Origin of the sequence: Acinetobacter lwoffii, from assembly GCF_029024105.1 — a bacterium.
GTDB lineage: Bacteria > Pseudomonadota > Gammaproteobacteria > Pseudomonadales > Moraxellaceae > Acinetobacter > Acinetobacter lwoffii.
Genome location: NZ_CP118963.1, coordinates 230,685 through 288,355, shown reverse-complemented (window position 1 = coordinate 288,355; position 57,671 = coordinate 230,685). Strand labels below are relative to the sequence as shown.

48 protein-coding genes, 2 tRNA genes and 3 rRNA genes (1 of these 53 only partly in view) are annotated in these 57,671 nt (G+C 45.3%); 19 read left to right on the top strand and 34 right to left on the bottom strand.

Annotated features, from left to right (window positions below; translation table 11 throughout):
• The 3 genes from gpmI to lptF all read right to left on the bottom strand — a co-directional run.
• Positions 1-588, bottom strand: partial view of a 2,3-bisphosphoglycerate-independent phosphoglycerate mutase gene (gene gpmI, locus PYW33_RS01200; protein ID WP_004644915.1) — the 5' portion only. Its footprint begins 960 nt before the window's first position; the window shows 588 of its 1,548 coding nt (coding positions 1-588); it begins with the start codon at positions 586-588; its stop codon lies off the left edge, out of view.
• Between the two features lie 124 nt (positions 589-712).
• The gene (lptG, locus tag PYW33_RS01195) at positions 713-1,783 is read right to left on the bottom strand and encodes an LPS export ABC transporter permease LptG (RefSeq protein ID WP_004281054.1); all 1,071 of its coding nucleotides are present in this window, start codon (positions 1,781-1,783) and stop codon (positions 713-715) included.
• A 2-nt stretch (positions 1,784-1,785) separates the two neighbouring features.
• Complete coding sequence (gene lptF / locus PYW33_RS01190) at positions 1,786-2,886, bottom strand: LPS export ABC transporter permease LptF (protein ID WP_004644913.1); 1,101 nt, start codon at positions 2,884-2,886, stop codon at positions 1,786-1,788.
• Between the two features lie 156 nt (positions 2,887-3,042).
• Between lptF and PYW33_RS01185 the strand changes: the two genes are divergently transcribed.
• The 3 genes from PYW33_RS01185 to blhA are packed head-to-tail and all read left to right on the top strand — an operon-like array spanning position 3,043 to position 5,547.
• Positions 3,043-4,491 carry a leucyl aminopeptidase gene (locus PYW33_RS01185; protein ID WP_026055761.1) on the top strand — a complete coding sequence of 483 codons (1,449 nt, stop codon included), beginning with the start codon at positions 3,043-3,045 and terminating at the stop codon, positions 4,489-4,491.
• Positions 4,484-4,891 carry a DNA polymerase III subunit chi gene (locus tag PYW33_RS01180; protein WP_004281051.1) on the top strand — a complete coding sequence of 136 codons (408 nt, stop codon included), beginning with the start codon at positions 4,484-4,486 and terminating at the stop codon, positions 4,889-4,891. The genes PYW33_RS01185 and PYW33_RS01180 overlap by 8 nt, the downstream gene beginning before the upstream one ends.
• 26 nt (positions 4,892-4,917) lie before the next feature.
• Positions 4,918-5,547: a cell division protein BlhA gene (gene blhA, locus PYW33_RS01175; RefSeq protein ID WP_004644910.1), complete on the top strand. Its 630-nt coding sequence runs from the start codon at positions 4,918-4,920 to the stop codon at positions 5,545-5,547.
• Positions 5,548-5,608: 61 nt separating this feature from the next.
• Here the strand turns inward: blhA and PYW33_RS01170 are convergent, their stop codons facing one another.
• The 7 genes from PYW33_RS01170 to glnK form a co-directional block, all read right to left on the bottom strand.
• Complete coding sequence (locus PYW33_RS01170; protein ID WP_004281049.1) at positions 5,609-6,154, bottom strand: VTT domain-containing protein; 546 nt, start codon at positions 6,152-6,154, stop codon at positions 5,609-5,611.
• A gap of 109 nt (positions 6,155-6,263) precedes the next feature.
• Positions 6,264-6,923, bottom strand: coding sequence for a riboflavin synthase (locus PYW33_RS01165; protein WP_004644909.1), 660 nt, complete (start codon positions 6,921-6,923; stop codon positions 6,264-6,266).
• A gap of 22 nt (positions 6,924-6,945) precedes the next feature.
• Positions 6,946-8,238, bottom strand: coding sequence for a DNA adenine methylase (locus PYW33_RS01160; RefSeq protein ID WP_004644908.1), 1,293 nt, complete (start codon positions 8,236-8,238; stop codon positions 6,946-6,948).
• Entirely contained in the window at positions 8,235-9,323 is a 1,089-nt protein-coding gene (gene ribD, locus PYW33_RS01155) for a bifunctional diaminohydroxyphosphoribosylaminopyrimidine deaminase/5-amino-6-(5-phosphoribosylamino)uracil reductase RibD (protein ID WP_004644907.1), read from the bottom strand. Before ribD ends, PYW33_RS01160 begins: the two co-directional genes overlap by 4 nt.
• A gap of 2 nt (positions 9,324-9,325) precedes the next feature.
• Positions 9,326-9,790, bottom strand: coding sequence for a transcriptional regulator NrdR (gene nrdR / locus PYW33_RS01150; protein WP_004281044.1), 465 nt, complete (start codon positions 9,788-9,790; stop codon positions 9,326-9,328).
• A gap of 140 nt (positions 9,791-9,930) precedes the next feature.
• Positions 9,931-11,343: an ammonium transporter gene (locus tag PYW33_RS01145; RefSeq protein ID WP_004644905.1), complete on the bottom strand. Its 1,413-nt coding sequence runs from the start codon at positions 11,341-11,343 to the stop codon at positions 9,931-9,933.
• Between the two features lie 59 nt (positions 11,344-11,402).
• The gene (gene glnK / locus PYW33_RS01140) at positions 11,403-11,741 is read right to left on the bottom strand and encodes a P-II family nitrogen regulator (protein ID WP_004281042.1); all 339 of its coding nucleotides are present in this window, start codon (positions 11,739-11,741) and stop codon (positions 11,403-11,405) included.
• A 277-nt stretch (positions 11,742-12,018) separates the two neighbouring features.
• Here glnK and PYW33_RS01135 point away from each other — a divergent pair, with 277 nt between their 5' ends.
• The gene (locus PYW33_RS01135; protein ID WP_004644904.1) at positions 12,019-12,246 is read left to right on the top strand and encodes an accessory factor UbiK family protein; all 228 of its coding nucleotides are present in this window, start codon (positions 12,019-12,021) and stop codon (positions 12,244-12,246) included.
• A gap of 66 nt (positions 12,247-12,312) precedes the next feature.
• Positions 12,313-13,803, top strand: coding sequence for a YifB family Mg chelatase-like AAA ATPase (locus tag PYW33_RS01130; RefSeq protein WP_004644903.1), 1,491 nt, complete (start codon positions 12,313-12,315; stop codon positions 13,801-13,803).
• Between the two features lie 46 nt (positions 13,804-13,849).
• Here the strand turns inward: PYW33_RS01130 and PYW33_RS01125 are convergent, their stop codons facing one another.
• Entirely contained in the window at positions 13,850-14,584 is a 735-nt protein-coding gene (locus tag PYW33_RS01125; RefSeq protein WP_004644902.1) for a TorF family putative porin, read from the bottom strand.
• Between the two features lie 598 nt (positions 14,585-15,182).
• Here PYW33_RS01125 and PYW33_RS01120 point away from each other — a divergent pair.
• Entirely contained in the window at positions 15,183-16,502 is a 1,320-nt protein-coding gene (locus PYW33_RS01120) for an OprD family outer membrane porin (RefSeq protein WP_004644901.1), read from the top strand.
• 95 nt (positions 16,503-16,597) lie between these two features.
• On the opposite strand, the gene ppa is transcribed toward PYW33_RS01120, so the two are convergent.
• Together ppa and PYW33_RS01110 are read right to left on the bottom strand one after the other, a co-directional pair.
• Positions 16,598-17,134, bottom strand: coding sequence for an inorganic diphosphatase (gene ppa, locus PYW33_RS01115; protein WP_004644900.1), 537 nt, complete (start codon positions 17,132-17,134; stop codon positions 16,598-16,600).
• A 117-nt stretch (positions 17,135-17,251) separates the two neighbouring features.
• Positions 17,252-17,650 (bottom strand): MAPEG family protein, encoded by a 399-nt coding sequence (locus tag PYW33_RS01110; protein WP_004644899.1) that lies wholly within the window; start codon positions 17,648-17,650, stop codon positions 17,252-17,254.
• A 100-nt stretch (positions 17,651-17,750) separates the two neighbouring features.
• Between PYW33_RS01110 and PYW33_RS01105 the strand changes: the two genes are divergently transcribed.
• Entirely contained in the window at positions 17,751-18,131 is a 381-nt protein-coding gene (locus PYW33_RS01105) for a hypothetical protein (protein WP_004644898.1), read from the top strand.
• Positions 18,132-18,182: 51 nt separating this feature from the next.
• Here the strand turns inward: PYW33_RS01105 and PYW33_RS01100 are convergent, their stop codons facing one another.
• The 6 genes from PYW33_RS01100 to PYW33_RS01075 all read right to left on the bottom strand — a co-directional run bounded on the left by PYW33_RS01100 (position 18,183) and on the right by PYW33_RS01075 (position 26,665).
• Positions 18,183-19,859, bottom strand: a complete 1,677-nt coding sequence (locus PYW33_RS01100) for a long-chain-fatty-acid--CoA ligase (protein ID WP_004644897.1) — start codon at positions 19,857-19,859, stop codon at positions 18,183-18,185.
• 150 nt (positions 19,860-20,009) lie between these two features.
• On the bottom strand, positions 20,010-22,229 hold the full coding sequence (gene parC / locus PYW33_RS01095; protein WP_004644896.1) for a DNA topoisomerase IV subunit A: 2,220 nt from the start codon (positions 22,227-22,229) through the stop codon (positions 20,010-20,012).
• Between the two features lie 165 nt (positions 22,230-22,394).
• Positions 22,395-23,714 carry a niacin transporter NiaP gene (gene niaP, locus PYW33_RS01090; RefSeq protein ID WP_004644895.1) on the bottom strand — a complete coding sequence of 440 codons (1,320 nt, stop codon included), beginning with the start codon at positions 23,712-23,714 and terminating at the stop codon, positions 22,395-22,397.
• A gap of 129 nt (positions 23,715-23,843) precedes the next feature.
• Entirely contained in the window at positions 23,844-24,488 is a 645-nt protein-coding gene (locus PYW33_RS01085; protein ID WP_004644893.1) for a trimeric intracellular cation channel family protein, read from the bottom strand.
• 61 nt (positions 24,489-24,549) lie between these two features.
• The gene (locus PYW33_RS01080; RefSeq protein ID WP_004644892.1) at positions 24,550-25,014 is read right to left on the bottom strand and encodes a YchJ family protein; all 465 of its coding nucleotides are present in this window, start codon (positions 25,012-25,014) and stop codon (positions 24,550-24,552) included.
• Positions 25,015-25,087: 73 nt separating this feature from the next.
• Complete coding sequence (locus tag PYW33_RS01075) at positions 25,088-26,665, bottom strand: TerC family protein (RefSeq protein ID WP_004644891.1); 1,578 nt, start codon at positions 26,663-26,665, stop codon at positions 25,088-25,090.
• 332 nt (positions 26,666-26,997) lie between these two features.
• On the opposite strand from PYW33_RS01075, the gene PYW33_RS01070 reads away from it, so the two are divergent.
• Positions 26,998-27,618 (top strand): LOG family protein, encoded by a 621-nt coding sequence (locus PYW33_RS01070; protein ID WP_004281026.1) that lies wholly within the window; start codon positions 26,998-27,000, stop codon positions 27,616-27,618.
• Positions 27,619-27,683: 65 nt separating this feature from the next.
• Here PYW33_RS01070 and PYW33_RS01065 read toward each other — a convergent pair whose 3' ends face one another.
• On the bottom strand, positions 27,684-28,658 hold the full coding sequence (locus PYW33_RS01065; protein WP_004644890.1) for a hypothetical protein: 975 nt from the start codon (positions 28,656-28,658) through the stop codon (positions 27,684-27,686).
• Between the two features lie 153 nt (positions 28,659-28,811).
• Positions 28,812-30,629, bottom strand: a complete 1,818-nt coding sequence (locus tag PYW33_RS01060; protein WP_016807011.1) for a choice-of-anchor I family protein — start codon at positions 30,627-30,629, stop codon at positions 28,812-28,814.
• A gap of 177 nt (positions 30,630-30,806) precedes the next feature.
• Between PYW33_RS01060 and mdtD the strand changes: the two genes are divergently transcribed.
• The 4 genes from mdtD (at position 30,807) to dinB (ending at position 35,190) form a co-directional block, all read left to right on the top strand.
• Positions 30,807-32,198: a multidrug transporter subunit MdtD gene (gene mdtD / locus PYW33_RS01055; protein WP_004644888.1), complete on the top strand. Its 1,392-nt coding sequence runs from the start codon at positions 30,807-30,809 to the stop codon at positions 32,196-32,198.
• Positions 32,199-32,264: 66 nt separating this feature from the next.
• Positions 32,265-33,044, top strand: a complete 780-nt coding sequence (locus tag PYW33_RS01050) for a glycoside hydrolase family 25 protein (RefSeq protein ID WP_004644887.1) — start codon at positions 32,265-32,267, stop codon at positions 33,042-33,044.
• Between the two features lie 53 nt (positions 33,045-33,097).
• On the top strand, positions 33,098-34,114 hold the full coding sequence (locus PYW33_RS01045; protein ID WP_004644886.1) for an MBL fold metallo-hydrolase: 1,017 nt from the start codon (positions 33,098-33,100) through the stop codon (positions 34,112-34,114).
• Positions 34,115-34,134: 20 nt separating this feature from the next.
• Complete coding sequence (dinB, locus tag PYW33_RS01040; RefSeq protein WP_004644885.1) at positions 34,135-35,190, top strand: DNA polymerase IV; 1,056 nt, start codon at positions 34,135-34,137, stop codon at positions 35,188-35,190.
• A 78-nt stretch (positions 35,191-35,268) separates the two neighbouring features.
• Here dinB and PYW33_RS01035 read toward each other — a convergent pair whose 3' ends face one another.
• Complete coding sequence (locus PYW33_RS01035; protein WP_004644884.1) at positions 35,269-35,397, bottom strand: hypothetical protein; 129 nt, start codon at positions 35,395-35,397, stop codon at positions 35,269-35,271.
• A 15-nt stretch (positions 35,398-35,412) separates the two neighbouring features.
• Here PYW33_RS01035 and shiA point away from each other — a divergent pair, with 15 nt between their 5' ends.
• Together shiA and PYW33_RS01025 are read left to right on the top strand one after the other, a co-directional pair.
• A complete protein-coding gene (shiA, locus tag PYW33_RS01030) occupies positions 35,413-36,711 on the top strand; it encodes a shikimate transporter (protein WP_004644883.1) in 1,299 nt (432 codons plus the stop codon).
• A gap of 1 nt (position 36,712) precedes the next feature.
• Positions 36,713-37,069, top strand: coding sequence for a RidA family protein (locus tag PYW33_RS01025; protein ID WP_004644882.1), 357 nt, complete (start codon positions 36,713-36,715; stop codon positions 37,067-37,069).
• A gap of 54 nt (positions 37,070-37,123) precedes the next feature.
• On the opposite strand, the gene PYW33_RS01020 is transcribed toward PYW33_RS01025, so the two are convergent.
• The 11 genes from PYW33_RS01020 to def all read right to left on the bottom strand — a co-directional run bounded on the left by PYW33_RS01020 (position 37,124) and on the right by def (position 51,466).
• Positions 37,124-37,672: a DUF2726 domain-containing protein gene (locus PYW33_RS01020; protein WP_004644880.1), complete on the bottom strand. Its 549-nt coding sequence runs from the start codon at positions 37,670-37,672 to the stop codon at positions 37,124-37,126.
• 398 nt (positions 37,673-38,070) lie between these two features.
• Positions 38,071-40,479, bottom strand: a complete 2,409-nt coding sequence (locus PYW33_RS01015; protein ID WP_004644879.1) for a YgiQ family radical SAM protein — start codon at positions 40,477-40,479, stop codon at positions 38,071-38,073.
• Between the two features lie 222 nt (positions 40,480-40,701).
• On the bottom strand, positions 40,702-41,895 hold the full coding sequence (locus tag PYW33_RS01010) for an MFS transporter (protein WP_004644878.1): 1,194 nt from the start codon (positions 41,893-41,895) through the stop codon (positions 40,702-40,704).
• Positions 41,896-42,048: 153 nt separating this feature from the next.
• Positions 42,049-42,163 (bottom strand): 5S ribosomal RNA (gene rrf, locus PYW33_RS01005).
• A gap of 193 nt (positions 42,164-42,356) precedes the next feature.
• Positions 42,357-45,251: ribosomal RNA gene (locus PYW33_RS01000) — 23S ribosomal RNA — on the bottom strand.
• A gap of 445 nt (positions 45,252-45,696) precedes the next feature.
• Positions 45,697-45,772, bottom strand: a tRNA-Ala gene (locus PYW33_RS00995).
• Positions 45,773-45,843: 71 nt separating this feature from the next.
• Positions 45,844-45,920, bottom strand: a tRNA-Ile gene (locus PYW33_RS00990).
• A gap of 60 nt (positions 45,921-45,980) precedes the next feature.
• Positions 45,981-47,518: ribosomal RNA gene (locus PYW33_RS00985) — 16S ribosomal RNA — on the bottom strand.
• The 16S, 23S and 5S rRNA genes sit together here with 2 tRNA genes alongside, the layout of an rRNA operon.
• Before the next feature lie 754 nt (positions 47,519-48,272).
• Positions 48,273-50,360: a TonB-dependent copper receptor gene (locus tag PYW33_RS00980; protein ID WP_004644877.1), complete on the bottom strand. Its 2,088-nt coding sequence runs from the start codon at positions 50,358-50,360 to the stop codon at positions 48,273-48,275.
• A 72-nt stretch (positions 50,361-50,432) separates the two neighbouring features.
• A complete protein-coding gene (locus PYW33_RS00975; protein ID WP_004644876.1) occupies positions 50,433-50,843 on the bottom strand; it encodes a DUF2946 family protein in 411 nt (136 codons plus the stop codon).
• A gap of 92 nt (positions 50,844-50,935) precedes the next feature.
• Positions 50,936-51,466: a peptide deformylase gene (gene def / locus PYW33_RS00970; RefSeq protein WP_004644875.1), complete on the bottom strand. Its 531-nt coding sequence runs from the start codon at positions 51,464-51,466 to the stop codon at positions 50,936-50,938.
• A gap of 120 nt (positions 51,467-51,586) precedes the next feature.
• Here def and PYW33_RS00965 point away from each other — a divergent pair, with 120 nt between their 5' ends.
• The 3 genes from PYW33_RS00965 (at position 51,587) to tsaC (ending at position 54,583) form a co-directional block, all read left to right on the top strand.
• Positions 51,587-52,741, top strand: a complete 1,155-nt coding sequence (locus PYW33_RS00965) for a LysM peptidoglycan-binding domain-containing protein (protein ID WP_004644874.1) — start codon at positions 51,587-51,589, stop codon at positions 52,739-52,741.
• 91 nt (positions 52,742-52,832) lie between these two features.
• A complete protein-coding gene (gene dprA / locus PYW33_RS00960) occupies positions 52,833-53,972 on the top strand; it encodes a DNA-processing protein DprA (protein WP_004644873.1) in 1,140 nt (379 codons plus the stop codon).
• A 41-nt stretch (positions 53,973-54,013) separates the two neighbouring features.
• Complete coding sequence (gene tsaC, locus PYW33_RS00955; protein WP_004644872.1) at positions 54,014-54,583, top strand: L-threonylcarbamoyladenylate synthase type 1 TsaC; 570 nt, start codon at positions 54,014-54,016, stop codon at positions 54,581-54,583.
• A gap of 445 nt (positions 54,584-55,028) precedes the next feature.
• Here the strand turns inward: tsaC and PYW33_RS00950 are convergent, their stop codons facing one another.
• Positions 55,029-55,925, bottom strand: a complete 897-nt coding sequence (locus tag PYW33_RS00950; protein ID WP_004644871.1) for a DMT family transporter — start codon at positions 55,923-55,925, stop codon at positions 55,029-55,031.
• 190 nt (positions 55,926-56,115) lie between these two features.
• On the opposite strand from PYW33_RS00950, the gene PYW33_RS00945 reads away from it, so the two are divergent.
• Both PYW33_RS00945 and PYW33_RS00940 read left to right on the top strand, forming a co-directional pair.
• Complete coding sequence (locus tag PYW33_RS00945) at positions 56,116-56,661, top strand: glutathione peroxidase (RefSeq protein ID WP_004281007.1); 546 nt, start codon at positions 56,116-56,118, stop codon at positions 56,659-56,661.
• Positions 56,662-56,985: 324 nt separating this feature from the next.
• Entirely contained in the window at positions 56,986-57,585 is a 600-nt protein-coding gene (locus PYW33_RS00940) for a hypothetical protein (RefSeq protein ID WP_004644869.1), read from the top strand.
• The last annotated feature ends 86 nt before the right edge of the window (positions 57,586-57,671 follow it).

The window sequence follows — 57,671 nt, the reverse complement described above, 5'->3', positions numbered from 1 at the left end:
ACGATCCATGGCAAAATAACGGCCGATCATGGTGGCAATACGACCTTGACCTGGATATTGAGCGAATAAGGCATCGAGTTTTTCTAAAGAAGGTTGTGCGCTTTTAGGCGGCGTATCACGACCATCTAAGAATGCATGTAAATAGACTTGCGCACCGCGTTTTAGCGCTAGCTCTGCCATCGCCACAATATGATCTTCATGGGAGTGCACACCACCTTCAGACAAAAGGCCAAGCAAATGTACTGCCCCACCTGCAGCTTTGGCTTTCTCAACTGCATCGACCAGAACTTCATGTTCAAAGAAGTCGCCAGTACGAATGTCTTTGGTAATTCGGGTAAAGTCCTGATACAGCACACGACCTGCACCGAGGTTCATATGTCCAACTTCAGAGTTACCCATCTGGCCATCCGGCAGGCCGACATCTTCACCTGAACCCGAGATCAAACCATGCGGATGCTTGTCCTGTATCGCAGTTAAATTTGGTCGTTTAGCTGCTAAAAACGCATTGTCTTCGACCGCTTCGCGATGACCCACACCATCCATAATCACCAAAACGTGAGGGATTTTGCCAGCAGTTGCATCCGTCATAATGAAATACTCTGTTCGTCTACGAATTAATCGCTCTATTTTAGCGAAGTTTATAAAAAGAGGCCATGACCCGTATATGGTTTAAGCCTCTCATGATGATTGATTTGTTCTATTTTCCTGTGCCTTAGCGCGCCCGATGCAGCAAGTATCCGCCGATGCCGAACATGATCAGAATCGGAATAAACACGAACCAGGCCGGAGATGGTGCATAAATCAGACTGGCATAGCCGAGGAAATCCTGCAGATAGAAGAAACCTAGTCCGGCAAATAAGGCAATCACCAGACGGAAACCCATGGATTGCTGACGCAACGGCCCGAAGATAAATGAACAGGCAATCACTACTAGTGCAATCAGGGCAAAAGGCGAACCAAGTTTTTGCCAGAAGGCCAGCTGATAGGTTTTCGGTACCTGGCTGTATTCATGCATATAGCTCATAAAGCTCACTAGTTGGCTAGGCGATAAATCTTCAGGATCAATCGTCACCATATGTACATATTTGGGCTGCAATGCCAGCGCTAAAGGTTGCTGTTGTTGCTTAACCAACGTGGCATTGCCATTTTGTAAAATATCGAACTGCTCTGTATTGTCCAGTGTCCAGGAACCATCTTTAACGAATTGCCCCTGATCTGCCTGCAAGGTACCGCGCAAACGATAGTTCTGGTCAAAGTCCAGCATCTGCACATTTTTCAGCTGGCCTTGCGAGTTAGCATAATCGATATAAATAAAGCGCTGCCCTTCCCGAGTCCAGTAACCACGCACTTCACCGAGCTGAGCGGCTTTACTGGCACTCTTGACGCTTTTGGCCTGTTCATTGGTATAAGGAATGACCCACTCGCTCAGGGCAAATGACAACACCACCAACAACAGTGCCGAACGGATGACCCAGCCGACAATGCGCCATAAGCTCACGCCGACCGAACGCATCACAATCAGCTCGCTATTCGAGGCTAATGTACCAAGACCTAGGACAGCACCAATCAGTGCAGAAATCGGCAGGATTTCATATAAATAGTTTGGTGCGCCCCAAAGCACATATTTCAAGGCATCCCAGGCACCATAACCATCTTTGAGCGAGCCAAGCTCACCCAGATAAGTAAATAATACCTGTAAACCTGCCAATACTGCGGTTGCACCCAGCATCGCCAGCGCAGTGGTTTGGGTCACATGTTTTGCAACTATACGACGTGCCAACATTGTTAAGACCTCACTCGCTGAATCTGTTTCTTGATTTTTGGACCTAATTTCTGTTTACGTGAGAACAAGGCACCCGCAATTGCATAGGCAATCAGGATCAATGGATAGGCCCATATTCCCATTTCTTCTTTACTGATCCGGGTCTTCACTGCCATCAAGGCTACAATCAGACTGGCAAAGATCATGAGAGCAGGAAATAACTTGAGATAACGACCCTGTCGTGGGCTCACTTCGGACAATGCCACAGCCAGAATCAGGGCAATCAGAATCGCAAAAGGAACAAACACCCGCCAGCCCAGCTCACTGGCCACTACAGGATCCTGACGTTTCTGCCACAATTGCGAGGTCGGTAAGGCTTCAACTTCAGTACTGGCAAATTGCGCTTCTTCATCGCTTTCTAAGCGCAGACGATAGCTTTCAAATTCGGCTTGGGTATATTGCGGTGTGCCCGGATAGATCTCATAACGGCGACCTTGGACCAGATCCACCACATTGGCAGCATCATTCGGTACCTCAATTCGGGTGGCTTCCTGCGCTAGAATCATCACATCCGGTTTGCCTTCTTTTTCCGCACGCTGATAAAAGAAAATATCTTTTAAATTTTTACGGTCTTCTGACAGGTCACCGGCATAAATGGTATAGGGCCCAGAGGAGATAAATTCTTTCGGTCTCACCAAGTCAAAGCCGGTACGTACCGCCTGACTGGTGGTCAGGGCTTCAAACTGGCGAATGCCCCACGGCGCAGCCCACAGCATCAATCCGGCCTGAGCAATCAAAAACACCAGGGTCATCGGCACCAGTAGACGCGTCAATTGATGCCGACTGACGCCACTGCCATTCATTACAGCCATTTCATGATCGACATATAAACGGCCAAACACCAGCATCAGTCCAATAAAGAAACCGAGCGGAAGAATCAGGGTTAAGAATTCAGGCAAACGATAGCCAATAATGCTAAATAAAATGCCTGCATCCAGACGGCCTTGCGCCGCGACACCAAAATACTTGATCAGTCGACCGCCCATCATGATCAAGGTCAATAAGGCAATCACCACCAAGGATGTCGAGACAACTTGCTTGACCAGATAACGCCGAATAATCAAATTAATTCTTCCAAAATAAGGTCCATAAAACGAGTGCTAGTTTACCCGAATAGCAAAAATATAAAACCTAGGCCGCCCTGCCCATTGAAAATCTATTCAGATAAATGTTTCAATGACTGAATGATTTACCCATCTAGACAGGCGTGAAAACAGAATATGAAACTTACAATTAATACGTCATTCCCAGAGAATGGATCAAGTCAATCTTTGTTGATTTTAGTTGACTCGGAACAACTTCAGAATACAACCGCAACCTATCAAATCAATAATTTAGACACATTAATTGAAGCCTCTCAATTCAAGGCAACTTTGGCTGAAAGCCTGAGCCTGATTGGTCAGGTAAACCAGTCCAGCCATGCCGCGCTGATTGGTTTAGGCAAGGTCGCTGAACTGCAACCAGCAAAACTTGCAAAAATCGCGCAAACTATTATTCAAGTCACTCAAAAAAAATTCAAACAGATTTCTGTAGATCTGACACAACTTCCACAAGAATTCCATTATCTGTTTGCGCTCTTCCTGACTCAGGCCAGCTATGGTTATGATGAATATAAATCCAAGAAGAATGAATTTGTGCTCGAGCAGATCGACCTGATTGCCACTCATAGCGTCTTAACTACCGAACAGTTGCAACTGGTACAAGCAGTGCAAAGCGGACAAAATCTGGCACGTGACCTGGGCAACCGTCCGGGCAATATTTGTTTCCCTGAATATCTTGCAGAACAGGCGGTGGCTTTGGCGGCTGAATATCCAGACCTACTTAAAGTCACAGTGCTGGATGAACAGCAAATGGCAGATTTAGGCATGGGCGCCTTCCTTGCGGTAAGTAAAGGTTCAGAGCGTCCTGGTCGGATTATCAGCATGGAATATCAGTCAGAGCGTAGCGAAGCACCGGTAGTCTTGGTGGGTAAAGGCATTACGTTTGATACCGGCGGTATTTCCCTTAAACCAGGCGCAGGCATGGACGAGATGAAATACGACATGTGCGGTGCAGCTTCTGTACTCGGTACAATGCGTGCATTGTGCGAAGCCCGCTTACCTCTACATGTGGTGGGAACCATCGCTGCAGCAGAAAACATGCCTTCAGGTAAAGCCACCCGTCCTGGTGATATCGTAACGACCATGAGCGGTCAGACGGTTGAAATCCTGAATACCGATGCCGAAGGTCGTTTGGTCCTATGTGATACCTTGACCTATGTAAAACGTTTTAATCCTGCTTTGGTGATTGATATTGCGACCTTAACCGGTGCCTGTGTGGTCGCTTTGGGTTCAGTACTAACGGGTCTGTTCACGCCAGATGATAAACTGGCAGCAGAACTAGAAGCTGCCGGCCAGCATTCCTTTGACCGGGTATGGCGTATGCCGGTACTGGAAGACTATCAGGAACAACTGGATTCACCATTTGCCGACATTGGCAATATCGGTGGTCCAAAAGCTGGTTCTGTGACTGCAGCCTGCTTCCTGCAACGTTTTACCCGTGAATATCGCTGGGCACATCTGGATGTTGCAGGTACGGCATGGAACTCAGGTACCAATAAAGGTGCAACCGGCCGTCCAGTTCCATTATTGATGCAATTTCTGACGAGTCGCGTTCAAAGCAATGGCTAAAGTCAGCTTTTATTTATTTGAAAAAAGCCCTGAACGACAAGTGGACAGCACTTGTCGTTTATGCCGTAAGATTCTGCGCCAGCCGGCGCGAATCTGGTTATTGTGTGCCGATACAGATTTGCAACAACAGCTGGATGAACGCCTGTGGAGTTTTGATCCCGCGAGTTTTATTCCGCATGGTATTGACCAGCCTCAGGCGACGGTCTGTATTTCGGCAACACTGCCGGAACAGTCCGACTGGATTATTTTCAATTTTAATCCGGAAGCACTTGAACCTTACACAAAATTTAGTCACATTATTGAGATCATTGAAAACCATGAAACGGCTAAACAGCTGGGTCGTGAAAAATTCAAGCAATATCGTCGTTTAGGTATTGAACCGGACACCCATAAGCTTTAACCGATATCATCCACAAGGAGAGGCACGTGGCATTAAATGTAGGTCCCGATTTTAAACAGCGCTGGTTAAATGTGCCGGAAGCTGTACGTCAGACCTTTATCGATGACCTCTCTCGGATCTGCGATATTTTAAAACCAGAAACGTCTTTGGAAGAATGGCAGAGTCGCGACCAGCGCTTACAGCAAGAATCTGAACGCAAGATTGAAGCTGCCTATGCACAGCGCAAGGCCGAATTAATTGAAGAAGCCCGTATTCGCAAACAGCTCGCGCTTGAAAAAGCCTTGGCCGAGAAACGTGCTGAAGAACAGGCCTATCAAGAACAGCTACGTCATGAGGAACAGCGTAAATTTAGCGAACAGAGTCAGGTGCTTGCTGAAATAAATACGCATCTAGAGGCTGAAGTGCAGCACTATGTCGCACGTTATGCAAAAAATCCTGAGACGACTTTTGATTTTGCCAAAGGTCGCATCCAGATTGAGGACGAGTCCATTTTATCCGAATTAGAAAGTGTGCGTTTACGTCTGGAACTTGAGGCAGAAACCGTGATTGAACAGACCGTGAATGCACTTCGTGAAAAAATGCGTGCGGCAGCCAAAGAAGAAATCGAGTATATGCTGAAAAATTCTGAATTTTCTGATCAGCCACGCAATATTTAAATGATCCTTTCACATTAAAAAAGCCCGAAAATTCGGGCTTTTTTATCTTCTATGTCGCATCTTACAAAAAATCTGCCAGCATAAAGGCAGCATTTCCGAGCAGATAGCCAATGCTTAATAAAGTGCCAATCCAGAGGATGCCACCCGCAATATTATAAAAGCTGAATGTGGCAAAGCTCATATGCGCTGAACCGGCAGCAAAAGGGCCAAATGAGCGGACAAAGGGAATAAAACGTGCGATTAAAATAGTTTTACCGCCATGTTTCATAAAATAGTGGTTGGTTTTCACCATATATTCCGGCTTAAAATAGCGTGAATGCTGGTTGAAATATTTTAAACCGAGGACTTTTCCGGTGTAATAATTCACGCTATAGCCCAGCACCGAAGCAGTGAATAACAACAGCCCCATCGAATGCAGGGTCACCAGATCGCTGCTGGCACATAAAGCTCCCACAGCCAGCAATAGACTGTCGCCGGGCAGGAAAAAGAAAAACACTGAACCGGTTTCTGCAAAAATCACCAGAAACAGGATTGCATAAATCCATACCCCATATTGATCGAGCAATAGCGGCAATGACTGTTCCAAGTTAAGTAAAAAATCGAGCATTCGACCCGTCCACCAAGGCAATATTTGCAAGTTGAACTGCTGATTATCCCGAAAAATAAAAAAACAGTCTAATTTTTCAATCAGACTGTTCAGTAAATCAACATTTCTCTTATTTTAAGAAACCATTTTCAGCCAGGAAATCCATACTGATTTTTGATTGTTCAGTGGTTTGGGCGGCTTTATCACCGAGCAATAAACGCTCGATATAACGTGCCAATACATCCACTTCCAGATTGACCTTGCTACCGACTTTCCAGGTACCGATATTGGTACGTTCAGCAGTATGTGGAATCAGGTTCAGACTAATCACGCTACCACGCAAATGATTAATCGTTAGACTGATGCCGTCGACTGTGACCGAGCCTTTTTCTGCGAGATATTTGGCAATTTCAGCAGGTGCAGTCACTTCATAATAAATTGAACGTGCATCTTCACGTACCAGGGTGATCTCGCCGACTGCATCGACATGACCTGACACAATATGACCGCCAAAACGCGTAGTCGGCAACATGGCTTTTTCAACATTGACAGGTTGACCGGCTTTCCAGGTGCCGAGCGTGGTCCGGTTCAGACTTTCACGGGAAACATCAGCCGCATACCAGTTCTCGCCCCAGTCGATCACGGTCAGGCAGATACCATTGGTCGCGATAGAATCACCCAGATGTACATCAGACATGTCCAGATCGGTCTGGATGCGTAAACGTACATCACCACCAACGCTTTGCAGACTTTCGACTTTGCCGAGGCTTTCGATAATACCTGTAAACATTTTTATTTCCTTTTCAATTCTTTTACCAGAGGGCCAACTGGGTACTAACGCCGGTCGTATCCACACCACCCAATTCTGCATAATGATGCAGCTGGCTGAGTAATTGACGGATCGGTGGACCTGACTTGGCGTGGGTATCGGTAATCACAATAAATTCCAGCACGCGGGCACGTTCAGACTGGCGCTGTTTGCTAACACGATAACGCGGCACATCCTGGGTTAGCAAGGTCACCCGGCCACGTTTCAGATTGGCCTGTAACAAATCGGTAGCGCTGATATTACCGTCAGTTGAATAACTGGTCAGAATGAAACGTGCATTGATGGTGGCCAACAGGCTCTCGTAAGCTTCTTTAGCATATTTAGAGGAATTGTACTGGCTCGGACGCTCTTTGCGCCATGCCCGGTCAATCCCGCTCTTAAAGCCCTTGGTATCCGGAGTCGGTAAATCGGCCTGATCCCATAAGGTCAGCGCATTCAGCACATGATAATTACTGCTATAAGCATGCTGATTATACGGTGGATCCAGATAAGCTACATCTACTTCAAAGCCGCTCATCTGGTTGGCCAGATGCTGGGCATCGACACACCACATTTCTGCGGCCATTCCCTTTTTCTGATCCGACTCGCAAAAACGGCTTGGAGTCAGCCACAGCAATGATTCAATCCGTTCCAGCGCAGTTTGGGTTTTCCCGCCCCAGCCATGATGAAAGCTTTTGAAAACGCCTGAAGTATTGCTGACAAAACTGGCGGAATACAGCAAGGGTGCCAGCAAGGCAGACATTTCCACATCATCAATTGCACCTTGTGCCTGCCAGGCTGCAATCTGCTGACGGATGGCATCAATACGCATGCCGTTACGACGTTTAAAGAACAAACGATCACGGGCTGGATCATAAATTTCATCATTACGCGGACACAGGTTATGCGTCACCCAGCCTTTGACTTCAGGCAGACGGTTCAGATAATCAATTGCTTTCTGATAGCCACCGAGTTCTTTAAATGCCGGTGCTTCAGTACAGGCCAGTACCGCATGATTCAGCGCATGGCTATACGGCTCCCAATCATTGGCAATGACGCGATAACCATTCTGACGGGCCAAACGTGAAACCACGCCTGAACCTGCAAAAAAGTCAGCAAAGATCGGCGCACGACCATCAGCACGGTTCAGGGTTCCCGTACTTTCCAACGCTTCCAGAATTAAATGCAGTAAACGGCGTTTATTGCCCAGATAAGGAACCAGCTGATGGAAAAGATATTCATCGGTGGTACGTGCCGCATGGCGACGTTTATGATAAACCGTAGACTCTGAACTCATAGTGTCTCTTGAAAAGGAATTAGCCTGAAGCGCACGTCATCACCTAAGCGAGTTACATCGCACAGCTTAAATCGGAGTTGTTCGGCCATATGGCTAAATTCTGCATTAAACATGGTACGCGCAGACCGACCCAATAGGGTCGGTGCAACGTAACTGATCAGTTCATCAACCAATTTTTGTTGTAAAAATGCCGTAGATAAGGTCGCCCCTGCTTCCACCAAGACATCATAAATCTGATGCTGCTGAACCAGTTGCTTTAATAATTCTGCTAAAGGCTGTACCGGCAAGTGTAGCACACCCAGGTCTGCAAGCTCTTGACGAAATGGCCCCATGACCATCACTGTTTCAGGTTGCGCTAAAATCTTTGCACTCAGTGGCAGACGTCCCTGACGATCCAGAACAATCCGTTTCGGTTGCACCACGGTCTTGATATCTTCAACAGCATCCAGTTGACGTACATTCAGCTGACAGTCATCAGCAAGGACCGTTTCAATTCCGGTAATCACCGCGCCTGAAATCGCACGCCAATGCTGTACATCCTGACGTGCTGCTACACCGGTAATCCATTTCGATTCACCTGATGCCATCGCGGTACGGCCATCCAGGCTTGAGGCAATTTTTAAACGCACATAAGGCATACCGGTCGCCATGGCTTTCAGGAAGCCTTGATTCAGCTCATGCGCTTCATCTTCACAGATGCCAACGTCTACCTCAATGCCCGCATCTTTCAGGATCTGTACACCCTTGCCGGCCACCAGTGGATTGGGATCAGGACAGGCCACGACAACTTTAGCCACACCTGCTTCAACCAGACCCTTGGCACAAGGCGGCGTCCGGCCATAATGCGCACAAGGCTCTAAGGTAACATAAGCTGTGGCACCACGGGCCTGTTCACCGGCCTGACGTAGCGCAAAGACTTCAGCATGTGGCTGGCCTGCTTGAGGATGGAAACCTTCTCCGACAATCACACCATCTTTAACAATGACACAGCCCACATTCGGATTCGGTTTGGTGGAATATTGCCCTTGACGAGCCAATTCAATGGCCCGGCGCATCCAGACTTGGTCTTGATTCAGTTCAGCCATGCTTATTCTTGTAATTCTCGTTGTTGCATCTGTTCAATCTGATGACGAAAAGCTTCAACATCCTGAAAATCCTGATAGACTGAAGCGAAACGCACGTAAGCAACATGATCAAGTGCGAATAAAGACTGCATCACGATTTCACCAATAGTACGAGATTTCACGTCACGCTCGCCTAAACGGCGAATCTGTAGCTGGATATCGCTCAGCACTGTTTCAATCTGCTCCTGGGTCACCGGGCGTTTTTGCAAGGCATGCATCAGGGAACGACGTAATTTGGCTTCATCGAAAGGTTCATTCTTGCCATCCGACTTGATGACGCGCGGCATCACCACTTCATAGCTTTCAAAGGTGGTGAAGCGTTCATTACAACTGACACATTCACGGCGACGACGAATCTGACAGCCTTCAGCTGCCAGGCGTGAATCAATCACTTTACTGTCTGCAGTATTGCAAAATGGGCAATGCATAGCGGTTTAATTGAACAAGTCCAAATGGATTCCGAGTGTAGCAAAAATTACAAACTTTGTAGAGTTTTACGCAACATATAGAAAAAAAACAGCCCATTCGGGCTGTTTTACACTATATATTGATTATGGTGTATTTATTATTATTCGACACGTTCGCCATGTTGGCTTAAATCCAGACCCATACGCTCATCATCAGATGCCACACGGATTCCAATGATCAAGTCGATGACTTTCAGGATAATGAAGGTCATGATCGCAGAGTAAGCAATTGTCGCCAGTACCCCTTCCACTTGCACCCAAAGCTGATGCATGACATTGGCAGGGGCATTGTCACCCATGATGAATTCGCTGGCAAAGAACGCAGTTAAAATCGCACCGACAATACCACCTACACCATGCAAGCCAAAAGCATCTAAAGAATCATCGGCTTTCAATACGCGTTTCAGTGCTGTAATCCCCCAGAAACACACCACACCACCGATCAGACCCATCGCCAATGCACCGCCTACAGTCACAAAACCTGCAGCTGGAGTAATGACCACCAGACCAGCAACTGCACCCGATACGCCGCCCAGTACAGAAGCTTTACCACGTGCCAGTTTTTCAGTGATTAACCAAGAAATGGCTGCTGCTGCCGCTGCGACTTGAGTCACGATCAAAGCATAGCCTGCAGAACCGTTGGCACCTAATGCAGAACCACCGTTGAAACCGAACCAGCCTACCCAGAGTAAAGATGCACCAATTACAGTAAGGGTCAGGTTATGTGGTGCCATAGATTCACGGCCCAAGCCCATACGTTTGCCCAGCATATACGCTGCTACCAGACCGGCAACACCCGAGTTGATATGTACAACCGTACCACCAGCAAAATCAAGCGCGCCGTCGTTACCTAACCAGCCACCACCCCATACCCAGTGGGTAATTGGTGCATAGACGATCACCACCCAAAGTGCGATAAAAGCAACGAAAGCACCAAATTTCATACGTTCTGCAATCGAACCGCTGATGATGGCAACCGTAATGATGGCAAAAGTCATTTGGAAAATCACAAACAGGATTTCAGGAATCGTGCCTGAAAGTGCCTCTGTGGTAATACCGGCCAACATGAACTTATCCAGGCCACCTATAAAGGCATTGCCTTCACCGAAAGCTAGGGTATAACCAATAATCACCCAAGCAATACTGACCACCGCCGCAGCAATAAAGCTATGTGCCATCGTCGCCAGAACGTTTTTCTTGCGGACCATACCGCCATAAAATAGCGCCAAGCCAGGAATGGTCATGAGTAAAACTAGAGCGGTAGAGGTTAAAACCCAAGCGGTATCGCCGGTATCTAGAGTTGGTTCTTCTTCTGCAGGTGCTGCAGCTTCAACTGGCGCTGCTTCAGCAATTGCTGCTGTAGTGTCTGTTGTTGTATTTGTTGTATCGCCTGCTTCTTCAACAAGCACAATTTCTTCTGTCGGTGTTGTTGCTGTTGCAGCTTCTTCAGCCCATGCAACAGAACCACCAAAAAGAGCGCCGGCCATGCCGAACGCGAGTAGCATTTTTTTCATTCGTATCCCCCAACCAAGTTTTTGTGAGTTATTAGGTACTCAGCAAACTTCGTGCCAAGTTAGACAGCGTCTGCACCTGTTTCACCTGTACGAATACGGATGACTTGTTCTAAGTTAGTCACGAAAATTTTTCCGTCACCGATTTTTCCAGTGCTCGCCACACGAGTAATAGATTCAATCACCGCGTCTACCATTTCATCGCTAATCGCGATTTCAATTTTGACTTTCGGCAAGAAATCTACAACGTATTCAGCACCACGATAGAGTTCAGTATGGCCTTTTTGACGACCAAAGCCTTTCACTTCAGTTACAGTGATGCCTTGAACACCAATTTCAGACAATGCTTCGCGAACATCATCTAATTTAAAAGGTTTTACAATTGCAGTTACGAGCTTCATGTTTGTTTTCCTTCGGCTTATTTCACCAGTAAGGTTTTACGTTCAAATTTCATGCCAAGATTCCTAAGGTCGGGGGAAATTAGAAAGCCCGGCATGTGGTTTATTTATACCTTATTTTATACGGATAAAGGCTTTGAATCTTCAAAAAATAGACATTTTTTATGTGGATTTTTACAATATCTTTAATCGAATAAGTCTATATTTTGTCTGAAATACTATAGTCTGCATTTTAGCAATGCTAAACTGTGCGCTCCTTTCTACGGCGATGGATCAGACAATGATTGAAACTTTATTACAAGCAATTTTGCAGCAAGTCGAACAACCTAAGAAAGATTTGGAACATAATATCCGTGCCTTGTTAAATGAAGCTGTGGCGAAAATGGATTTGGTGTCTAAAGAAGAAATAGAACGTCAGCATACTGCCCTAAATAATGCCAATCATCGCCTGAATGATTTGCTCAAACAGGTGGAAGCATTAGAAGAGAGAATTTCGAACAAAAAATAAGCACAACTACAGTGCATAAAAGACACCAGAACTATAAAAATAACGCACCATATTGGAACAATAATAATGTCTTTTGCTAAAATTTATACGCGAGGCTTGCTGGGCCTGCATGCGCCTTTAATTGAAGTCGAAGTTCATGTCAGTTCGGGTATGCCTTCACTCACTATAGTGGGGCTTCCCGAAGCAGCGGTACGTGAAAGTAAAGACCGGGTACGCTCTGCCATTTTGAATAGCGGCTTTCAATTTCCGACCAAACGTCTGACCATTAATCTGGCGCCAGCAGATCTACCGAAAGATGGATCACGTCTGGATTTACCGATTGCATTAGGCATTTTAGTGGCTTCAGGCCAGCTGCCTGAAGATTGTACTGAGCATCTGGAGTTTATTGGCGAGTTGGCCCTCGATGGTCAATTACGTCCTGTCAGCGGCACCTTAAGTATTGCCATTGCCTGTCAAAGTGACCAGCATCAACTGATTTTGCCTGGCCCCAATGCACAGGAAGCCTGTCAGCTCCCAGACTTTAAAGTCTTTGCAGCCAATCATTTAAAAGAAGTGTGTGAACATCTTTCCCAAGCGCAGCGCTTGCCGCAAATAGAAGCCGGCCCACTCGCTACAGACCATTTTTATAAGTTTGATCTTGCGGATGTAAAAGGACAATTACGACCACGGCGTGCTTTAGAAATTGCCGCGGCAGGTGGTCATTCCCTGCTGTTCCGAGGCCCCCCTGGAACAGGCAAGACCTTGCTAGCTTCTCGATTGGCCAGTATTTTACCGCCCTTAAAGACGCAGGAAAATCTGGAAGTGGCCAGTATTTATTCGGTGGCGAATGCCAATCACCCTTTTGGGCAACGGCCTTTTCGAGCACCGCACCATACTGCTTCTGCAGTAGCATTGGTCGGTGGCGGCTCACACCCCAAACCAGGAGAAATTACCCTGGCACATTTAGGGGTTTTATTTCTGGACGAGCTACCAGAATTTGACCGTAAAGTTTTGGAAGTCTTACGGCAGCCTTTGGAGGCAAAGGAAATTGTTATTTCCCGGGCATCACGCCAAATTACCTTTCCGGCTAATTTCCAGTTAGTAGCTGCCATGAATCCCTGTCCATGTGGGTATGCATTCAATCAGGATATCCGTTGCCAATGTTCGCCGGAAAGTATTAAGCGCTATCAGAACCGGATTTCAGGCCCCCTGCTGGATCGGATTGATTTGCATATTGATGTACCGCCATTACAGGCGCATGAGCTACAGGACAATCGACCCGCCGAAGACTCCGAAACGGTCAGACAGCGCGTCATTGCAGCCTATGAAATTCAGATGCAACGGCAAAATACCTTGAATATGAGTTTGAGTCCAAAACAGCTAGAGCAATATGCCGCATTAGATCAGTCTGCCCAGAAGATGCTTGAAATAGCTCAGCAAAAACTGAATTTATCAGCACGTGGCTATCATCGGGTCTTGCGTGTTGCACGCACCATTGCCGATTTAAATCAAAGTCCAGATATTCAAAGTCAGCATCTTTCGGAGGCCCTGTCTTATCGCGGGCAGCAGCAGATTTAGGTCATTAAAAAAGGCGACCTAAGGTCGCCTTTTTATCTAAAGAGAATTAGAAGCTATAACCGAGTCCAAATACGACTTTATTCTTTTGTTTTTCATCAAAACGGTCATAACCACCCAAAATATAATTCATGCTTGCAGTTACACCTGTGTCACCAAGTGGCTTGCTTAAACCGATGTCAAAATGACGGAAGCCAAAATTTTCCGTGGTTCCTTCAATAAAGTCACCTGATTTTTCATAAGCATATAAACCTAAAGCAGTATCCAAGCTAAAATCTTGTGGTAAAGCATAGCTATAAGTGGCTTTTAAATAGGTATCACCTGCATTGCCCCAAGTGGTATCTTCAAGAAGGGTTTGTGCTGTAACGCCCAAATCTTTATAGCTCATACCCAATAACAGCTCAAATCCATCAGAATTGACATCAGATTCATAATAATAATAGTAGGTCGTACCGATCGTTAAACCTAAGTCATCATTGACTGCATGGCTATAGCCAGCATAGAAGTTATTTTCGAAAGCATCACGTCCTTCTTCAGACAAAGGGTAATCTAGCGTAGATCCCCACCAACCTGCATAGAAGCCAGACGCATGGTTATAATCAAGTCCACCTTGTAAGGTAGCGCCGCTATTTTCAGGAATGTTAGTAATACCACGCAAGTTATAGCTCGAAAGTACGCTGATATTTCCAGATACCGTATGTTCAGCAACAGGTTCTTCAGCAAAAGTAAAAGAAGATACAGCGCCCAATAAAGCAAGAGATAATACTTTTAATGTTAATTTCATTGTGTGGCTCCCCCCAGATCGTCTGAGACGTTTTTATGATCATTGATTAAACTCAAGCTCAAAATTTGCAAGAGCTATGCCAATCTGGCTAAAAGGAACCAAAATAATAAATCTAAAAAGAGAAATAAAATTTAAATCATTGTTTTTAAATTAAAATTTAAATTATGAAAAATTGAATTATCTAGGCTTTCCCTTAAATAAATGTATTTAAGGGTATTTCTTCACTTTTTTAATACTTATACATAATCATTTACGATTTGCCCCATTTTGATTCTATTTTTGTAATGATTAAAATTTGTGCTAAAAAGTAGTGCGTAATTTTTAATCATATTTTTCGCACGTTTCAAAATAAATAAGCTGATCACATTCATTTCACCACTTTAGAAATATCATTTATAATTTCCAATAAAATTATGTTTTTACTAACTTTTTACCGATAGGTTAGAAATTAATCACCTCAAATCCTTGCTATTGTTTAATTTGAGTTAAAAAAATCTAAACTTTAGTGGAATATATCCAATAAAAAATGACATTTTTTCAGCAATTCTTATACAATTCCTAAAAAATTCCGATCAATTTGTATAAGGCTCTCTTCCCAATGCAAAATTCAAAAAAATTAACATTAGCAGTTTTGATTCAGGCTGCTTTGGTTTCTACCGCTTTCGCTAGCGAGCAAAGCGAGTCTAAAGGTTTTGTAGAAGATGCTGAAGGTTCTGTACTTTTCCGTACCGGCTATTTGCACCGTGACAAGAAAAATAACGTACCAAATACGAACTCATTTGCACAAACTGCGATTGTTAAACTAGACTCTGGCTTTACTCAAGGTACTGTAGGCTTTGGTGCTGGTATTATTGGTGATGCTTCATTTAAATTGGGTGAAAATGGTCATACTGGCAATGATATGATCCCAGTCCACCCTCAAAATAATGCTGATGGTACTAAAGATGCTTATGACCACTGGGCTCGTGGCGGTGCATATGTGAAAGCTCGTGTATCAAATACGACTGCGACTTACGGTACTCAGGTTTTAGACTTACCTGTACTTGCAAGCAATACTGCGCGTTTAGTGCCTGAATACTATACTGGCGTATTGGTTCAAAGTAACGAAATTGAAAACTTAAACCTGATTGCTGGTAAATTCACAGAAAATCAGCTTTCCAACCAAATCAATTCCGATGGTGCAAAGCTGGATCGTGCAGTGGTTTGGGGCGCGAAATATAAATTTAATGATGCAGTTAATGCTTCTTATTATGGTACAGACATTAAAGACCGCTTAGACCGCCACTATGTTAATGCCAACTATAGCTATGCATTGGCAGATAAAAGCACATTAACTCATGATTTCAGTGGTTACCATACAAAATGGGATAAAGAAGCAAATCCATATCTTTATTCTCAAATCGGCTCACCAGATGATTCATTCGATAATACTATTTTAGCTTTATCTACAACTTATAATCATGGTCCACATAATGTCATGCTTGCTTACCAGCAAAATTTTGGTAACACTGGCTATGACTATGGTTTGGGTACAGGCGTAGGTGATGGTAAACAATCGATTTATATGCCGAATTCATACCTGTCTGACTTTATTGGTAATGACGAAAAATCAGCGCAACTTCAATATACATTTGACTTTGGTGCTGTAAATGTTCCTGGATTATCTTGGACATCTGCTTTTGTTTATGGTTGGGATATTAAAGCTACTAACAATGCAGGTACTATGATCAGTGATAATGAGCATGAGCGCGAATTCTTTAACCAAGTGAAATATACTGTTCAGTCTGGTTTTGCGAAAGATGCAAGCTTACGTCTTCGTCATTCTTACTACCGTGCAAGTGATGATTATCAATCTAACTACATTGGTGACACTAATGAATGGCGTATCTGGTTAGACATTCCTGTGAAATTATTCTAATTCACACGAATTTCAAGCCATAAAAAAACCTGCACAATGTGCAGGTTTTTTTATTCCAGGCTTTAAAAAGTTAAACCCTAGACGACAAAAAGCAATTATTTATGTGCTTCTGCATAAGCAGCAATTGAGTCCAGTACTTCTTGTTTCGCAACATCAGCACCTTCCCAACCACTGAGCTTGACCCATTTTCCTGGCTCTAAATCTTTGTAGTGCTGGAAGAAATGTTCGATCTGGCTAATCAACAATGGAGGAAGATCAGTATATTCCTGAACATCTTTGTAGATTGGAGTCAGTTTGTCATGTGGAACTGCAACCAGTTTCGCATCAACACCACCGTCATCTTCCATGTTCAATTTACCGACAGGACGGCAACGAATCACAGAACCTGGCTCTACTGGATGAGGCGTTACAACCAGTACGTCTAATGGATCACCATCAAGCGATAGTGTGTTTGGTACATAACCGTAGTTTGCTGGGTAGAACATTGCTGTACCCATGAAACGGTCTACAAATAACGCATCAGAATCTTTATCGATTTCGTATTTGATTGGTGCTGCATTTGCAGGAATTTCGATGATCACATAGATATCGTTTGGCGCATCTTTACCCGCTGGGATATTGCTGTAGCTCATAGCATCACTCTTTAACAAGTTATATCTTTTAAAAAACCGCGACAATTATAACGGTTTTTAAAGATTTTTTTGGATTTTAAAATATCGAACTGTAAATATGTCCGCAGACCTGATGACTTAAACCAACTTGATGATCAGCAGCAATAAGGTCACAGGACATAACATCGAGAGCAACCATACGATAGAGCGTAAAGTCGCCCAGTTGGCCAGATAGCAGATTCCGTACAACACACGAAAAACCAGATAAGCCACACCAAAAATCATGACCAAATCTTGTGATATCACCAGGTACTCTGCCATCAAGATCGCAGCAATAAAGAGTGGCAAACTTTCAAAGCTATTCTGCTGGGCAGCATTGGCGCGACTGGCCAAGCCTGAAGACTTTTCTAAAAATGCCCGTGGATTCTGATTGTCTTTGCTGCTGAAGCCTGCTGATTTTTTTGCAATCAATGTAAACACATAAGGCAAAAGACAAGCGGCCAAAATGAGATAAATAACCCCACTAATGCTGTGCATCTGTTTTTTCTCATGAAAATTTTATCTCTATCATAGCATGGCATTTCGTGAATAAATTTTGTTAAATAAAGTGCTTTTTATTACTTGTTAAGGATTCACTATGGTCGCGCCTGATCAAAATGAAATGTTCGATATCCTCGAGAAACAACGCCAGCATCAATGTCAAGTGGATCGCGTATTAAAAATTGTCCTGCCGATTGTGGCATTTCTGATGGCCGTCATTTGTGCCAATATGAATATCTGGTCGCCAATCTTTACCTTTGCCATTTTATGGATTGCCTTTTATTTCGTAGGTATCAAGCGTATGCCTCTCTGGCACTGGCTGGTCGCGATTCTGGTGTATTGCTTGATCGACAACATTCTAAGTTATGGCAGCTTTAATCAAACCGGATTTACCCGCCAGTTCGGTACCATGTTTATTTTCTTGGGAGTAGTCGGCGTAGGTCGTCCTTATTTTGATCGCTGGTTAATGAAAAAATAAAAAGTCCAAATCAAAAAAAGCGCCTGATGGCGCTTTTTTTTCTTACAGGTATTAGGCTGTTTTACGTAAATCTTTACGCAGGATTTTACCTACGTTGGATTTTGGCAATTCATCCATAAACTCGACATAACGTGGACGTTTATAACCGGTCAGGTTTTCTTTAGCGAATGCTAAAACTTCTTCTGTGGTTAAAGACGGATCTTTTTTCACAACAAACAGTTTTGGCACTTCACCCGATTTTTCATCTGGCACACCAATCGCAGCCACTTCCAGTACTTTTGGATGAGTTGCTACAACTTCTTCAATTTCAGATGGATAGACGTTAAAACCAGACACTAGAATCATGTCTTTCTTACGGTCTACAATTTTCACATAACCACGTGAATCCATGACACCGATATCACCGGTACGGAAGAAGCCATTCACCATGACTTTTTCAGTTTCATCCGGACGGTTCCAATAGCCTTTCATGACCTGAGGACCACGGATTGAAATTTCACCTTGCTCACCCAGTGGAACTTCATTGCCTTCATCATCCAGAATAGCCACTTCAGTCAATGGTAATGGAATACCAATAGTGCCACTGAATTCTTCAGACGCAGGTGGGTTTGCTGTTGCCACCGGAGAAGTTTCAGACAAACCATAGCCTTCAACGATATTGGTTCCGGTAACTTTCTTCCATGCTGCTGCAGTAGAAGGAAGTACGGCCATACCGCCGCCCATCGCCATTTTCAGTTTACTATGATCAAGTTGCTTAAACTCTTCATTGTTTACCAGCGCATTGAAAAGTGTGTTCACTGCCGGGAAGAAAGTCGGCTGGTATTTACGTAGCTCTTTCATCACCGCTGGTAAATCACGCGGGTTTGGAATCAGAACATTCGCCTGACCTTTGTACATACCGTAAAGTGCGCATACCATGAATGCAAAGATATGATAAAGCGGCAATGCACAGAAAATACGGTCATCTGGCTGACCATCTTGCGCACCAAATTTACTCTGGAAGATGCCGTCACACTGCAGCATGTTCGCAACCAGGTTACGATGTGTCAGTTCAGCGCCTTTAGATACGCCTGTGGTACCACCTGTGTATTGAAGAACTGCTGTATCGCTAAGGGTCAATTCAGGGCGTTTATAGTTACTTGGATTAACTTTAGATAACGCCGCATTAAATCTCACATGGCCTGGAATATCCCAAGCTGGAATTTGCTTGCGCACAGAACGCAAGACAAAATTTACCAAAGTTCCTTTCAAGGCACCCAGCATGTCACCGACAGAAGCGACCACGACATGCTTCACTGGTGTTTTACCAATAATCGCTTGATAAACAGAAGCAAAGTTTTCAATAATCACCAGTACTTCAGCACCTGAGTCATTCAATTGATGCTCAAGTTCACGCGATGTGTAGAGTGGATTCACGTTGACCAATACCAAACCTGCGCGGAACACCCCAAGTGCCACAACCGGATACTGAAGAACGTTTGGCATCATCACTGCCACACGTGAACCTTTTGCCAACCCCAAGCTTTGTAGATAAGTTGCAAACTTACGGCTCGCCTCTTCCAGTTCATTGAAAGTCATTGCCTTATCCATAAAGATAAAGGCATCACGCGAGCCGAATTTTTGGAAATTACGCTCAAAAATATCTACTAGAGAAGTATTTTCTGCTGGTAATTCTACTGTTTCTGGAATCCCTGTTTTTTGGTATTCAGCAAACCAAATTTTTTCCATAATGGCCATCTCTCCAATCATAATCCTTAGTATTTCAACTGTTTTTTTCAATATCACACGCCATTTTTAGACTTGTATATGTGCGATATTGCATCCATCTTGTTGAATCGTTGTTCATATATAACGTATTTCGCAGGATGGATGCTAGTCTTATCTTTGAATCAACAGTTTATTTGCTTTTTGATATCCGCGTGGTAAAAGCTGTCCTTTTGCACCGCGCTTGCCGATATATTTGCGCAAATCATCCCCTTTTAATTTTAACTGCTGTTGTCCTGCAAGCACTTGAATTATTTCATCAAGCTTCAATAGTGTCATGGACAAAATTTGATCACCATCTTCAAGTTGTATCAATTTATTTCCTTTACCTTTGTTCAATACAGGTAATTCTGCTAAATCGACAATCAACAGACGTCCTGCTGAACTGAGCAGTGCAACATGTGTAGCATCTTCGAGCGGCTGCAGGTTCATGACCTCTGCCCCTTCAGATAAATTCAGGAAAGCTTTTCCGGCTTTGGCACTGGTATCCAGCTGCTTGGCCTGGGTTTTAAAGCCATAGCCTTTGTTGCTTGCTGCTAGAATTTCAGTTTCATCCTCTGCCACCAGAACCTGTTTAAAACCGACCCCGCTGCCTGGAGACAGTTTTGAACTGAGCGGTTCGCCGAGACCACGCGCAGATGGTAGCGTATTGATGGCCAAGGCATAGCTACGGCCAGTGTCATCTAATACATAAACGCGTTGATTGGATTTGCCCTGTGCATGACTCAAATACTGATCACCAGCACGGAAATTCAGATTTTCTGCATCAACTTCATGGCCTTTGGCACAGCGAATCCAGCCAGCTTCTGATAACACCACCGTCACCGGATCGGCCGGCAACATTTCAGTTTCATTGATTGCAGCAGCTTCGGCACGCTGTACGATTGACGAACGGCGATCATCACCAAATTTCTTGGCATCGTCTTTCAGTTCAGAAATAATCAGGCTTTTTAAAGATTCCGGATTGGCCAGTTGTTCACGAATTACTGCAGCTTTCGCTTCCAGCTCTTCCTGTTCGCGGCGCATTTCCATTTCTTCAAGCTTGGCCAAATGACGCAATTTCAGTTCCAGAATCGCTTCGGCCTGAATCTCGTCAATATTAAAACGCTGCATCAGTACCGGCTTGGGCTGATCTTCTTCACGAATAATCTGAATCACTTCGTCAATATTTAGATAAGCAATGATCAGACCACCAAGAATATGCAGGCGTTTTTCGATCTTGTTCAGATGATATTGCAGACGGCGTGTTACCGTGGTTTTACGGATTTCAATCCATTCCAGCAAAATACGACGAATTGATTTCACCTGTGGACGGCCATCGGCACCAATCATGTTCATATTGACACGATAACTGGATTCCAGATCGGTGGTGGCAAACAAGTGACTCATCACCGATTCGGCATCAATACGATTCGAACGCAGAACAATGACTAAACGGGTGGGATTGACATGATCTGACTCATCCCGTACATCACTGACCAAAGGCAGTTTTTTGGCCTGCATCTGATCGGCAATCTGAGTGATGATTTTGGAGCCTGAGACCTGATATGGCAGTTCGGTGATGATAATTTCGTTTTTATCGACGCTATAGACCGCACGCATGCGATAACTGCCACGACCTGTGGTCTGAATTTTTAACAGTTCAGCAGGCGGGGTGATAATTTCGGCTTTGGTCGGCAAGTCTGGCGCAGGAATATATTCTGCGATTTTTTCATCGGTCAGGTTCGGATTACGAATTAGCGCAATCGTCCCTTTGACCACTTCACGCAGGTTATGCGGTGGAATGTCTGTGGCCATACCGACAGCAATACCAGTGGTGCCATTCAGCAAGATGTTCGGTACACGGGCTGGCAAATTCACCGGTTCTTTCATCGAACCATCAAAGTTGTCCTGCCATTCACAGGTGCCCTGACCCAGTTCAGACAGCAACAGTTCGCTGTACTGGGAAAGCTTGGCTTCGGTATAACGCATCGCCGCGAAAGACTTCGGATCATCCGGTGAACCCCAGTTACCCTGCCCCTCAATAAACGGGTAACGATAACTAAAGGGCTGTGCCATCAGCACCATGGCTTCATAGCAGGCCGAGTCACCATGCGGATGGTATTTACCCAATACGTCACCAACAGTACGTGCCGATTTCTTCGGTTTGCTGGTCCATTTCAGGCCCAGCTCACTCATGGCATAGACAATCCGGCGCTGTACCGGTTTCAGGCCATCGCTAATATGAGGGAGTGCCCGATCCATAATCACGTACATGGCGTAATTCAGATAAGCTTGTTCGGTAAATTCTGCTACGGAGCGGTTTTCTGTCGCATGATGCGCAAGGCTTGTCATAACAACCTATAGTCCTAAATAATTCGTTTTTGTATCAATGTTTCTTATGCTAAGTCGTGGCTGTAGATGACACAAGGGCATCAAATCGTTCAGCGCGACAATTTGTGTCTTATGGCCTAAAAATATCCACTTTATAGGCCCTAAGCAACTAAAAAATCATTCCCTTTATAAGCCCATCGATTCGAGGGTCTTGCCTTTGGTTTCTTCACCCAAGACCAGAATCACAATCGCGACAGCGACCAGAACTGCCGTAAACATGGTAAAGACATAGCTAAAGCCATTCGGCATACCCATCAGATGGGTTACAGCAAAAGGTGCCGCGATACCGCCAATCCGGCCAACAGCCCCGGCCCAGCCTGAACCAAAGGCACGGATATTGGTCGGATATTGTTCCGGCGTATAAGTATAGAGTACGCCCCAGGCACCCAGATTAAAGAAGGACATCAGACAGCCCCAAATCACGATTTCAGTAACACTACCCGACTGACCAAAGAAATAGGCAGAAATCGCGCACATGCCAATAAAGCCGGCCAAAGTCGGCTTACGACCGAGTTTTTCGACCAGCCATGCCGCCACCAGATAACCGGGCAACTGCGCCAGAATCATAATCAGCACATATTCAAAAGACTGGACAATGCTATAGCCTTCTTTGACCAGTAAACTTGGCAACCAGGTAAAGATGCCATAATAGGAAAAGATAATACCGAACCAGATCAGCCAGAGCATAAGCGTACGGCGCGCAAAGATACCCGACCATAACTGGGAAAATGAAATATTCTGCTTCTCTGCGACCGGTTTCACTTCAAAAATTTCATAGACTTGAACGCCACATTGACGCTCAATCTTTTTCACCAGTGCCGAAGCTTCCTCTATACGGCCACGGTTAATCAGGAAAGGAATAGATTCCGGCACCATTTTCCAGATCACGATGGCATACAGCGCAGGCAGGCCACCAATCATGAAAGCGGTTTGCCAGCCAAAATCTGGAATGATAAAGCGCGATACTAGCGCCGCGACCAGCCAGCCCAGCCCCCAAAAACTTTCCAGCAAGACAATAAAACGGCCACGTACATGCGCAGGAATATATTCACTGACCAGCGTTACGGCCACGGGTAGCTGACCACCCAAGCCCAAACCGACGATAAAACGGAATACCAGCAGCCAGGTCAGATCCGGTGCAAAAGCACAAGCTGCAGTGGCCAGGCTATAAATGACCAGGGTCGCAGCAAAGACTGTTTTACGGCCAAAACGGTCTGCCAGGCCACCTGAACAAATCGCCCCGATCGCCATGCCGACAAAACCGATCGACACCACCCAGCTTTTTTGATCGGCAGTCATCTGCCAGTCTTCAGCCATTTTGGCCAGGATAAAGGAAATCAATCCGGTATCCATCGCATCAAACATCCAGCCCAGTCCAATCACCACCAGCAAGGTGTAGTGAAACCTACCAATCGGTAAGCGTTGTATGCGAGAAACTAAATCCATAACAAAAATCTCTGATCAGGTGGAACGGGAGATGCTGCTTTCTCAACAGGTGGGCTGCTTTATATTTTTTATACTACGAATTGAGTTGAATGCGGCTATTTTTATTGCCGCACTTCATACATTTAAAAATTAAGATTCGTCTTTGGAAGATGCCGAGTGCTCATCATCATCTTTATAAATGAATTTTGGCATTTCCAGACCAAAATAGATGGCGATCAGACGTAAGCTAAAACCAAAGATCAGGGTAGACAGAATGGTCAGATCCTGCGACAAGCCGTAGTGACTACAGAGCCAGTAAAAGATCACTGAAACAAAGGCAATACTGGCATACAGTTCACGGCGGAACACCAGCGGTACGTCATTACATAAAATATCACGCAAAATCCCGCCAGACACACCGGTCAAGACACCCGCAACGGCGCTGACCACAAAACCATGTCCCATTTCCAGGGCAATCTGACAGCCAATAATGGTAAAGCCAATGAGCCCCAAGGCATCCAGTACCAGGAAGACATTACGTAACTGTCGCATCCATTTGGCAATCAGGATGGTGACGAAGGCGGCGCAACAGGTCAGCACCAGATATTCGGGATGTTTGACCCAAGTCAGGGGATAATGTCCGAGCAGAACATCGCGGACCGAACCACCACCCAGTGCAGTAACACAGGCAATAATCATCACGCCAAACCAGTCCATGCTGCGCCGGCCAGCGGACAGTGCCCCGGTCATGGCTTCAGCGGTAATTGCAATAATATAGATGACGGTCAGTAACATCGCCCTGCTTCCACCTGAGGCTATGAGATGGCGGCTATTCTAAGCTAAATCTGTGTGAAAGTTATAAGAATCCGGCACAACATTGCTTAAATTTTTTACCTGAACCACAAATACAGGGCTGTTTCATGCCGAGGGTCTGATCCGTGGTCGGATCCAGGAAATACCAGCGACCTTCCAGCTTCACAAAATGTGAAACTTCATGATGTATCTGTGCCTGCTTACCATCATGATAATGAGCCTTGAACTCAACCAATGCATGATTTTTATCTAATTTTTCATCGGCTTGAACTATCTCAAGCTTTAACCACTGATTGGCTTTACTCCAATCACTAATCGCTTGCAGGTCCAGCGCCTGTTGCTGACCCAGCGCAGTCGTGGTTTTGATGTAATCGATTTCATGCTTCGCGAAGGCACTATAACGGGAACGCATGAGTTGCTGCGCAGTCTCTGCGACCCGTTGTCCTGCATGTAAGGGCTGACAACAGCTGTGATATTCGCCTTGTCCACATGGACATGCTTCTGACATTTCAGTTCCATAAAAATAGCCCGACAATGCGGGCTATTTTAGCAAACTTTACAGGCCAAATATTGGCTAGAGTCTAGTCCTGTGCAGGAAGCTGCGGAATGATATGCACTTTATCGATCTTATGGCCGTCCATGGTAACCACTTCAAAGATATGTCCATCTGCTTCAAATTTTTCACCACTATGCGGTAAACGTGCCATATGGAATAGCACATAGCCGGACAGGGTAGAATATTCTTCAGTTTCATTGACCAGATCACGATCAAGCAATAAGGAAACATGACGGATGTCGGTGGAACCATCCAGAATCAGGCTGCCATCTTCCAGACTTTCTGCAGCAGCTTGCAGCTCATCTTCATCCGGAAATTCACCGGCAATTGCTTCAAGGATATCAATTGGCGTGACAATCCCTTCAATCGAACCATATTCATTCAGGACAATCGCCATTTGCAATGGAGCCTGACGCAATTGCTCCATCACCATCAGGACCTGGGCATTTTCATGCACGATCACCGGTTCACGTAAGTGCTTTTCAAAATCCAGCACCCCGGTTTCAATGTATTCGTTCAGGACTTTATGGGTCAGTACCACCCCGGCAATATTATCGAGTTCACTACGCGCCACGATCAGACGTGAATGGCTCATTTGCAATAAATGTTCTTTGATACTGTCGGGCTCATTATCTAGATCAATCCATTCCAGTTCAGGACGTGGTGTCATCACCGACTTGACCGGACGTTCTGACAGACCCAGTACCCCCTGCACCATGACACTGTGATAAATGCCGTTTTCATCATTAAAGACTTCATCAGCAAAGGCACGCGTCGCCAGAACATCTTCCGGTTCAGACGAATCATTGTCCTGAGCAGGTTTGCCACCGAGCATCCGCATCACTGCTGAAGCAGTCCGGTAGCGCATGTCGGTGGTGGTCACCATTTTTTCCTGATTGCGTTTCATGGTCTGGTTAATAAATTCGACAATCACCGAGAAGCCAATTGCAGCATACAGGTAACCTTTCGGAATATGGAAACCGAAGCCTTCGACCACCAGCGAGAAGCCGATCATCATCAGGAAGCCCAGACACAGAATCACCACGGTCGGATGTCTGTTGACGAAATCCATCAGAGCTTTGGATGCCCAGAGCATAATCCCGATGGCAATAATCACGGCAATCATCATCACTGACAGGTCTTTGACCATACCAACCGCAGTAATCACGCTGTCTAATGAGAATACGGCGTCCAGCACCACGATCTGGACAATCACCATCCAGAATACCGCATGGACCGGATTTTCTTCTTTGATGACGGGTTTGGCTTCCAGACGCTCATGCAGTTCCATGGTGCCTTTAAACAGCAGGAACACCCCACCAAACAATAGAATCAGATCGCGGCCCGAGAAAGCATGATCAAAAATGTGGAACAGTGGATCAGTGAGGGTCACCACCCAGGCAATCGAAGCCAGCAAGATCAAACGCATCACCAAGGCCAGCATTAAGCCCACAATCCGCGCGGCATTACGCTGTTCTGGTGGCAGTTTCTCCGCCAAAATGGCAATAAAAACCAGATTGTCGATCCCGAGTACAATCTCAAGAACAATTAATGTGAGTAAACCGACCCAAGCTGAAGGATCCGACATCCATTCAAAGATCATACGCTTGGCTCCTGACACTCAGGACTGCTGCATTGAATAAACCGAGACTGTAATGAAACAGCATAATATTTTTGATATTGAATAATATCAATTATTTGACGGCGATTTATAGAGTTACACGGCCAACTACCACTACCCATTTTCGTTCTATTGTTGTGAAACCAATTTTTAGTATAGCAAGATCAAATCGAAATTCACCTTTTTTCATGGCTGTTTATCGATGAATTTTACCTAGCTATAATGCAGTGAAAATGTAGCCGCACACAGAATTGTCATATTTATTAATTAAGCTAGAGTCACAAGAAAGAAAAATGATAAGGTGAAGAAAATAAATGCAAAGCGTAATTCAAATGACAGATTATTTTAAAGAAAACTCCCCAAAAACAACACGCCCTTTAGTGGCACTCTATTGTGGTTCACGTGCAGGCAACAAACCGGTTTATTTAGAAAAAGCCATTCATCTCTCGCAAGGACTGGCAGAACATGGTTTTGGTCTGGTCTATGGTGGTGCCAGTATTGGCCTGATGGGACAGGTCGCGGATGCCATGATCCAGCATGGTGGTGAAGCCGTTGGGGTGATTCCTGAATTTATGCTGGATTATGAAATTGCCCATAATCAGCTGACCGAATTACATGTGGTGACCAGCATGCATCAACGTAAAGCCATGATGGCCGAGCGGGCCTGTGCCTTTGTGGCCTTGCCAGGTGGACTCGGCACGTTTGAAGAAATTTTGGAAATTGCCACCTGGGGGCAGCTGAACCAGCACCAGAAACCGATGATGCTGTATAACGTGAATGGTTTCTATGATGCCTTGATTGCACAACTGGACCGTGCCGTCGAAGATGGTTTTTTACCGCCACAGCATCGCGCCAAACTGATCATTTGCGAACACGAAGAAGAAATTTATACAACTTTAACCAATTTAGGCCATCCGCAAAGATTCGTAGTCTAAACTTCTCAAGCAAGAAAAAAGCGAGCCAGATGCTCGCTTTTTTCTTGGATTTTTAATATCAGGACTTATTGACCATAATTCGTCACAAAGTCATAAAACATCGGCAAAGTTGTTGCCAGAATGACCGACATGGCCAGACCGAACATCAGTTTCATGGCATCTGCACTGACATTACGCGAAGTACGATGTTTGTTGACCTCATCCAGAATCATCGACATGGCAAATTCACGACCTGCAAGTAATCCCAGGAATACCCAAGTGGTACTCATTGGAATATTGCTCCACTCTTTGAAGATCAACAGGATAATGGCATACAGGAAGTCGATAATCGTCGCAGCACGAATGTCGGTCACACCGGTTTTGGTATCGACAATTTTCTGGATGGCCCCACCACGTTGATACAGAATCACGCCCAGCAACACTACGAATACCGCAATCGCAAACATCAGGAATTCAAACGGTACCTGACGCGGCACATACACGAAGATGTTGGCCAGATCCTGAATCAGCCATTGGCTCCACAGGAAACCGGTAGATACCCACTGCAAGCCCATCCAGACCTTGGAGTGTTCCTGATGACGTGTCTTGGCAAAATGGCGTGCCAGCTGCTTGACCACAAAACGATAGATGACAATCGCCACCACAAAGGCCACCGCATAGCCCATCATCGATTTGACCATCATCGAGCCTAAGCTGGCGGGAGAGAAAATCGTAAGCACCAGGAAAGTGGTACTGACTGGAATCCCGTATTTGGTCAGCATCAACAGCAGAATTGGCGGCACAATGTACAGCCAGGTAATGCCACCTTCAGGGAAAGGAATCGTTTCTAAACGACCGTATGAGGCATCACCCACCCCAGATGCATACCAACCATAGACCAATACGACAATTAAAATTGAGCTGATATAAATCCACAATACCCACCATGGGCGATGTGAATTCGAAGAAATAAATGTCCCTAAGGTTTGAGGTACATCATTTCCGACAATAGAGTAAGCGGCCAAACAGAAGCCGATCACCATCAAAATCTCGATTGTCATAAAAACAAACCTATACGCGAGGAGATTTCAGCAGTGCTGAAAAGTTGGCCCAAGATTATGACGGTTTTATTTCATTTTAATGACAAGACTGTCATATATATGGTCACCTTACAAAAAAGAGCACCGAAGTGCCCTGAATTTAAAAGCTTTTGACTACTTGAGATTTACTTGATAAATCGTGGTACTGCCACTGACTTCATGGCCGACCACCAGGAGGGGTTTCTTATTCGGGGAGTCTTTGGCGGGGATAAATACCAAACCTTCCGGTCCTAAATCACCGGCTTGTCCCATTTCAATCTGCGCTGTAGTCGCTTTAAAATCACGTGAATTAATATATTGCACAAAGACTGGTGATGCAGGTGTAGACACATCATATACCATGATGCCACCGACACGCTCCAGCCCAATAAAGGCAAAGGTTTTTTGACCAATCTGCCCCAAGGTCACCCCTTCAGGTTCCGGCCCTTTATTGTCACTGCGATTATCCAGTCCGGCTTCTTCATGATTAAAGTTGAAAATCTCAGGATGATGTTTGGCAATATACTGCTCAAACTGATCGCCCGAATCCCATACCAGTTCTAAACCGGTCTGCTGATCATTTTCCACCCAGATACTGACCGAGCGTGTACCAAAGCTATATAAATGATCATAGACCAGATTGCCCCGTTCATTCAGTTTGGCTGTACCATCGGCATTTTTTTGATAGCCTTCGGTCCACGTAATATTTAAACGGCCCAACAGATGATCTTCACGGCAGTCTTTGGCATCCCCTACAATAGCACCGCAGTAGGCAAAGTTAGTTGGATTGAGTTCTGCACCTTTGGCCAATACCCGAAGATGGGCTGGTAAATCATCGCCCAGACGGCGGTCAAAACCTTTGGCATGGACCAAGTGTTTCACCCGCCATTCTTCTACAAAGCCCTGGCTGGTATCGTTATTGAAATATGCAGGATTGTTTTCACCCCAGGCACGGGCATCGCCTTCATTGGCAGACACAATATAGGTTTTGCCGGCGACCTCAAAACTTGCAATCGCATCTGGCATATATAAGCCTCGGACATTGGCCCAAGTTTGAATATTGATTTTGCCTTTACCGTCGACACCATCCACATCGCTGACATCCATACCATGACCATTTATGCCATGATCTTTAAAGCCAAATGGATAAACACCGAGCACCTTGGCAGAAGCCACATCAATTTTGGCCAAGGCATTATTTTCCTGTAAGGCAACCCAGGCGGTTTTTCCATCTTTCGAAACAGTGATGTACTCAGGTTCAAAATCCTGAGCTGCGCTGGCCTTTGGTCCGAAAATGCGGACGTCCTGTTCACGCAATGCTGCTTCCCGTCCATTCAAGGCCTTAAAGTCTGCTGTACGAACGATCGGGGCTTTTAAATTGGCCAGACTAATGACAGACACTGAACCTTCAGGGTCAACCTGATAATCATCAGAAGGCTCGCCTTCATTGGCCACCAACAAGCTTTGACCATCTGGTGTGAAAGTCAGCATGTCCGGCAAGGCGCCCACCTGTGCGTGGGCCAGCTTGCTCAGGTCTTTGGCCTGATATAAGGCCACATAGCCAGGATCGGTTTTCACAGCAGCCTGAATCGCAATGGCGACAATGCCATTATGTACCGCGACACTGTTGACCTCAGCCTCTGGCGCAATGTCATCGACCGTGATAGATGTTATTTTTTTCGGCTGATCAGGTCGACTTAAATCCAGTACATCCAATACGCCTTCTTTGGCATTGACCACGAATAGGCGTTGACTCTCTGCATCAAAGGCCGGAATTTCTGCTGCACTTTGCGCAAACACACCCGATTCATAAGCGGCTAATTTGCTTAATTCGATCGAGTTCGGTGTAGCCTCAACGATTGGAACAGGAGTTTCATTTTCATTCTCACTTCCACATGCCACCATCCCCACAGCCAGCATGGCCACTATCAATGACTTTAATTTTAATTTCATTTTTTTGTTGATCTATCATGAAGAATTCGTGACCAATTTATAACCAGATCATTGCAGTGCCATGACAGATCGGTTGCAGTTCCTTGACACAACACCGCATAAAAGTTGACACGCTTTATATACGACAGACTCGGCTGATTCCTTTAAACTATTCAAAATTTTCAGTTTTCCAGAATTATGAATACCACGCCTACGCATCAAGCCTTAGATCCCGAGTTCAGACTGCTGGTCTTGTTGGTCTCGATTGGCTTTTTTATGCAGGGGCTGGACACCACCATTATTAATACCGCCCTACCTGCAATTGCCCAAAATTTGCAGGAAGATCCGCTACGCATGCACAGTGTGGTTGTGGCTTATGTGCTGTCTGTGGCGGCCTGCATTCCCTTAAGTGGCTGGATGGCAGACCGGTTCGGGGTCAGAAATACCTATTTTGCTGCAATTATTATTTTCTCTTTGGCCTCTTTGGGCTGTGCCTGGTCAAGTAGCCTGAATGAATTATTGGTGTACCGGATCTTTCAAGGGATCGGTGGTGCACTATTGCTGCCGGTCGGCCGTTTGGCGATGCTGAAGATCATTCCCCGTACCCAGTTTCTGGCCGCCATGAGCCTGATGAGTCTGGCCGGTCTGATTGGTCCGTTGATTGGACCGACCTTAGGTGGCTGGATGGTGGAATATCTGTCCTGGCACTGGATTTTCCTGATCAATCTGCCGATTGGCTTGCTGGGCGCACTGATTACCTTTAAGGCCATGCCGAATGTACTTGAACCCACAGTCGCCCGTTTTGATTATTGGGGCTTTATCTTGCTGGTCGTGGCGATGGTGGGTCTCTGTCTCGGAATTGAAAATTTTGCCAGTCCACAAAACTCGCTGTGGTGGAGCCTGAGCCTGATTCTGGCCGGTTTATTGGCCACCCTGATTTATGCCTATCATTCGCATACCCATAGCAACGCCCTGTTTCGCAGCCGGCTGTTTAAAAATAAAATTTATGCGATTGGTATTTTGGGTAATTTCTTTGCCCGTCTCGGCGGCAACTCGATTCCATTTTTACTCCCCCTCATGTTGCAAGTCGCATTCGGTTTCGAGCCTTTTATTACCGGTTTATTGATGATTCCGACTGTGCTCGGTTCGCTGGCCTCCAAACCGATTATCCGCAAAATCATTCAGCGTTTTGGCTATCGCCGGGTCTTACTGGTCAATACTTTGCTGGTGGGTCTGTGTATTGCCAGTTTTGCCCTGACCACGGCAGAAACCCCAATCTGGCTGCGTGCGATTCATTTCTTTATCTTCGGCATTTTAAATTCACTGCAATTCGTGTCGATGAATACCCTCACCTTAAAGGACTTAAGCCAGCAGGATGCCAGTAGCGGCAACAGTTTCCTGTCGATGATCATGATGCTATCAATGAGTATCGGGGTGGCGCTGGCAGGAACACTGGTGAACATGCTGAGTGCCTATTACGGCGCCGACAATCTGGTGGCTGCTTTTCATGTGTCACTAATCTATTTAGGCTGTATCAATATTATTGCGGCCTATATTTTCTGGCATATTCCTAAAAATACCCCGGTTTGATGCGATATATTCACTTCGGGCTGATTGTAAGTTTTAGGCTAAATCACATATAGGCAAGGACTGAAAATGCAAAAAAATCAGGCTCCGAACAGAGTTCATAAATCGCTCTTGATTGGGCTGGGCATACTGATCACTGTGATCACGATCGCCATGGTCTATCTCTGCCTGATGAAAGCACCGTCTGCCCATGCAGCCGATTATCCTATTCAGGGTTTTGATGTATCGCATCATCAAAAAGAGATTCAGTGGCAGCAGATTTCGCCTGAAAAATACCGTTTTGTTTATCTGAAAGCCACTGAAGGCGGCGACTTTAAAGATACCCGTTTTCAGGAAAATTGGTTGAAAGCACGTGAACGCGGCTTTTTGGTCGGTGCCTATCATTTTTACCGGCTCTGCCGCGATGGCAGCATTCAAGCCCAGAATTTTATTGACTCCGTACCCAATAAACCGGATGCCTTACCGCCAGTAATTGATCTGGAATATGACAGCAAATGCATCAATACCTATTCTAAAGAGCAGCTTTTAAACGAAATTCAGGTGATGCACGATGCCCTGAAAAAGCATTATGGCAAGCAGCCGATTTTCTATATTTCTAAAGCTTTTTATAATATTGTACTGGCAGGACACTTTCCTAACGTACCACTCTGGGTACGTGAATACAAAGGTCTGCCTGATTTAAAAGATCAGCCTAAATGGACGTTTTGGCAACATACCAGTCAGGGGAAAATTCCCGGTATTACCACACCGGTAGACCTGAATGTTTTTTATGGCTCAGAACAGCAATGGCTGGATTTTCTCAAAAAGAATGCGATTGTAGTACCTTCATCTGAGAATAAAGCGAAATAAAGCTGATCGCCTGAAAACAAGTTCTTTATAAAAACAACAAGGAAATAAAAAGATTGAAATGGATAAAAGGCATTTTACTCGGTCTGGTGATTCTACTCCTACTCATCGCGGGTATGCTGGCTTATCTGTTGCAAGCTTCGGGCAAGGTTAGTGACTTTAAAGCGTGGCAGCCGCAAACCGGTATATCCGTTCACGGGCTTACAGTCAATTTTTTTGGTGTGTCCACCCTGTTACTCGATGATGGCCACGATCAGATCCTGATCGATGGTTTCTTTAGCCGGCCATCTTTGCGGCAAGTAATTACTCGACCTATTCAAAGTGATAAGCTGCTCTTAGAACAACTGGTACAATGCCATGAATTGAGCCGAACCCAAGCCATTCTGGTCAGTCATTCTCATTATGATCATGTTCTGGATGTCCCGGCTTTACTAGAGATGCTTCCCGAAACTGCTGTGGTCGGTTCGCCGAGCACACTGAATATCGCCCGGGCAAATCCCCAAGTTACCCCACAGCAATTACAGCCGGTTAAGCCTTGGCAAGTACAACAATGGGGGCATTTTCAAATCACAGCAATTCCCTCACAACATACCCCGCCCACAGTGGTAAATGATGATTTAGGCGAAGAGCTGCTACAGCCCTTTACTCTTCCGGCTAAATTTTCCGAATTTAAGGAAGGTGGCAGTTTCGACTACCTGATTGAGCATGCAGGACATAAAATTCTGGTCAAGGCCAGTACCGGATTTATTCCAGAGCAATTGCAGCATCTGAAAGTCGACACCCTGTTTTTAGGCATTGCCCAGCTTTCCAGACAATCCGATGCCTATCAGCAGCAATATCTGGCTGAAACCCTAAACCTGCTCAAGCCCAAAGTGGTGATTCCAGTACATTGGGATGATTTTTTTCAGCCTTTAAAGCAGCCACTGCAATTTTTACCCCGTCTTGCCGATGACACTCCAAAAAGTTTGCAACTTCTGATTCAGGCTGCCGAGACACAAGGGACAAAAGTCATTCTGCTCAGCGGACCGCAACCCTATTTACTCAACTCAGCCTTCGCTTCCCAATCCGATTAAAGCCCCTTAAGATAGCGAACATGCGCAAAATTATTCATCTCGATATGGATGCCTTTTATGCCTCGGTAGAGCTGCGTGAACGTCCAGAACTGAAAGACTTACCTGTGGTGATTGCCTCGCATCATCCTCGGGCGGTGGTCGCGGCTGCCTCCTACCCGGCACGGGTTTATGGCCTGCGTTCTGCCATGTCCATGGGGCAGGCGCGCAAACTATGTCCTCAAGTTATCGTGATTGAGCCGGATTTTGCCAAATATCGGCAGGTATCGGCACAGATTCATCAGATCTTCCAGCAATATACTTCCCTGATTGAGCCACTGTCTCTGGATGAAGCCTTTCTAGATGTCACAGAAAATTTAAAACAAATCCCAAGTGCTACCGAAGTCGCCATGCGAATTCGCGAGGATATTTTTCAAGCCACCGGATTAACCGCTTCTGCTGGTGTAGCACCCAACAAGTTTCTTGCCAAAATTGCTTCGGACTGGTACAAACCGAATGGGATCTGTGTGATTAAACCTTCGCAGGTACAGCGTTTTATCCAGGATCTGCCACTAAAAAAAATTCCCGGCGTCGGTAAAGTCACTCAGGAAAAACTGAAAAGCCTGAATCTAGAAACTTTAGGCGATTTACAGCAAATCGATGAAGCCTTACTAATTCAACATTTTGGCAAATATGGCCGGCGGCTATTTTTGTATGCTCAAGGCATTGATGAACGACCGGTCGAAGTGGAACGGGAACGCCAGCAAATTTCCAAAGAAACCACTTTTGATGATGACCTGCATCTGAACCAATGTCGCCCCTATTGGGAACCTTTACTTGGACAAGTATGGCAAAGTCTGCAAAAGAAACAGCTTTCAGCTCGCGGCGTTACGGTCAAATTAAAACTCAAGAACTTTCAGGTGATGCAACACAGTAAAAGTTTTAAACAGGTGCTGCGTAGCCCACAGGAATTAGCCCAAGCCTTGGACTTACTGCTCGACGACCTGCATATTGCCCCGCAGATGCAATTCCGGCTGATCGGTGTTGGCGTGTATCAGCTCAGCGTCCCCGAAACTGAAACCCAGTTATTGCTACTCTAAACCTTTTTTGATCATGTTTTAGGCATCAGTTTAAAAATACGGCAACTTTGTTTTTACATTTTGATTTTTTAGAGTACTCTATCTGCGCAATGCATTATCCATGTATGTGCCGAGATGCTGAAAATCACCTTTACTTTCAGCATGATGTCCTGTGATTAGCGTGACGATCAAATCCGAATATTGCAGGGCAACTCTGATGTAACTCATGGAATTCCCTCCTGCATGTCTTCTGTAAATTCTTCTGTTGTTCAAGAACAACGCGCACGTAAAGCTGCGCTATCTAGTTTTGTTGGTGCTGTTGTCGATTGGTATGATTTTCTCCTTTACGGCATTGTTGCAGCCTTAATTTTTAAAGATCAGTTTTTTCCCAGTATTGGCGAGAATATGGGCACCCTGGCGGCACTGGCCACCTTTGGGGTCGGCTTCCTGTTTCGTCCTTTAGGCGGTGTGGTATTTGGTCACTTTGGTGACAAGCTTGGCCGTAAAAAAATGCTGGTACTTACGGTAATCCTGATGGGAATTTCCACGGTCGGGATTGGCCTGCTGCCAAATTTTGAAGCAATTGGCTGGTGGGCTCCGGTGCTGCTGGTGTTTTGCCGTGCCTTGCAAGGCTTTGCTGTCGGTGGTGAATGGGGCGGCGCAGCCCTCATGGCCGTAGAAAATGCACCAAAAGGAAAAAAGGCCTTTTATAGCAGTGGAGTTCAGGTCGGTTACGGCGTCGGTCTGGTTCTGGCGACGGGTGCAGTGTCGATTATACTTGCGACACTGGGTGAAGAAGCCTTTGCCGAGTGGGCATGGCGTATTCCCTTTCTGGCCAGCATCGTACTGTTAGCTGTGGCGATGTGGATCCGCCGTGATCAGGATGAATCTCAAGAGTTTGTGGAAAAGGTGGTGAAAGCAGACCATCAGCCAGAAAAACTGCCGATCTTGCAGGCCATTAGCAAACATCCTAAAGCTTTCTTCTATATCATTGCTTTACGTCTGACTGAATTGCTGACCATGTATCTGGTCACCAACTTTGCCCTGAACTATTCCACCACTAACTTGGGCATGGACAAACAGTTCTTCCTGAATATCACGCTGATGGTCGGTGCCATCAGCTGTTTCAGTATTCCCTTCTTTGCCTGGTTGGCGGATAAATTCAATCATCAGAAAATGTGTGTCTGGGGCGGTTTGATTGGTGCGCTTTCGGCTTTTCCATTCTTTATGGCGCTCGATGCACAAAACACCTGGATGATCATTGTCGGGGCAATTTTACTGGCGAACGTCGCACACGATATGGTGGTCAGTGTCCATCAACCGATTTTCACCTCACTGTTTGGCACCGAATACCGCTACAGCGGTGCCGGAGTTGGTTATCAGGTGGCGAGTATCATTGGGGGTGGATTTACCCCATTTATTGCAGCGGCACTGGTGATTTGGGCAGATGGTTCATGGCATTATGTAGCCATCTATCTGGCGGTGGGTTGTCTGCTGACTGCTTTGGTCGCAGCCCTGATGCCCGAAACTCAGGATGAATAACATGACAGTTGAACGTTTACACGTATCGAAACGCTTTTCGGAAATTGCCATTGCCGGTAATCTGGTACATCTCGCCGGCCAGCTCGCCACAGATGTTGAACTGGATATTAAAGGGCAAACCCAACAGACTTTAGATACTATTGACCAGTTTCTGGCAGATGCCGGCACAGACAAAAGTCACATCATGTCGGTAACTATCTATTTGAAAGATATTGAAAAGGATTATGCAGCCTTCAATGAAGTCTGGGATGCCTGGGTCGCTGATATCGAAGCCCTGCCTCGTACCTGTGTCGAAGCAAAACTCTATGATCCACGGGTATTGGTCGAGCTGACCGTCGTGGCGGTTAAACCAGAATAATGGTTCAAGATCGATATTCATAAAAAAAGCATGCTTCTGGCATGCTTTTTTGTTTTAACCGACTGCTTTGATTTTACTGCGCTCTAAATCCGAATATAAATAATATTTTTTCAGATCATTGCTAACTGTATATTTGGGCATTTTCTGCATTTGCGCTTGCTCCTGTAAGAAGTCCTGGCGCAACTGATAATATTCTGGCACATCATCGTAGCGAATCACCCGATAACCGGCCATGGTTAGTAATGCATCCTGAAAACCCGTCTGTTGGGGACGCTTCAAAATTAATGGGTCATCCACTCCCACCACAGCTAGAATCTGGTGCTGCTGATCCAGAATGACAAAATCTGCAGTCAGGTTGCGGTACTTATGTCGAGTCCGGTTAAATTTAGTCGTCATTAAGGCATCATAGGAAACATGTGCCAAAATAATGTATTCAGGTAAGACTTCTCTCAGGCGAGTGAAGGTCAATTGCTCATTCAGGTTAAAAATAGCACGTTGCTTTAACGCGCTGTCTTGTGGTTTGGATTTATTTCCGAGCTTTTTCCATGCCATGAGCACGACACAGAAGAGCAGGAAACTCCCAATCATAATATAGGTGGTCATGCCTAAATCCTTGCATTCTTATAATCATTTTTGTTTTATTGTTGTGCAGTATAAACCCACGCTTTATTTTAAATAGAGCTAACAACCAATCTGTTTAAATACCCATACAACTGGTATCAAAACTCGATTCTGTGTTACCTAAAGTGACATCTCTCTAGATGCCAATGAAAGTGGATTTAAAGTACTGATAATGCACTCTAAAACATCCATGGAATTGATCGCAATACATATCTGCCCAACTGTAGGACAATTCCGACAAAGTGTTATTTTTATATCACTTTTTTAAAGAACTTAGTCCAAATAATATATTCTTTTACACTTTCAACGAACAAGCTCAGGCTACGTTACTTTACCCAAGAGCTAAAAAAAGACACCGAAGTGTCTTTTTATTAACTTAATTATGCACGTGATTTGGGCTTCGCTTTAGGCTTTGGCCCACCAAACGGTTTTTTGGCATCACCCGTTTCACGTGGTGGTAAACCAGTGTGCTGGGTCAGAATTTGACCACGCTCAGGACGTTTCTTGGTATTTGAAGGACGTGACTGAGCTTGTGCAGCCTTGCTACGATTCCCTTGCTCACCGGTACGTTTTTGCGAATCACCGGCAACCGTCGAATTCTTCTTACGCGCCGATTGATACTGACCGTCTGCACTGCCTACAGGCTGATAAGTCGGAATTAAATGCTGTTTCGAATTACCAATCAAATCCTGACGACCCATTTCTTTCAGGGCTTCACGCAGTAAAGGCCAGTTGTTTGAATCATGATAACGCAAGAAAGCTTTGTGCAAACGACGACGCTTCTCACCTTTCACAATGTCAACATTTTCAGTATAACGCGCCACTTTCGCCAGCGGGTTTTTACCCGTGTAATACATAGTAGTTGCAGTCGCCATCGGTGATGGATAGAAGGTCTGTACCTGATCGGCACGGAAACCATTCTTCTTCAACCAAATCGCCAGATTCATCATGTCGTAATCGGTGGTGCCCGGATGCGCCGCGATGAAGTAAGGAATCAAGTATTGTTCCTTACCGGCTTCTTTACTGTAACGATCAAACATTTGCTTGAAGCGGTCATAGGTACCAATACCTGGCTTCATCATTTTATTGAGTGGACCTTTCTCGGTATGTTCAGGCGCAATTTTTAAGTAACCACCGACATGATGGGTGACAAGTTCTTTGACATATTCAGGGTTTAAAACCGCAAGGTCATAACGTAGGCCTGAACCAATCAGAATTTTTTTAATGCCTGGTAAAGAACGTGCTTTACGATATAACTGCGTCAATGGCGCATGGTCGGTATGCAGGTTTTGGCACACGCCCGGGAATACACATGACGGTTTACGACAGTTCTTTTCAATCTCAGGATCTTTACAGGCCAAACGATACATATTGGCTGTTGGGCCACCCAAGTCCGAGATAATACCCGTGAAGCCCGGTGCGGTATCACGGATTTTTTCCACTTCACGCAGAATCGATTCTTCAGAACGGTTCTGAATAATACGACCTTCATGTTCCGTAATTGAACAGAAGGTACAACCACCGAAACAGCCACGCATGATATTCACAGAGAACTTGATCATGTCGAATGCCGGGAAACGTGCATTGCCATAAGCAGGATGCGGCAGACGTGCATAAGGCAGGTCAAACACATAGTCCATTTCTTCGGTAGTCAACGGAATTGGCGGTGCATTCAACCAGACATCACGTTCACCATGCTTTTGCACCATGGCACGCGCATTCCCCGGATTGGTTTCCAGATGCAGAATACGGTTGGCATGTGCGTAGAGCACTGGATCTGCAGCCACTTCTTCAAAAGCAGGCAAACGGATTACGGCCAATTCACGCGGCGGTAACTTATGTTTAATCGCTTTAGAAGCCGGTTGCAGTTGCACAATTTGCGTATCAGGATCTAGGTCATCCCCTGCTCGCACAATCGGATTGGCGACATGTTCTTTTTGGAAACCTTGGTACTGACTAGAATCCTTGCCTTGTTCAATCTCACAACCCTCGATATCTTCAGTCATGACATACGGGTTAATAATTGGATCAACACGGCCAATGGCATCGACATCATTCGATGCAATTTCCACAAACTTGGCTTTAGAGGCACGATTGTGTTTATTCACAATGAACGCAGTACCGCGAACATCAGTAATCTCGTGAATTTTCTCGCCACGTGCCAGACGATGCATAATTTCAGTGATTGAACGCTCACCATTACCGTACATCAAAAGATCGGCTTTTGAATCCATCAATACTGAACGACGGACTTTGTCTGACCAGTAATCATAATGCGCAATACGACGTAAGGATGCTTCAATACCGCCCAATAATACCGGTACATCCGGATAAGCTTCACGGACACGCTGGCAATACACGGTTGCCGCACGGTCTGGACGTTTGTTTGGCTGATTGTCTGGTGAATAGGCATCATCAGAACGGATTTTACGGTCAGCCGTATAACGGTTGATCATAGAATCCATATTCCCTGCTGTTACACCCCAAGCAATATTCGGTTTACCCAAAACGCGGAACGCATCCACGCTGGTCCAGTCTGGCTGTGCAATAATGCCGACACGGAAGCCTTGTGCTTCTAGCGTACGACCAATAATGCCTGAACAGAAAGACGGATGATCGATATAAGCATCACCACAAACTAAAATAAAATCACAGCTGTCCCAGCCGAGTTGATCCATTTCCTCGCGTGACATCGGCAAAAATGGCGCAGGGTCAAAACAAGACGCCCAATATTTGTCGTAATCAAACAACGCTTTTGGCGCAGTCTGCATGGTATAAGCAGTAGACATGGCTAGCAATTCTCGGCTGGCAGATGATAGGAGATCTAAAAATAAGATCAAAGATGAAAGCCGATTATTTTACCATGAATCGGCCCTAGCTTGCTTGATTATAATTTATACAAAATCAGAGACTAACTGAATCACGCTCTATTTGTCACTTGAATCTAAAGTTTAAATATTTCAAAAAAGAAATTGATTCTATTTATGAGGAGGAAAGCTTGGAAATAATCTCTAATTTGAACGGAGTTTTAAACTGAATGACAAACCCGTCAGTAATAACGCGGCAATAAACACAGTTAATCCTATCCAGCCATAATTTTCCCACACCAATCCGCTTGAGCTCCCCAACACACTTGAACCCAAGTAATAGCAAAATAAATACAGCGACGAACCGACTGCCCGATACTGTAACGACTGGATCGACACCCAGCTACTGGCGGTAGAATGGGCAGCGAAGAAAGAAAAAGTAAAAATCAGCAATCCGGTAAAAACAACAACCAACTGATTGATCAGCATCAGCGACAAGCCCACAAGCATCATCAGGATCATGGCTGCCAATATTCTAAATTTTCCGTAATGCCGCCCCCAATGTGCTGCTCGAGGGGAACTATAAATGCCGGCCAAATAAGTAATCGAAATCACACCAATCCAGACATGAGATAGCTCAAATGGCGCTTGGATCAAGCGATAGCTCAGATAATTAAATACCGAGACAAAGCAGCCCATCAAGATAAAACCTTGCAGGAATAAAACCCGAAGTTTTGGATCAGCTAGATTCTGTCTAAATGAGTTTTTAAAACGATTCAGCTTGATTGGATAGGCTTTAAAATGTTGCGAAGCGGGTAAGAGGTAATAAAATAAGCCTGCAATACAGAGATTTAAAATACCAATCAACAAAGTAGCAGATTGCCAAGAGATAAAATCAACTAAAACTCCGGCAATTAAACGCCCTCCCATACCACCTATCGCTGTGCCAGAAATATATAAGCCCATGGCAAAACCGATATCCTTTTCTGCAATTTCTTCCCCGATATAAGTCATCGCGACTGCTGCGACACCACTGACTGTCAATCCAATCATTACTCGTGTGGTCAGAAACACGGACCAGATCGGCAATATTGCACTTAATAGCAATAATACTGAGACTGAAAATAGAGACCAGACCATAATCGGCTTACGACCAAATCGGTCTGAAATTAGTCCAGTAAAAATCAGGCCAACTGCCAAGGCAATAGTAGAAAAAGATAAGGGGAAACTACTTTGAGTCGGGCTGACCTGGAAATAATCAGCCAGAATCGGCATCATCGGCTGTACGCAATACAGTGATGAAAAAATGGCAAAGCCAGCAAGGAATAAGGAAAAAAGCACTGCTTTAAAAGCAGAAGAGCCATATTCAATATGGCTTGAAGATGAATTTGAGGACATATCCGCTCCATAGACCGGTTCAGTATACGCCTCTCAATTTTATTTTTATGTGATGTTTCAGTCGAAATAGCACATAAATAACATTTATTTGACTAAATTCCACGCATAAAAAAATCCCCCTCTGCTGATGCGGAGGGGGATTTTTGAATAATGAGCTGGCGATGACTTACTCTCACATGGGTAACCCCACACTACCATCAGCGCTAAGAGGTTTCACTTCTGAGTTCGGGAAGGGATCAGGTGGTTCACTCTTGCTATGGTCGCCAGCACAACTGTTTATGGATACTTGCTAGGTCTTATTGAGATGCCTTGCTTTCTACCAAATAGAATTCATTAACAGATTTATCTGAGTTGCAGTAGTTTGTTCGTTTAGCGTAACTAAATCAAGTCACTTTGTTTAATATTGAATCAATTGATCCTCACTTCTTTCGAAGTTCGTACAACAACTGTTTGGGTGTTGTATAGTCAAGCCTCACGAGCAATTAGTATTGGTCAGCTTCACATGTCACCATGCTTCCACATCCAACCTATCAACGTCGTAGTCTTCAACGGCTCTTTAGGAGACATAAAGTCTCGGGGAAATCTTATCTTGAGGTAGGCTTCCCGCTTAGATGCTTTCAGCGGTTATCCCTTCCGAACATAGCTACCCGGCGATGCCACTGGCGTGACAACCGGTACACCAGAGGTTCGTCCACTCTGGTCCTCTCGTACTAGGAGCAGATCCTCTCAAATTTCCAACGCCCACGGTAGATAGGGACCGAACTGTCTCACGACGTTCTAAACCCAGCTCGCGTACCTCTTTAAATGGCGAACAGCCATACCCTTGGGACCTGCTTCAGCCCCAGGATGAGATGAGCCGACATCGAGGTGCCAAACACCGCCGTCGATATGAACTCTTGGGCGGTATCAGCCTGTTATCCCCAGAGTACCTTTTATCCGTTGAGCGATGGCCCTTCCATACAGAACCACCGGATCACTAAGACCTACTTTCGTACCTGCTCGACTTGTGGGTCTCGCAGTTAAGCGCGCTTTTGCCTTTATACTCTACGCGTGATTTCCGACCACGCTGAGCGCACCTTCGTACTCCTCCGTTACTCTTTAGGAGGAGACCGCCCCAGTCAAACTACCCACCAGACATGGTCCTCGTCCCGGATAACGGGACAGAGTTAGAACCTCAATATTACCAGGGTGGTATTTCAAGGACGGCTCCATCGCAACTAGCGTCGCGACTTCAAAGCCTCCCACCTATCCTACACAAGTAAGATCAAAGTTCAATGTCAAGCTGCAGTAAAGGTTCACGGGGTCTTTCCGTCTAGCCGCGGGTACACCGCATCTTCACGGCGAATTCGATTTCACTGAGTCTCTGCTGGAGACAGCGCCCCCATCATTATGCCATTCGTGCAGGTCGGAACTTACCCGACAAGGAATTTCGCTACCTTAGGACCGTTATAGTTACGGCCGCCGTTTACTGGGGCTTCGATCAAGAGCTTCGCTTACGCTAACCCCATCAATTAACCTTCCAGCACCGGGCAGGCATCACACCCTATACGTCCACTTTCGTGTTTGCAGAGTGCTATGTTTTTAATAAACAGTTGCAGGGGCCTGGTTTCTGAGGCTGTCGGCCGCTCAAGGAGCAAGTCCTATCACAGACAACAGCGTACCTTCTCCCGAAGTTACGGTACCATTTTGCCTAGTTCCTTCAGCAGAGTTCTCTCAAGCGCTTTGGTCTACTCGACCTGACCACCTGTGTCGGTTTCGGGTACGATTCCTGTGTAACTGAAGCTTAGAGACTTTTCCTGGAAGCATGGTATCAGCCACTTCACTGTACAAGTACAGCTTGCTATCAGTTCTCAGCATAGAGTACCCCGGATTTGCCTAAGATACATGCCTACAACCTTCCACCTGGACAACCAACGCCAGGCTGACTTAACCTTCTCCGTCCTCTCATCGCATTACACAGAAGTATTGGAATATTAACCAATTTCCCATCGACTACGCCTCTCGGCCTCGCCTTAGGGGTCGACTCACCCAGCCCCGATTAACGTTGGACTGGAACCCTTGGTCTTTCAGCGTGCGAGTTTTTCACTCGCATTGTCGTTACTCACGTCAGCATTCGCACTTCTGATACCTCCAGCAGACTTCTCAATCCACCTTCATCGGCTTACAGAACGCTCCCCTACCACGCATAATAAATTATGCATCCGCAGCTTCGGCATATAGTTTTAGCCCCGTTACATCTTCCGCGCAGGCCGACTCGACTAGTGAGCTATTACGCTTTCTTTAAAGGGTGGCTGCTTCTAAGCCAACCTCCTAGCTGTCTATGCCTTCCCACATCGTTTCCCACTTAACTATAATTTTGGGGCCTTAGCTGGCGGTCTGGATTGTTTTCCTCTTGACTACGGACGTTAGCACCCGCAGTCTGTCTCCCGGATAGTACTCATTGGTATTCGGAGTTTGCATCGGTTTGGTAAGTCGGGATGACCCCCTAGCCGAAACAGTGCTCTACCCCCAATGGTATTCGTCCGAGGCGCTACCTAAATAGCTTTCGGGGAGAACCAGCTATCACCAAGTTTGATTAGCCTTTCACCCCTATCCACAAGTCATCCCCTGGCTTTTCAACGACAGTGGGTTCGGTCCTCCAGTTAGTGTTACCCAACCTTCAACCTGCTCATGGATAGATCACCTGGTTTCGGGTCTATACCCAGCAACTAAACGCCCTATTAAGACTCGGTTTCCCTACGGCTCCCCTATGCGGTTAACCTCGCTACTGAATATAAGTCGCTGACCCATTATACAAAAGGTACGCAGTCACCGGACTAAGCCGGCTCCCACTGCTTGTATGCATGCGGTTTCAGGATCTATTTCACTCCCCTCACAGGGGTTCTTTTCGCCTTTCCCTCACGGTACTGGTTCACTATCGGTCAGTCAGGAGTATTTAGCCTTGGAGGATGGTCCCCCCATATTCAGACAAGGTTTCACGTGCCTCGCCCTACTCGACATCATCATATAAGCCCTTTCGTGTACAGGACTATCACCGTCTACGGTCGCACTTCCCAGAGCGTTCCACTAGAACTTATATGACTTAATGGGCTCTTCCCCTTTCGCTCGCCGCTACTGAGGGAATCTCAATTGATTTCTTTTCCTAAGGGTACTGAGATGTTTCACTTCCCCTCGTTCGCCTTGCAACACTATGTATTCATGTTGCAATACCTACCTTATGGTAAGTGGGTTTCCCCATTCAGACATCTCCGGATCACAGGATATTTGCCGCCTCCCCGGAGCTTTTCGCAGGCTATCACGTCTTTCTTCGCCTCTGACTGCCAAGGCATCCACCACATGCACTTAATTACTTGACTATACAACCCCAAACAGTCGTTTATCCTTACAAGTAGGATAAGCAACAGAGCTTGTCTTGCGACTTACTCATACAGTTGGCGTTTCGTAGACTTAACTACTGTACAGCTTCAATTAGATTCATATACCAAAACGCTTGATTCAGTTAATTTCGCTAGAACTCATTTCTTGTAGTTGCCTACTTGAAACGAGTTTGAACAAATTATTTCAACTCAAATATATTCTGTTAATGATTTTTCCAGCCTTCGTCAGGTCAGGAAACTGTGATAAATCACAGAGGTTATCAAGTGCGCGTATCATAACGCCTGTACTTGTTAATCTCTAGGATCTAAACACTTGATCGCTTAGGAACTAAACAACTTCATCACTGTATGCTTACATACTGCGCGAAGCGTAGCTTCTTGCTTAAATTTCAAGGAAAAGCAGTGCTTTTATGATCTTGAAATTTGGTGGAGACTAGGAGAGTCGAACTCCTGACCTCCTGCGTGCAAAGCAGGCGCTCTACCAACTAAGCTAAGTCCCCAGCTTATCAATAAGTCAATGTATCGTTCTGTTCTGTTTGCTTCAGCACTTTCATGCTTCGTTAGTCAGATTTGGTGGGTCTGACAAGACTTGAACTTGTGACCCCACGCTTATCAAGCGTGTGCTCTAACCAACTGAGCTACAGACCCTCAGATACATCGTATGAAGAACAACTTGTTGTGGATTCTTACCAATCGTCAATCTTTCGTTAAGGAGGTGATCCAGCCGCAGGTTCCCCTACGGCTACCTTGTTACGACTTCACCCCAGTCATCTGCCACACCGTGGTAAGCGTCCCCCCTAAGGTTAGACTACCTACTTCTGGTGCAACAAACTCCCATGGTGTGACGGGCGGTGTGTACAAGGCCCGGGAACGTATTCACCGCGGCATTCTGATCCGCGATTACTAGCGATTCCGACTTCATGGAGTCGAGTTGCAGACTCCAATCCGGACTACGATCGGCTTTTTGAGATTAGCATCCTCTCGCGAGGTAGCAACCCTTTGTACCGACCATTGTAGCACGTGTGTAGCCCTGGTCGTAAGGGCCATGATGACTTGACGTCGTCCCCGCCTTCCTCCAGTTTGTCACTGGCAGTATCCTTAAAGTTCCCGGCTTAACCCGCTGGCAAATAAGGAAAAGGGTTGCGCTCGTTGCGGGACTTAACCCAACATCTCACGACACGAGCTGACGACAGCCATGCAGCACCTGTATGTAAGTTCCCGAAGGCACCAATCCATCTCTGGAAAGTTCTTACTATGTCAAGACCAGGTAAGGTTCTTCGCGTTGCATCGAATTAAACCACATGCTCCACCGCTTGTGCGGGCCCCCGTCAATTCATTTGAGTTTTAGTCTTGCGACCGTACTCCCCAGGCGGTCTACTTATCGCGTTAGCTGCGCCACTAAAGCCTCAAAGGCCCCAACGGCTAGTAGACATCGTTTACGGCATGGACTACCAGGGTATCTAATCCTGTTTGCTCCCCATGCTTTCGCACCTCAGTGTCAGTATTAGGCCAGATGGCTGCCTTCGCCATCGGTATTCCTCCAGATCTCTACGCATTTCACCGCTACACCTGGAATTCTACCATCCTCTCCCATACTCTAGCCAACCAGTATCGAATGCAATTCCCAAGTTAAGCTCGGGGATTTCACATTTGACTTAATTGGCCACCTACGCGCGCTTTACGCCCAGTAAATCCGATTAACGCTTGCACCCTCTGTATTACCGCGGCTGCTGGCACAGAGTTAGCCGGTGCTTATTCTGCGAGTAACGTCCACTATCCAAGAGTATTAATCTCGGTAGCCTCCTCCTCGCTTAAAGTGCTTTACAACCAAAAGGCCTTCTTCACACACGCGGCATGGCTGGATCAGGGTTCCCCCCATTGTCCAATATTCCCCACTGCTGCCTCCCGTAGGAGTCTGGGCCGTGTCTCAGTCCCAGTGTGGCGGATCATCCTCTCAGACCCGCTACAGATCGTCGCCTTGGTAGGCCTTTACCCCACCAACTAGCTAATCCGACTTAGGCTCATCTATTAGCGCAAGGCCCGAAGGTCCCCTGCTTTCTCCCGTAGGACGTATGCGGTATTAGCATCCCTTTCGAGATGTTGTCCCCCACTAATAGGCAGATTCCTAAGCATTACTCACCCGTCCGCCGCTAGGTTAGGTAGCAAGCTACCTTTCCCCGCTCGACTTGCATGTGTTAAGCCTGCCGCCAGCGTTCAATCTGAGCCATGATCAAACTCTTCAGTTTAATACTATGTAGCACCTTAAAGGGTGCCAATCTTGGCTCATCAATTTTCTGACAAATATTTCTCAAATAAACTTCGAGTAATTTCTACCATCAATCAATGAAAATAATTTCGATCAATCAATCAGTAAAAATCCACACAAGTTGTTCTTCATAATCTCTTAATGATCTTCTTGTTGGTTCGTCACCAGCAAGCTAGGTCGGCTATATTACTCTCTATCTCTAGAAAGTCAACCAGTAATGAAAACTATTTTTAAACTTATCAAATAAAACCCAACCCAATCAAACTTAACTAAGTCACTGTTTTATCAGAAGTTTTAGTCTTCATCACCGCCGATGGATGTGCATTCTACAGCATTTCAGAGCCCTTGCAACACTTCTTGCAAAGATTTTTTATCATGTGTTTATTTTTCAAACCAATAAAAATATAAGTAATTGTTATATATAGTTAATTTATTTTCATTATTTTTGAATTTTATTGAGCACATCCAACAAAACCCATCCATAAACACAATAAGATATTGTTTTATTTAAATTTAAATTATAAAAATCTTTATTACATGACTTATATCGTTCAATTCACATTCTATTCTTGTTTGATTCTTCAGCAACTTGGCGTTTATATACACAAAACTTGTTTTATTGGGTCTTCTTCCAAGATACATAGGCCCGATTTAAATATGGAAAATTTATTGCAACGCTAAAAATTAAAAAGCCATCGCTATTGAGCAATGGCTTTTGGAGTACTGAGGAACAATTAGAATTTCATACTGACACGTGCCCAGTAATTACGTCCCATATTATTAAACTGCTCAGTTGTTGGTAAACCTGTCCCGGAAGTACCCATTTTATTTAAGTGCTCGGTATAAGTCCGGTCTAGAACATTATCGACTCCGACTGATACATCCACGCTATCCATAACATGGTAGCTACCGTTTAAAGACAAAATACCAAAGCCTGCGCTCTGCTTATTGTCATAACCAACGATATTACCTTCGTTAAGACTGATCCGGTTTTGACCATCCACTACACGCCATAGCAATCCAAAATTATATTTGTCTTGAACATAGCGCAAGTTAACACGGGCTTCTAAAGGTGAAATTTGTGGCAACGGCGTATTGTCTGTGGTGTTTTCGCCCCAAGCATACATGGCACTGATATCTGTCTGAATTGCATCAGTAAACTGATAACCAATTCCAGCTTCTGCGCCTGCAATGGTTGCATCGATATTTCTTGAATCCGCACTATTCATTTTTGCTGGCTGCATTTCTCCCATATCATTACCCATAGGATGACCATGCCCAGAGTTTGCAGACTTAGGATAAGTCATCAGAATAAAATCCTGAATCACACCGGCATAAGTTGATACCCAAGAATTAAACGCGCCATGATGATGTTGATAACCCAGATCGAGTTGTAAGGTCTTTTCTGTTTTCAGTTGCTTAAATGTATTTGCAGTTATTCCATGATAATCGGTCTTAAATAATTCCCAATAATCAGGCACACGCTCCACATACCCCAGTCCGATATAGGTTTTACCATCATCATGTTCTGGATGGGTATTTTCAAAACGAATGAAGCCGCTTGGCAAGGTTTCCTGACGGGTTTGTCCAGTTTTTAAGGCATCAATCTCCACTTGATCGACCCGCACACCAGTAACCAATTTGTTGTTATCACTTAGTTCATGACTTAGCTCAGCAAAAGCTCCATATGACTGGAATTTCATATCTGGAGTGAGCGGCATATTCATGCTTGTGGATGTCATTCCTCCAGCATGCGTATTGCGCTGAGAATCCATCCCGGCAATCAATTGGTTTTGATCCCATTCACTCGTTATCGCCATACGGGTATTTAAAGTACGGCGTGTAACCTGCATTTCAGAGGGTGCTGGCTGCATGTTATGAGTATGCTCATCATGCTTCATCGGCACTGGACGCAGGCTAAAATTATCCATGATGTGGTCGTTATAGTTATAGTTGATCTGTGCCTCAACTTTCTGAATTACATCAGTCAGGTTTTTCTTTTCAACACGTAAACCCAGACTTTCACGGGCAAACTGTGATCCATCCATATCACGACCGGCATAAACTGCTTCACCATCCGCCTTACCACCCGTCAGCTCTACCCAGGTATCTGTATCTGGAGTCCAGCCCAATGTCAGATCCGCATTCCAGCGCTCCCAGTCTGAAGGCACAGTAGTTCCATCACCATCTTGATAACTACTCGATACCGAACGATTGGTATTGAGTCGGATATATTTCTGTTCATCGCCTGCTGCGACTTCCACATTATGATCAAGACGTCCGAAAGATCCCATCAAGACACTGGCCTGACCGCGATAGTTTTGATCTTGATCAAACTGCTCCGGTGTACGTTCGAAAATCACTGTGGCCGCAGAGCCAGTATTGGCATACTGAACCGTTTGCGGTCCTTTAATCACCGAAATACGGTCATAGCTTTCCGGAGAAATATAAGAGGTTGGCGAATCCATACGACTTGGACAGGCGCCCAGGTTTTCGGTGCCATCGGTTAGGATCTTAATTCGTGAACCAAACATCCCACGGAACGTCACATCACCATTGGTGCCGGCACCGCTATTGACCGAACTAAAGCCAACAATACTTTGCAAATAATCCGCACCATCACTGGCAGGAATCGGTTGAATCGGCTGTTTTGGATCAGCGCGGACAATCAGCCCATTGGCATCATTACCTGCTGCCGATGTCACCACAATCGGGGCCAAAGTCTGAACCGGCATGGCATCATTGGCCATCACCACCGAAGAATAACAAGCAACACAAATCGCAGCCGCAAGTGGCTGTAAAGAAAATTTAGGCTGAGCCATTTCTCTATCTCACTAAATACATAAATTAGGCACGGCTTGAGTCAATACCAACCCAAGCTGAAAAATGCAGATTTATGCAGGCAGTGGTGGCGCTCGCCCCTGAGGAATTAAGAAGAGTTGCTGAAGGACAAACCAGACATGCTTAAAAGTTTTTTGATAAGCAATTAAACGGACATGAATCCGGTCAAGTACCTGTTTGATGTCCAGATCAGGCGGTAAAACTAAATTGGCATGAACCTTACAGTACTGACACTGATGATTGGCATCATGATGATCATGTTGAAGATGATCAGATTGGATAAGGTGGCTATGCTCGCCAGCACTATGCTGCGCATGAGCATCTGTCGCGATAAAAAGCGCACGCGTGATGGTTTCACAGACCGGAGCAACCTGATATTGCTTCGGTAACAAAGGCTGTAAAAATACAGCAATCTGTAGAAACACAGCTGCAAATGCAAATAGCAGCCCCGCGCGTAAAAACACAGGCTATTCCTAAAATATGCTTATGTTGATTATAGCAAAGCCCAATCAGAATTGGGCTTTGCTAGACCATTTAAATAAACTTTAAAATGATCCTAGCGCTTCACTGCCACCTTGTCTTTATTACGCTGGCGTACCAGTTTTTCCACTTTTTCACGTGCACGTTGACGTTTTAATGGCGATAAATAATCGACAAATAATTTGCCATTTAAGTGATCCATTTCATGTTGGATACACACAGCGAGAAGTCCGTCAGCATCGAGCTCAAATGCTTGACCTTCCAGATTAATTGCCTCAATTTTTACGCGTGACGGACGATCAACTTTATCGTATATTTGAGGAACTGATAGACAGCCTTCTTCGTAGGGCTGCGTTTCTTCAGTCAATGGTGTGATTTTGGGGTTAATAAACACCATCGGTTGATCTTTATTTTCAGACAGATCCATAACAATCAGCTGAATATGACGATCCACCTGAGTCGCGGCAAGTCCGATACCTGGTGCTTCATACATGGTTTCAAACATATCCGCAGCGAGCTGACGAATTTCATCAGTCACTTCTTCGACAGGTTGTGCAATGGTACGAAGACGGGGATCCGGGAAACTTAAAATAGGTAATAAGGCCATACTGCGTCCTCAATTATGCCATTGATCAAAAAACCAAATGAAGGGAATGCTTCATCAAAAAAATGTGTGTAAGATCGTTATTATAACGCAACTACGCACATAATTTTAGGAATTATGATAATGAAAAAGGTTTTGAAGGGCATGCCATTTTTTAGTGCCTTGGGGTTTAAAAATCAGATGCTGGCACTTGCCGTTTGTGTCGGCGTCAGTATGGGGACCATTCATTCTGCCGAGGCAGCACCTGCACGCAACGTCAATCCACCGGCATTAAAAGCCAATGCACCGAACGTTTATGTAGTGAAAAAAGGCGATACGCTTTGGGATATCTCGAAACGCTTCCTGAAAAATCCGGTACGTTGGCCGGAAATCTGGGCCAGTAATAAGCACGTGAAAAATCCACATTGGATTTTCCCGGGTGACCGCCTGCTGATGTGTGATTACCAAGGCCGTCCGATTATTGGTAAAGACGAAGGTGATGGTTGTGAAGGTATTATCAGCCGCTATCTTGGCAGTACTTCTCTGCAACCCCAGATTCGTGTTGAATCTTTAAATAATACGATTCCCGTGATTCCGCTTGAACATATTAAGCAGTGGCTGGAACGCTATACCCTTCTGGCGCCTGATTCAGTTCAGGGCACACCCTACATTCTCGGAACTGCAGATCAGCGCGTACTGGCTGGCAAAGGTCAGAAAGTCTATGCACGTGGTCACGGCCTGGTAGTGGGTCAACGCTATGCGGTGTATCGTGAAGCTGAACCGTATGTATTTACGGATGCAAATGGCAAGAAATATACGTCTGCACTCGAGCTGCAACAGGTGGCATCTGGTATTGCGGTACGTGGCGAAGGTGATGTCACCACACTTGAACTGACAGATAGTTACAATGCAGAAGTACGTCGTGGTGATCGCGTCTTGCCTGAATACGATCCAATGTTACCGACCCTGTTCTATCCGACCAATGCAGAAAATATTGCTGCCGGTGGTCAGATTGTGCGTGTATTGGGGTCGATTGGTACAGCAGCACGTCATAGTGTCGTCACCATTGACCGTGGTACGGCACATGGGGTCCAGACGGGTCATGTCTTTAGCGTGAATCAAAAAGGTGAAGTGGTGACTGATCCGAAAACCAAAGAACGGGTGCAATTACCGGGCGAGCGTATTGGTCAGGTCATGGTATTTAAAACCTTCGATCAATTGAGCTACGCTTATGTGCTGGAAAGTGAATTACCAATCAAGGTTGGTGCCAACATTCAGCCGCCACTATTAGAAGACTAAGCTTTTAAACGGGATGATGTGGATTGATCGGCATCATCCCTCTTGTTTGAACTCATACCCATAATAAGAAGACACCGAAATAGGTCTCACCATGTTGAATACATTGTCGACAGCGCAAATCCATGCCATTACGCTGTGGTATTTACTGCAACACTCCCTCAGCAGCTTTTATAAAATCAGTCAGCATTATGCAGACCTCGCCCATGCAATTGATGGTTCTCAAACCGAAACCTGGCGTAAGTTGGGCATTCATAAAAACCACATTCAGCGCCTGCAAGATTTCCAGTCAAGTGAGTCGCAGCTCCATTTTCAGCGCAGTCTTGAGCAGATCCAGTTGCACAGTGACTTTGTGCTTTTACATACAGATGCCGAATATCCACAGCAATTGAGCCATTATGCGCATAAGCCGCCAATCCTGTTCGGGCAAGGGTATGCAGATCAATTGCTGCAACCGCAAATCGCGATTGTGGGGAGTCGCAAGCCCAGTCTGCACGGCCGGCAAGTCGCTTATGACTTTGCTTTTTATTTGAGTGAACAGGGTTTTTATATTAATAGTGGCCTGGCACAAGGGATTGATGAAGCCGCACATCAGGCCGCATTACAACATCGGCGAACGATTGCAGTGATGGGCACAGGCATTGAACAGACCTACCCTGCTGCCCATCAAACACTACGTCAGCAAATCATCGAACATGGAGGTACGGTCATTACTGAGTTTTTGCCATTTACTCCCCCCTTACAGCAGCATTTTCCACGGCGTAACCGAATTGTCAGTGGCTTAAGCCTCGGGGTGATTGTGGCAGAAGCCGCCTTGAAAAGCGGTTCATTGCTGACCGCACAATGGGCAGCGGAACAAGGCAAGACCACATTCGCCATCCCGGGGCATATTTACAGTGAACATCACCAGGGCTGTCACCAACTGATTCGTGAAGGTGCGATTCTGATTGACCATCCACAGCAGGTCATCGAAGAACTGGCGCTGGCCACGCAATGGCAAGCTTTGGAAAACACCACCAAAACGAAAGTTATTGAAGCAACATCACAGCAAATTCCACCGCATCTGCTCAGTCTGTATAATCAGCTGGACTGGGTGGGACAGAGTTTGGATCAACTGGGAACGCAGGTTCAGCAAGAGGTATCTGCTTTGACCAGCCAACTCATGGAACTGGAGTTACTCGGTTTTTGTACCCAGCAAGCCGGCCTCTATCTACGTTGTCGGATTCTCAAATAAGGTTCACAATAGCGCTTTGTTGTTTGATATAAGGTATCCACATGATCACTACCTCTGTTGCCGAAGCAGCAGCATGGCTTAAAGATGGACAAGTCTTGGCATATCCTACAGAGGCTGTTTGGGGCTTGGGTTGCGACCCCTATAATGAACAGGCATTTCATCAGATTTTAGAATTAAAACAGCGCCCGATTGAAAAAGGCGTGATTCTGCTGGCAGCTCATCTTTCACAGGTAGAACATCTGTTGCAGGATTTAAGCGAAGAAATGCGTGAAAAAGTGATTGAATCCTGGAACCATGAAAGACCTGCTGATCGCGCGACCACCTGGTTACTTCCTGCAAATAAAGACATTCCTGACTGGATTAAAGGTCATCATCCTAAAGTAGCCGTACGTGTAACCACTCACCCACTCTGTGTGGCACTGTGTCAGGCCTTTGGCGGTTTTATCGTTTCGACCAGTGCCAACCCTGCCGGCATGGAACCTGCCCGCTCACTTCAGGATGCGATCCGCTATTTTGACCAGAACCTGAATTATCTAAATGGTGACCTCGGTTTAAGTCAGCAACCAAGCCGGATCATTGATGCAGTGACTGGCGCAATTATTCGTGACTGAGTCCTGTCTGATTTAGTCGGGACACTCAAGCCCGACTAAAGTTTTAAGACAAAAAAAAGCTCAGCCATATAGGGATGGCTGAGCATAAAAAAGGATGTGCATAAATCACATCCAGAGGGTTCAGAAAATCTCTGGGAGTCTGATAAAACAAGGATTTTCTTGCTTGATCATTCTCGATGGGCGCATTATGAAAGAAACTGAGTACAACGACAAGTACAATAAAACAATCAAATAATACATATTATCTATTAATAGAAAACATTTTTTGACCAATATTCAAAATATCTTGCTCTTTCTATTCTCTTTTTAAAATAAAACGATATTTTTCTATTTGTTTTAACATTTGAAAATTAGCATTTAAAAGGGGATTTCAATTAAAAAAGTTTTGATCAACCGCTCAATATTTAATCAGACAAAATTCTTAATTAGCTCTTTTAATTCCTGATTAAGCGGATCTTCCGGGATATTGAGCCCAGAGGATTCCAAGTAAAATGATGCCACCGCCGATACTGTGATACATGGTCCACGCTTCACCCAGCCACAAATATGCGACTACTGCAGTAAAAACCGGCATCAGATTCATAAAAATACTGCTGCGATTGGGACCAAGTTGCTGCACAGCCATCATCCAGAATAACGGCGCGGCAATGGATGGGAAAATTCCGGCATAGATAATGCTGGCTGCATTAGCATGATTGATGCTGTCCAGACCTAAAATCAATACCAAAGGAATATGATAGAGAAAGGCCATAAAAATCTGAATATACAGGCTCACTAAGAGTGGAATCTGAATCTGCCATTTTTTCAGAAACACGCCATAACAGGCATAGAAAAATACTGCGATCAACATCAACAGATCGCCAATATAACTTTCACCAACAGTTAAAAACTGTAAACCCTGCCCTTGTGCCATGACATACATCAAGCCAATAAAAGACAGAAGACTCCCCAGCACTGCAGCCTGTGTTGGGCGAATCCTTAAAACAAAAATACCCACGATAATGGTAAAAATAGGAATAAAGGCATTGATCAGGCCCATATTGGTTGCAGTGGTATAGTGTGCCGAACTATAAGCCAACCCCTGATAAAGCACCATTCCCAGCGCACTCAAAACAGCAAAATGCCCGAGATATGGACGGATCTCCGGCCACGCTGCTTTGACTTTGGGCAACATGAATGGAGTTAAAATCAGTAAGGCCAAGGCCCAGCGGTAGAAACTGATACTGATGGGAGAAATATAATCTGCCACATAGCGGGTGACAGTCATATTCAGAGACCAAATCAAAACTGCGGCCAGTGGTAAGGCCATGGCCCACCAGACTGCCTTTTGTTGCTGTGTCATACTTTCATCCATGAGTCGCTGGTCTTGTTATTAAGCTATGCGTATTCGCGCATCCTAGCATAATAGATTTTTCACATAATATTGAGGCAATTTGCAGCTTTAAGTAACTGAGCTCACCTGTTTTTACTTGTACTGAAAGCGAATACCCGTTAAAACAAATACCGTTCAGTCGTAATAAACAGGAAATCTAATGACTCGCTCTGTATATGACATTCCAGTCAAAACCATTGAAGGAACAGAAACCACTTTAAACCAGTACCAAGGTAAGGTTTTGCTGGTGGTTAACGTCGCATCTAAATGTGGCTTGACGCCGCAATATGAAGGCTTACAAAAACTGTATCAGGACAAAAAAGCGGAAGGTCTGGAAATTCTTGGCTTCCCTGCCAATAACTTTTTGGAACAGGAACCGGGTAGCGAAGCCGAGATTCAGGAATTCTGTTCAGTGAATTATAAAGTCGACTTCCCGCTATTTGCTAAAATCTCTGTCGCGGGTGAAGACAAGCATCCTTTATATACCACCCTTACGCAGGCTGTACCGGAACGTATCGGTGAAGGTCCTTGGTGGAAAGATCTAGTCGATTATGGCCTAACCCCAAACCAGCCACCAGAAGTACTCTGGAACTTTGAAAAATTCCTGATCAATAAAAATGGTGAAGTAGTGGCGCGTTTTGCACCAGACATCACTGCGGATGATCCACGGATTGTCGATGCAGTGAATGCAGAACTTGCAAAATAATTCTCGATTATTCTCATAAGCATCAAGCTTGAAATAAGTATCTATTTTCTTGGTAGATACTTATTTTTTTCAAAACTGCTATTTAGCTAAATTGAGATTCACCGGACATATCTTTAAAGTAATTGCAGGCTAAAAAAGCCAATTCGGTGAGAACAAAGTACTTCTTTACCAGCTTTTAATAAACTTTTTCCTGTTTTTAAATAATGAAATATTCGGAACCCAGAAGAATTGTTATGAGTTTGCAACAATCTTTTTTATCTCCATAGTTTGTCCTTATATTAGATACTATTAAAATTCCATCACCTGTATCGAGACCCTGATTCCATGTCCAAGATTCTTGCCAATGCTGTCCTTCCTTTCGCATTATTTAGCTCTGGAATTTTACTGATGGGCTGTGATCAGGCTGTCGAAGCACCGGCTGAACAGGCAGATACCACGACCTCAGATCTGGAACCAGCCTCTCAGCAACAGAGCTCAACAGCGCAAACCGAGCTTAAATCGGGCAATATGTTTTATATGGTTCGTGATGTAGCCGACTTGCAGCTCAAGGCCGGCAGTTATGTCGAACAGTTAAAACAGACCCAGACCGAACTGCAAACGGCGGTCGAAGCCAAGGATACCCAGCAACTGCAGTCCACTGCGACTCAGCTTCAACAGCAACTCAGCAGTTTTAATCAGGTGCTGGGCAACCTGAACTTGAAAAGCCAGGAAATTGACCAGATTCGTGACAACATCATGACCGCCAACCAGCAAGTTCTGGCTTCTCCTCTTTTAAACGGTCAGGTGGATTTCAGCCAAGTGAACTTGAAAAAGATTGAATCGCAGATGGTTAATGTGCAATCCGAAATGGTCAAACTGGCCGGCTTGCTGATCCAGAATCCAGATCAGGAATCAGAGAGCAATACTGATCAGGACAATACTTAAAATACCTAAAAATCTCATTTTGAGGCGATTGATCGAAACACATCTTCCTCAATCGCCTTGCAGGCTATACACTGTTATGGATTATA

Bases quoted from the DNA above. Each gene is read 5' to 3' on its own strand.
- PYW33_RS01050 (WP_004644887.1), top strand. From the start codon at position 32,265: ATGCAAAAAAATCAGGCTCCGAACAGAGTTCATAAATCGCTCTTGATT.
- PYW33_RS01110 (WP_004644899.1), bottom strand. From the start codon at position 17,650: ATGCACAGCATTAGTGGGGTTATTTATCTCATTTTGGCCGCTTGTCTT.
- PYW33_RS00940 (WP_004644869.1), top strand. From the start codon at position 56,986: ATGTCCAAGATTCTTGCCAATGCTGTCCTTCCTTTCGCATTATTTAGC.
- shiA (WP_004644883.1), top strand. From the start codon at position 35,413: ATGTCTTCTGTAAATTCTTCTGTTGTTCAAGAACAACGCGCACGTAAA.
- PYW33_RS01160 (WP_004644908.1), bottom strand. From the start codon at position 8,238: ATGAGTTCAGAGTCTACGGTTTATCATAAACGTCGCCATGCGGCACGT.
- PYW33_RS01075 (WP_004644891.1), bottom strand. From the start codon at position 26,665: ATGATCTTTGAATGGATGTCGGATCCTTCAGCTTGGGTCGGTTTACTC.
- nrdR (WP_004281044.1), bottom strand. From the start codon at position 9,790: ATGCATTGCCCATTTTGCAATACTGCAGACAGTAAAGTGATTGATTCA.
- PYW33_RS01085 (WP_004644893.1), bottom strand. From the start codon at position 24,488: ATGTTACTGACCGTCATCTATATTATTGCAATTACCGCTGAAGCCATG.
- PYW33_RS01120 (WP_004644901.1), top strand. From the start codon at position 15,183: ATGCAAAATTCAAAAAAATTAACATTAGCAGTTTTGATTCAGGCTGCT.
- PYW33_RS01080 (WP_004644892.1), bottom strand. From the start codon at position 25,014: ATGTCAGAAGCATGTCCATGTGGACAAGGCGAATATCACAGCTGTTGT.
- PYW33_RS01015 (WP_004644879.1), bottom strand. From the start codon at position 40,479: ATGTCTACTGCTTATACCATGCAGACTGCGCCAAAAGCGTTGTTTGAT.
- PYW33_RS01170 (WP_004281049.1), bottom strand. From the start codon at position 6,154: ATGCTCGATTTTTTACTTAACTTGGAACAGTCATTGCCGCTATTGCTC.
- tsaC (WP_004644872.1), top strand. From the start codon at position 54,014: ATGATCACTACCTCTGTTGCCGAAGCAGCAGCATGGCTTAAAGATGGA.
- PYW33_RS01180 (WP_004281051.1), top strand. From the start codon at position 4,484: ATGGCTAAAGTCAGCTTTTATTTATTTGAAAAAAGCCCTGAACGACAA.
- parC (WP_004644896.1), bottom strand. From the start codon at position 22,229: ATGACAAGCCTTGCGCATCATGCGACAGAAAACCGCTCCGTAGCAGAA.
- PYW33_RS01125 (WP_004644902.1), bottom strand. From the start codon at position 14,584: ATGAAATTAACATTAAAAGTATTATCTCTTGCTTTATTGGGCGCTGTA.
- PYW33_RS01065 (WP_004644890.1), bottom strand. From the start codon at position 28,658: ATGACAATCGAGATTTTGATGGTGATCGGCTTCTGTTTGGCCGCTTAC.
- def (WP_004644875.1), bottom strand. From the start codon at position 51,466: ATGGCCTTATTACCTATTTTAAGTTTCCCGGATCCCCGTCTTCGTACC.
- PYW33_RS01130 (WP_004644903.1), top strand. From the start codon at position 12,313: ATGTCTTTTGCTAAAATTTATACGCGAGGCTTGCTGGGCCTGCATGCG.
- mdtD (WP_004644888.1), top strand. From the start codon at position 30,807: ATGAATACCACGCCTACGCATCAAGCCTTAGATCCCGAGTTCAGACTG.
- PYW33_RS01185 (WP_026055761.1), top strand. From the start codon at position 3,043: ATGAAACTTACAATTAATACGTCATTCCCAGAGAATGGATCAAGTCAA.
- PYW33_RS01035 (WP_004644884.1), bottom strand. From the start codon at position 35,397: ATGAGTTACATCAGAGTTGCCCTGCAATATTCGGATTTGATCGTCACG.
- PYW33_RS01025 (WP_004644882.1), top strand. From the start codon at position 36,713: ATGACAGTTGAACGTTTACACGTATCGAAACGCTTTTCGGAAATTGCC.
- PYW33_RS00980 (WP_004644877.1), bottom strand. From the start codon at position 50,360: ATGGCTCAGCCTAAATTTTCTTTACAGCCACTTGCGGCTGCGATTTGT.
- PYW33_RS01060 (WP_016807011.1), bottom strand. From the start codon at position 30,629: ATGAAATTAAAATTAAAGTCATTGATAGTGGCCATGCTGGCTGTGGGG.
- PYW33_RS01145 (WP_004644905.1), bottom strand. From the start codon at position 11,343: ATGAAAAAAATGCTACTCGCGTTCGGCATGGCCGGCGCTCTTTTTGGT.
- lptG (WP_004281054.1), bottom strand. From the start codon at position 1,783: ATGTTGGCACGTCGTATAGTTGCAAAACATGTGACCCAAACCACTGCG.
- niaP (WP_004644895.1), bottom strand. From the start codon at position 23,714: ATGGATTTAGTTTCTCGCATACAACGCTTACCGATTGGTAGGTTTCAC.
- PYW33_RS01100 (WP_004644897.1), bottom strand. From the start codon at position 19,859: ATGGAAAAAATTTGGTTTGCTGAATACCAAAAAACAGGGATTCCAGAA.
- PYW33_RS00965 (WP_004644874.1), top strand. From the start codon at position 51,587: ATGAAAAAGGTTTTGAAGGGCATGCCATTTTTTAGTGCCTTGGGGTTT.
- PYW33_RS01135 (WP_004644904.1), top strand. From the start codon at position 12,019: ATGATTGAAACTTTATTACAAGCAATTTTGCAGCAAGTCGAACAACCT.
- PYW33_RS01105 (WP_004644898.1), top strand. From the start codon at position 17,751: ATGGTCGCGCCTGATCAAAATGAAATGTTCGATATCCTCGAGAAACAA.
- glnK (WP_004281042.1), bottom strand. From the start codon at position 11,741: ATGAAGCTCGTAACTGCAATTGTAAAACCTTTTAAATTAGATGATGTT.
- dinB (WP_004644885.1), top strand. From the start codon at position 34,135: ATGCGCAAAATTATTCATCTCGATATGGATGCCTTTTATGCCTCGGTA.
- ribD (WP_004644907.1), bottom strand. From the start codon at position 9,323: ATGGCTGAACTGAATCAAGACCAAGTCTGGATGCGCCGGGCCATTGAA.
- ppa (WP_004644900.1), bottom strand. From the start codon at position 17,134: ATGAGCTACAGCAATATCCCAGCGGGTAAAGATGCGCCAAACGATATC.
- PYW33_RS01020 (WP_004644880.1), bottom strand. From the start codon at position 37,672: ATGACCACCTATATTATGATTGGGAGTTTCCTGCTCTTCTGTGTCGTG.
- PYW33_RS01165 (WP_004644909.1), bottom strand. From the start codon at position 6,923: ATGTTTACAGGTATTATCGAAAGCCTCGGCAAAGTCGAAAGTCTGCAA.
- PYW33_RS00945 (WP_004281007.1), top strand. From the start codon at position 56,116: ATGACTCGCTCTGTATATGACATTCCAGTCAAAACCATTGAAGGAACA.
- dprA (WP_004644873.1), top strand. From the start codon at position 52,833: ATGTTGAATACATTGTCGACAGCGCAAATCCATGCCATTACGCTGTGG.
- PYW33_RS00950 (WP_004644871.1), bottom strand. From the start codon at position 55,925: ATGACACAGCAACAAAAGGCAGTCTGGTGGGCCATGGCCTTACCACTG.
- PYW33_RS01070 (WP_004281026.1), top strand. From the start codon at position 26,998: ATGCAAAGCGTAATTCAAATGACAGATTATTTTAAAGAAAACTCCCCA.
- PYW33_RS01010 (WP_004644878.1), bottom strand. From the start codon at position 41,895: ATGTCCTCAAATTCATCTTCAAGCCATATTGAATATGGCTCTTCTGCT.